General features: G+C 61.8%; 52 protein-coding genes and 3 pseudogenes (1 of these 55 only partly in view). 28 read left to right on the top strand and 27 right to left on the bottom strand.

The window, feature by feature from the left end; all coding sequences use genetic code 11:
- A partial coding sequence (locus M2281_RS26065; RefSeq protein WP_280824123.1) for a YMGG-like glycine zipper-containing protein occupies nt 1-259 on the bottom strand: 259 nt, incomplete at its 3' end.
- A 548-nt stretch (nt 260-807) separates the two neighbouring features.
- Between M2281_RS26065 and M2281_RS26070 the strand changes: the two genes are divergently transcribed.
- Nucleotides 808-1,074, top strand: coding sequence for a hypothetical protein (locus M2281_RS26070; RefSeq protein WP_280824124.1), 267 nt, complete (start codon nt 808-810; stop codon nt 1,072-1,074).
- Between the two features lie 463 nt (nt 1,075-1,537).
- On the opposite strand, the gene M2281_RS26075 is transcribed toward M2281_RS26070, so the two are convergent.
- The 3 genes from M2281_RS26075 to M2281_RS26085 are packed head-to-tail and all read right to left on the bottom strand — an operon-like array spanning nt 1,538 to nt 2,511.
- Nucleotides 1,538-1,801 (bottom strand): helix-turn-helix transcriptional regulator, encoded by a 264-nt coding sequence (locus M2281_RS26075; protein WP_280824125.1) that lies wholly within the window; start codon nt 1,799-1,801, stop codon nt 1,538-1,540.
- Nucleotides 1,802-1,816: 15 nt separating this feature from the next.
- Complete coding sequence (locus M2281_RS26080) at nt 1,817-2,182, bottom strand: hypothetical protein (protein ID WP_280824126.1); 366 nt, start codon at nt 2,180-2,182, stop codon at nt 1,817-1,819.
- Entirely contained in the window at nt 2,179-2,511 is a 333-nt protein-coding gene (locus M2281_RS26085; RefSeq protein ID WP_280824127.1) for a hypothetical protein, read from the bottom strand. Before M2281_RS26085 ends, M2281_RS26080 begins: the two co-directional genes overlap by 4 nt.
- Nucleotides 2,512-2,807: 296 nt before the next feature.
- Here M2281_RS26085 and M2281_RS26090 point away from each other — a divergent pair, with 296 nt between their 5' ends.
- The gene (locus M2281_RS26090) at nt 2,808-5,963 is read left to right on the top strand and encodes an autotransporter outer membrane beta-barrel domain-containing protein (RefSeq protein WP_280824128.1); all 3,156 of its coding nucleotides are present in this window, start codon (nt 2,808-2,810) and stop codon (nt 5,961-5,963) included.
- A 54-nt stretch (nt 5,964-6,017) separates the two neighbouring features.
- Here M2281_RS26090 and M2281_RS26095 read toward each other — a convergent pair.
- Nucleotides 6,018-6,233: pseudogene (locus M2281_RS26095) on the bottom strand (ISL3 family transposase); the annotation flags it as partial.
- Nucleotides 6,234-6,379: 146 nt separating this feature from the next.
- Entirely contained in the window at nt 6,380-7,171 is a 792-nt protein-coding gene (locus M2281_RS26100) for a hypothetical protein (RefSeq protein WP_280824129.1), read from the bottom strand.
- Nucleotides 7,172-7,793: 622 nt separating this feature from the next.
- On the opposite strand from M2281_RS26100, the gene M2281_RS26105 reads away from it, so the two are divergent.
- Complete coding sequence (locus M2281_RS26105; protein WP_280824130.1) at nt 7,794-8,012, top strand: hypothetical protein; 219 nt, start codon at nt 7,794-7,796, stop codon at nt 8,010-8,012.
- A gap of 3 nt (nt 8,013-8,015) precedes the next feature.
- Nucleotides 8,016-8,261, top strand: coding sequence for a TonB-dependent receptor plug domain-containing protein (locus M2281_RS29165; RefSeq protein ID WP_342394305.1), 246 nt, complete (start codon nt 8,016-8,018; stop codon nt 8,259-8,261).
- Here the strand turns inward: M2281_RS29165 and M2281_RS26110 are convergent.
- Nucleotides 8,186-8,773 carry a hypothetical protein gene (locus M2281_RS26110; protein ID WP_280824131.1) on the bottom strand — a complete coding sequence of 196 codons (588 nt, stop codon included), beginning with the start codon at nt 8,771-8,773 and terminating at the stop codon, nt 8,186-8,188. The genes M2281_RS29165 and M2281_RS26110 overlap by 76 nt on opposite strands.
- A 104-nt stretch (nt 8,774-8,877) precedes the next feature.
- A pseudogene (locus M2281_RS26115) lies at nt 8,878-9,105 on the bottom strand (toprim domain-containing protein); the annotation flags it as partial.
- Between the two features lie 384 nt (nt 9,106-9,489).
- Between M2281_RS26115 and M2281_RS26120 the strand changes: the two are divergent.
- From M2281_RS26120 to mntR, 3 genes are all read left to right on the top strand, one after another.
- Nucleotides 9,490-9,957, top strand: a complete 468-nt coding sequence (locus M2281_RS26120; protein ID WP_280824132.1) for a Spy/CpxP family protein refolding chaperone — start codon at nt 9,490-9,492, stop codon at nt 9,955-9,957.
- 1,158 nt (nt 9,958-11,115) lie between these two features.
- Nucleotides 11,116-12,450: an Nramp family divalent metal transporter gene (locus M2281_RS26125; protein ID WP_280824133.1), complete on the top strand. Its 1,335-nt coding sequence runs from the start codon at nt 11,116-11,118 to the stop codon at nt 12,448-12,450.
- Nucleotides 12,451-12,558: 108 nt separating this feature from the next.
- Nucleotides 12,559-13,008 carry a manganese-binding transcriptional regulator MntR gene (gene mntR / locus M2281_RS26130; RefSeq protein WP_280824134.1) on the top strand — a complete coding sequence of 150 codons (450 nt, stop codon included), beginning with the start codon at nt 12,559-12,561 and terminating at the stop codon, nt 13,006-13,008.
- Between the two features lie 49 nt (nt 13,009-13,057).
- Here the strand turns inward: mntR and M2281_RS26135 are convergent, their stop codons facing one another.
- Entirely contained in the window at nt 13,058-14,101 is a 1,044-nt protein-coding gene (locus M2281_RS26135; RefSeq protein ID WP_280824135.1) for a LacI family transcriptional regulator, read from the bottom strand.
- A gap of 353 nt (nt 14,102-14,454) precedes the next feature.
- Between M2281_RS26135 and M2281_RS26140 the strand changes: the two genes are divergently transcribed.
- From M2281_RS26140 to M2281_RS26165, 6 genes are all read left to right on the top strand, one after another.
- On the top strand, nt 14,455-15,696 hold the full coding sequence (locus M2281_RS26140; protein WP_280824136.1) for an ABC transporter substrate-binding protein: 1,242 nt from the start codon (nt 14,455-14,457) through the stop codon (nt 15,694-15,696).
- Between the two features lie 199 nt (nt 15,697-15,895).
- The gene (locus M2281_RS26145; RefSeq protein ID WP_280824137.1) at nt 15,896-16,795 is read left to right on the top strand and encodes a carbohydrate ABC transporter permease; all 900 of its coding nucleotides are present in this window, start codon (nt 15,896-15,898) and stop codon (nt 16,793-16,795) included.
- On the top strand, nt 16,792-17,721 hold the full coding sequence (locus tag M2281_RS26150) for a carbohydrate ABC transporter permease (protein WP_280824138.1): 930 nt from the start codon (nt 16,792-16,794) through the stop codon (nt 17,719-17,721). Before M2281_RS26145 ends, M2281_RS26150 begins: the two co-directional genes overlap by 4 nt.
- Before the next feature lie 4 nt (nt 17,722-17,725).
- Complete coding sequence (locus tag M2281_RS26155) at nt 17,726-18,832, top strand: ABC transporter ATP-binding protein (RefSeq protein WP_280824139.1); 1,107 nt, start codon at nt 17,726-17,728, stop codon at nt 18,830-18,832.
- 34 nt (nt 18,833-18,866) lie between these two features.
- Nucleotides 18,867-19,613: a sugar phosphate isomerase/epimerase family protein gene (locus M2281_RS26160; RefSeq protein ID WP_280824140.1), complete on the top strand. Its 747-nt coding sequence runs from the start codon at nt 18,867-18,869 to the stop codon at nt 19,611-19,613.
- An 11-nt stretch (nt 19,614-19,624) separates the two neighbouring features.
- Entirely contained in the window at nt 19,625-20,767 is a 1,143-nt protein-coding gene (locus M2281_RS26165; protein WP_280824141.1) for a Gfo/Idh/MocA family protein, read from the top strand.
- Nucleotides 20,768-20,861: 94 nt separating this feature from the next.
- Here M2281_RS26165 and M2281_RS26170 read toward each other — a convergent pair whose 3' ends face one another.
- Both M2281_RS26170 and M2281_RS26175 read right to left on the bottom strand, forming a co-directional pair.
- Entirely contained in the window at nt 20,862-21,692 is an 831-nt protein-coding gene (locus M2281_RS26170; RefSeq protein WP_280824142.1) for an inositol monophosphatase family protein, read from the bottom strand.
- The gene (locus M2281_RS26175) at nt 21,689-22,495 is read right to left on the bottom strand and encodes an IclR family transcriptional regulator (protein WP_280824143.1); all 807 of its coding nucleotides are present in this window, start codon (nt 22,493-22,495) and stop codon (nt 21,689-21,691) included. The genes M2281_RS26170 and M2281_RS26175 overlap by 4 nt, the downstream gene beginning before the upstream one ends.
- A gap of 235 nt (nt 22,496-22,730) precedes the next feature.
- Here M2281_RS26175 and M2281_RS26180 point away from each other — a divergent pair, with 235 nt between their 5' ends.
- The 12 genes and pseudogenes from M2281_RS26180 to M2281_RS26235 all read left to right on the top strand — a co-directional run bounded on the left by M2281_RS26180 (nt 22,731) and on the right by M2281_RS26235 (nt 35,385).
- Complete coding sequence (locus M2281_RS26180) at nt 22,731-23,576, top strand: ABC transporter permease (RefSeq protein WP_280824144.1); 846 nt, start codon at nt 22,731-22,733, stop codon at nt 23,574-23,576.
- Complete coding sequence (locus M2281_RS26185) at nt 23,573-24,385, top strand: ABC transporter permease (protein WP_280824145.1); 813 nt, start codon at nt 23,573-23,575, stop codon at nt 24,383-24,385. Before M2281_RS26180 ends, M2281_RS26185 begins: the two co-directional genes overlap by 4 nt.
- Before the next feature lie 71 nt (nt 24,386-24,456).
- The gene (locus tag M2281_RS26190; protein ID WP_280824146.1) at nt 24,457-25,497 is read left to right on the top strand and encodes an ABC transporter substrate-binding protein; all 1,041 of its coding nucleotides are present in this window, start codon (nt 24,457-24,459) and stop codon (nt 25,495-25,497) included.
- 264 nt (nt 25,498-25,761) lie between these two features.
- The gene (locus tag M2281_RS26195) at nt 25,762-26,976 is read left to right on the top strand and encodes a septal ring lytic transglycosylase RlpA family protein (RefSeq protein ID WP_280824147.1); all 1,215 of its coding nucleotides are present in this window, start codon (nt 25,762-25,764) and stop codon (nt 26,974-26,976) included.
- Between the two features lie 109 nt (nt 26,977-27,085).
- Nucleotides 27,086-28,252 carry a D-alanyl-D-alanine carboxypeptidase family protein gene (locus tag M2281_RS26200; RefSeq protein ID WP_280824148.1) on the top strand — a complete coding sequence of 389 codons (1,167 nt, stop codon included), beginning with the start codon at nt 27,086-27,088 and terminating at the stop codon, nt 28,250-28,252.
- A gap of 88 nt (nt 28,253-28,340) precedes the next feature.
- Entirely contained in the window at nt 28,341-29,012 is a 672-nt protein-coding gene (gene tmk / locus M2281_RS26205) for a dTMP kinase (protein WP_280824149.1), read from the top strand.
- The gene (locus M2281_RS26210; protein WP_280824150.1) at nt 29,009-30,064 is read left to right on the top strand and encodes a DNA polymerase III subunit delta'; all 1,056 of its coding nucleotides are present in this window, start codon (nt 29,009-29,011) and stop codon (nt 30,062-30,064) included. Before tmk ends, M2281_RS26210 begins: the two co-directional genes overlap by 4 nt.
- 90 nt (nt 30,065-30,154) lie before the next feature.
- Nucleotides 30,155-31,708: a methionine--tRNA ligase gene (gene metG / locus M2281_RS26215; RefSeq protein ID WP_280824151.1), complete on the top strand. Its 1,554-nt coding sequence runs from the start codon at nt 30,155-30,157 to the stop codon at nt 31,706-31,708.
- Between the two features lie 11 nt (nt 31,709-31,719).
- Nucleotides 31,720-32,514, top strand: a complete 795-nt coding sequence (locus M2281_RS26220; RefSeq protein ID WP_280824152.1) for a TatD family hydrolase — start codon at nt 31,720-31,722, stop codon at nt 32,512-32,514.
- 3 nt (nt 32,515-32,517) lie between these two features.
- Nucleotides 32,518-33,333: an MBL fold metallo-hydrolase gene (locus M2281_RS26225; RefSeq protein ID WP_280824153.1), complete on the top strand. Its 816-nt coding sequence runs from the start codon at nt 32,518-32,520 to the stop codon at nt 33,331-33,333.
- 18 nt (nt 33,334-33,351) lie between these two features.
- Nucleotides 33,352-33,822 (top strand): YbaK/EbsC family protein, encoded by a 471-nt coding sequence (locus M2281_RS26230; protein ID WP_280824154.1) that lies wholly within the window; start codon nt 33,352-33,354, stop codon nt 33,820-33,822.
- A gap of 196 nt (nt 33,823-34,018) precedes the next feature.
- A pseudogene (locus M2281_RS26235) lies at nt 34,019-35,385 on the top strand (ISNCY family transposase).
- A gap of 256 nt (nt 35,386-35,641) precedes the next feature.
- Here M2281_RS26235 and M2281_RS26240 read toward each other — a convergent pair.
- Both M2281_RS26240 and M2281_RS26245 read right to left on the bottom strand, forming a co-directional pair.
- Complete coding sequence (locus M2281_RS26240; RefSeq protein WP_280824155.1) at nt 35,642-36,034, bottom strand: GFA family protein; 393 nt, start codon at nt 36,032-36,034, stop codon at nt 35,642-35,644.
- Nucleotides 36,035-36,110: 76 nt separating this feature from the next.
- On the bottom strand, nt 36,111-36,977 hold the full coding sequence (locus M2281_RS26245) for an AraC family transcriptional regulator (protein WP_280824235.1): 867 nt from the start codon (nt 36,975-36,977) through the stop codon (nt 36,111-36,113).
- 118 nt (nt 36,978-37,095) lie between these two features.
- On the opposite strand from M2281_RS26245, the gene M2281_RS26250 reads away from it, so the two are divergent.
- On the top strand, nt 37,096-38,040 hold the full coding sequence (locus M2281_RS26250; RefSeq protein ID WP_280824156.1) for a phytanoyl-CoA dioxygenase family protein: 945 nt from the start codon (nt 37,096-37,098) through the stop codon (nt 38,038-38,040).
- A gap of 69 nt (nt 38,041-38,109) precedes the next feature.
- On the opposite strand, the gene M2281_RS26255 is transcribed toward M2281_RS26250, so the two are convergent.
- The 6 genes from M2281_RS26255 to M2281_RS26280 form a co-directional block, all read right to left on the bottom strand.
- Nucleotides 38,110-38,799 (bottom strand): D-lyxose/D-mannose family sugar isomerase, encoded by a 690-nt coding sequence (locus tag M2281_RS26255; RefSeq protein WP_280824157.1) that lies wholly within the window; start codon nt 38,797-38,799, stop codon nt 38,110-38,112.
- The gene (locus tag M2281_RS26260; protein ID WP_280824158.1) at nt 38,796-39,839 is read right to left on the bottom strand and encodes a hypothetical protein; all 1,044 of its coding nucleotides are present in this window, start codon (nt 39,837-39,839) and stop codon (nt 38,796-38,798) included. Before M2281_RS26260 ends, M2281_RS26255 begins: the two co-directional genes overlap by 4 nt.
- Nucleotides 39,840-39,848: 9 nt before the next feature.
- Nucleotides 39,849-40,964 (bottom strand): ABC transporter ATP-binding protein, encoded by a 1,116-nt coding sequence (locus tag M2281_RS26265; protein WP_280824159.1) that lies wholly within the window; start codon nt 40,962-40,964, stop codon nt 39,849-39,851.
- Between the two features lie 3 nt (nt 40,965-40,967).
- A complete protein-coding gene (locus tag M2281_RS26270; protein ID WP_280824160.1) occupies nt 40,968-41,849 on the bottom strand; it encodes a carbohydrate ABC transporter permease in 882 nt (293 codons plus the stop codon).
- Nucleotides 41,846-42,727: a carbohydrate ABC transporter permease gene (locus tag M2281_RS26275; protein WP_280824161.1), complete on the bottom strand. Its 882-nt coding sequence runs from the start codon at nt 42,725-42,727 to the stop codon at nt 41,846-41,848. The genes M2281_RS26270 and M2281_RS26275 overlap by 4 nt, the downstream gene beginning before the upstream one ends.
- Before the next feature lie 135 nt (nt 42,728-42,862).
- Nucleotides 42,863-44,116 carry an ABC transporter substrate-binding protein gene (locus M2281_RS26280; RefSeq protein ID WP_425537808.1) on the bottom strand — a complete coding sequence of 418 codons (1,254 nt, stop codon included), beginning with the start codon at nt 44,114-44,116 and terminating at the stop codon, nt 42,863-42,865.
- 239 nt (nt 44,117-44,355) lie between these two features.
- Between M2281_RS26280 and M2281_RS26285 the strand changes: the two genes are divergently transcribed.
- Both M2281_RS26285 and mazG read left to right on the top strand, forming a co-directional pair.
- Complete coding sequence (locus M2281_RS26285) at nt 44,356-45,405, top strand: LacI family transcriptional regulator (RefSeq protein ID WP_280824162.1); 1,050 nt, start codon at nt 44,356-44,358, stop codon at nt 45,403-45,405.
- 93 nt (nt 45,406-45,498) lie between these two features.
- Complete coding sequence (gene mazG, locus M2281_RS26290; protein WP_280824163.1) at nt 45,499-46,323, top strand: nucleoside triphosphate pyrophosphohydrolase; 825 nt, start codon at nt 45,499-45,501, stop codon at nt 46,321-46,323.
- A gap of 111 nt (nt 46,324-46,434) precedes the next feature.
- On the opposite strand, the gene hflX is transcribed toward mazG, so the two are convergent.
- The 8 genes from hflX to dusB all read right to left on the bottom strand — a co-directional run.
- The gene (gene hflX, locus M2281_RS26295; protein ID WP_425537809.1) at nt 46,435-47,826 is read right to left on the bottom strand and encodes a GTPase HflX; all 1,392 of its coding nucleotides are present in this window, start codon (nt 47,824-47,826) and stop codon (nt 46,435-46,437) included.
- The gene (gene hfq / locus M2281_RS26300) at nt 47,827-48,075 is read right to left on the bottom strand and encodes an RNA chaperone Hfq (RefSeq protein WP_008838101.1); all 249 of its coding nucleotides are present in this window, start codon (nt 48,073-48,075) and stop codon (nt 47,827-47,829) included.
- 278 nt (nt 48,076-48,353) lie between these two features.
- A complete protein-coding gene (gene trkA, locus M2281_RS26305; RefSeq protein ID WP_280824164.1) occupies nt 48,354-49,730 on the bottom strand; it encodes a Trk system potassium transporter TrkA in 1,377 nt (458 codons plus the stop codon).
- Nucleotides 49,731-49,764: 34 nt separating this feature from the next.
- The gene (locus M2281_RS26310; RefSeq protein WP_280824165.1) at nt 49,765-51,126 is read right to left on the bottom strand and encodes a sigma-54-dependent transcriptional regulator; all 1,362 of its coding nucleotides are present in this window, start codon (nt 51,124-51,126) and stop codon (nt 49,765-49,767) included.
- Nucleotides 51,116-53,404 (bottom strand): sensor histidine kinase NtrY-like, encoded by a 2,289-nt coding sequence (locus M2281_RS26315; RefSeq protein WP_280824166.1) that lies wholly within the window; start codon nt 53,402-53,404, stop codon nt 51,116-51,118. The genes M2281_RS26310 and M2281_RS26315 overlap by 11 nt, the downstream gene beginning before the upstream one ends.
- A gap of 121 nt (nt 53,405-53,525) precedes the next feature.
- Nucleotides 53,526-54,983, bottom strand: a complete 1,458-nt coding sequence (ntrC, locus tag M2281_RS26320; RefSeq protein WP_280824167.1) for a nitrogen regulation protein NR(I) — start codon at nt 54,981-54,983, stop codon at nt 53,526-53,528.
- Nucleotides 54,980-56,116, bottom strand: coding sequence for a two-component system sensor histidine kinase NtrB (locus M2281_RS26325; protein WP_280824168.1), 1,137 nt, complete (start codon nt 56,114-56,116; stop codon nt 54,980-54,982). Before M2281_RS26325 ends, ntrC begins: the two co-directional genes overlap by 4 nt.
- A protein-coding gene (gene dusB, locus M2281_RS26330; protein WP_280824169.1) for a tRNA dihydrouridine synthase DusB crosses the window boundary here: on the bottom strand, nt 56,113-57,114 show its 3' portion. It continues 15 nt past the right edge of the window; the window shows 1,002 of its 1,017 coding nt (coding positions 16-1,017); its start codon lies off the right edge, out of view — the gene reads right to left on this strand; its stop codon occupies nt 56,113-56,115. Before dusB ends, M2281_RS26325 begins: the two co-directional genes overlap by 4 nt.

The raw sequence follows: 57,114 nt of genomic DNA on the forward strand, positions 1-57,114 counted from the left end.
AACGGTCCTGGTAACGGCACATTTCTTGACCGCGAGGTTGCGAGCTGCCTGAGCCAGCAACAACAGCACCAAGTAGCGCTCCGGCACCAGCGCCGATTACTGTGCTCTTCGTGTCGCGGCCGATAGCCTGGCCGATGAGGGCACCGCCGGCTCCGCCGATTAGCGCTCCCGTTCCAGCTCTCTGTTCAGTTTGAGAACAGCCGGCAAGTGCGGTGGTGAGTACGAGGGCGGCGGCAGTCAGAGTTTTGTAGAAGTTCATAATCCTCTCCGTGGAGCCCCAAAACAGGGTAGGGCAAAATAGCCCGGCGACATGAACGCAGCCTGACTAAGCCGTTCATCCCGGAGAGGGGAAGGGGAGCCGCACCCATGCCCACGCACCTCTGTCTTGGGTCCTTCCTAGATCAAAAGGCAATGCGTATGCACAGGCCTGCTTCAAGTCGAACGTTGGCGATGCCGAGCGCTCAAAAAGCTTGTCGCTTGTGTAAGATGCTGGCTCTGAGCATGATGACTTATGCTGAAGTCAATCGCAGTCATACTGCTTGCCTCCTCGGCTGGCGAGATGTCCAAGATTCAAGTCGATACAGATCGACTGAAGCAAGAGTTAGACTCGGGCGCGAGCGTTCTACAATCGCTCCGCAAGAATGGCGACAACAACGCAATTGTCCACGTCCGGTTTGTCGGTGATGTCAAGAACATCAAGGACCTCACGGAGCAACTACCGAAGTTCGGGTGGCGAGTTATTCAGATAGTCCCGGAAGCCGGTCAAAGTGCCTTGGACATGCGGCGAGAAGTTCCACTGGGTCGAACATGCTGAGCGCAGCACGATCTACAACGCCGCGCAACGGCGTGGCGCTGGAAGGCGCGCGGCTCTACGTCAACCTCTTCCCCTGTGCCGATTGCGCGGGCGCGATCGTGCAATCAGGGGGCGTCCATTGTCCGCCGATCCTGACCATCGGGTTATGCTGCGCCGTATCATCGAAGGCGAGCGTGCGCAGGCACCGCCTTCACGCCCCTGATCGACATGCCCGAACTCGGCAGAATGTCCGCTTCAGCCAAATGTGTTTCGAAAGCTGACCTGCAGCTTTCGGCCCTAAACTGCCCGTCTGCTTCGCGAAGGCGCCTTAGCCATTGCCCAAAAGCAGACGTCAGCCACACAAGCTAGAGGTCGAGCCAAAACACGTCATTCGGCGAACGGCATGGCAACTTCCGCTCTTTGGGGACCTGCCGGGGCGAGGACCTATCGGGGCCAACTGCCTGGCAAATCCAAGCGATATAGCGGATTTTGAACAGCAGTTGTTCTGACCGTTGGTCACAAGCTGCTCGACCTCGGGCAGGATCTTGCCTCCCATCGCCTGCTCTACAACCTTTCGGTCGAGGCCACGGCTCTTCCACGGCCGTAGCATACATTCCCTCGCCGATCCGAGAAGACGGAGGAACCGCGATCCTTCGAACCCAGCGCGTTCTCCGCAAGCAGAAGGGTCACATAGGCTGAAACGCCACGCACGTCGCGCGTCGGCGAGAACTCACAAGGACCCCATCAGCGTCCCTTCCGCGCCCTTGCGCGGAGGTCGCCCGGTGTCGTCTCGAAGCGCCGGCGGAACACGCGGTGGAAGTGCGAGACGGTCGAGAAACCGCATTCATATGAGATTTCGGTGACGCTGCGGTCCGAGTGGCGCGGTGTGGTCAGCATTTCGCGCGCGCGTGTCAGGCGGCGCTCGATCAGCTCGTCGGTGAAGGATGTCTCGAACTCGGCGAACAGCGTCTGGGCGTAGCGCGGAGAGATCGACAGGCGCCGCGCCAATGTCGTCAGGGTGAATTAAGGCTCCATGAAGTTGCGGTCCATTTCCGTCTGGATCGCCCTGAAACGCGCCGCGCGCACGCCGGGATTCTCGGGCCTGCCGGAGAGGTCGCCGCCGGTCGTGACCCACATGACCAGGTCAGACAGGTGGCCGGAGACGAATTGCGGCAGGCCGTCGAGAGCCTCCTCCGGACAGGCAAGCAGCGCCTGCACATAGGCGAGCAGCAGGGCCGTCGCGCCTGAAACCGGAAGAAGCTTCATGAAACGGTCCTCGAAGCCCCGGTTGCGGCGGGAAAGCTGGAGGCGCGGCACCTGCACGGCTGTGAAGTCGCACGGGCTGCCCACACGCATGACGCCGCGCGAGGGCTCGCATTGCTCGATCACGCCGCGCTGCCGGGCGGGCAGTCGAGGCTTCTACCTTTCTGCTCGATGCGCATGGGCGCCTGGCCGCTGTTGAGGAACAGGACGGCATTGTCGGTGTTTTGCTCGGCGATCTCGGCGGGGCTGCGGGTGATGGAACGCACCGTCCCGCGGATGCTGCCGGCGGCCGCGTCGCCGGTCAGGAGGATGTTGAGCCTGCCGGTGAATTCGGCGCCGGGGTCGCTGTCGGCCCTGAGCCGGACATAGCCGCTGGAGAGCGAGTCGATCCAGCATTCCTTGCGACTTGGCGCATTTCCCGGCAGTTCGGTGGAATCGAAGACGATGTGGCGCATGGTGAGCGGCGTGTTGTCGAAACAGCCCTGATTACAACGGTTTCTCGTGCTTTTCCATGCGCGAAACGCTTCTCGCGCCTGCGCGAAAGATCAATGCGCACCGTCCAGGCGCAAAGTCCGGGACGGTGGCGGCGGTGTTGCGCGGGGGCAACAGGCGGGCGCAGGCGCCGGCTCGGGCCCCGCCAGTGCGCCAAAGGCAATCACGGCCTGCGTGAAACGCGACGACAGAATTCGCACTCCTTCCTAATGCTGCGGCCTATTGCCTTGCGCAGGCGGCATATCGAGGGGGACGATCAGTGACGACATATAAGGGCATTTCCGGCAGGCGTCGTCGTTTGCCGCGCCTTTCCCTTCTGGCGGCGACCATGCTGGCAGGGCTGCCGATGGCGGTCGCACCTGCCGCCGCGGCGGCGAATGACTGGACGGGGGCGCAGTCGGGCGACTGGAGCGATGGGCAGAACTGGAGCACGAACGCGGCCCCCACCAACACCGACACGGCGACCGTCGACGGGCCCGACTCCACCATAAGCGGAGGGGCGGCGGCCGATAGGGTCTTTATCGCCGCGGCAGCCAACGGGGTGCTGAATGTCAATGGCGCGACCGCGCAACTCGGCGTGACGGGCAGTCTGCTTTCCGGCACCGGTGCCCGCGGCATCCTCAATGTGGTAGGCACGGGCAAGGTGCAGCTCGGCGACAAGCTGATCCTCGGCGACACGGCCGGCAGCGTCGGGCTGGCGACGGTCGGCGGCGTGGGCAGTACGCTGGAGGCCACGGGCGATATCTGGATCGGCCACAATGGCAGCGGCAGCCTTGCGGTGGAAAATGGCGGCGCGATCACGGCGGCCGGCAAGGTCATACTGGGCCTCAATGGCGGCAGCAGCGGTCTGCTTCAGCTCGCGGGCAGCGGATCGAAGCTGGATATAGCCAGCGAACTGTGGGTCGGGGAGAACGCTAGCTCCATACTTACGATCACGGGCGGCGCCAGCGTTTCGGACATGCGCGGCGCTCTGGCCACCAACAGCGGGACGGCGAACGGCATCGTGCTGGTGGACGGCCCAGGCTCGACCTGGGCCAATTCCGACACGCTGCGCATCGGCGTGTTGGGCAACGGCTCGCTCACGATCCTGCATGGCGGCGCGGTTTTCAGCGACAGCGCCGACATCGCCTTCGGCGCGAAGTCGATAAGCGGGGTGGAGGTGAAGGGGCAGGATTCCGCCTTTGCGGTCGCCAACACGCTCAATGCCGGGCAGGCCGGCGAGGGCACGCTCTCGATTCTGGAGGGCGGAACTGTTACCAGCAAATATGGCAACATTGGCACAAGTCCCGGCTCCAAGGGCCATGTTCTGGTGGATGGGGCGGGAAGCGCCTGGGCGATGGGCGTTGGGCTGACGGTAGGCGCCTGGAGCGCGGGCGACCTGACGATCTCGAACCAGGGCAAGGTCACTGACAATTACGGCTTCATTGGCAATGTAGCGAGCGGCAGCGGCTCAGTGGTCGTCGACGGCGCGGGGGCGTCCTGGGTGAACAGTCAGGACATCCAGGTCGGTGTCAGCGGAGCGGGCTCGCTGACGCTGAAGAACGGCGGCGCGGCCTCCGCCGGAATGCCGGTACGGGTCGCGGTCGATGCCGGCTCGAGCGGCGAGGTCGATATAGGCGGCGGCCTGTCGGGCCCCGCCGCCGCCCCCGGAACGCTGGATGCGCCGGCGCTGGTGTTCGGGGCGGGCAGCGGCCTGCTCACCTTCAACCACACGGCGGACAACTATGTCTTCGCTGCCGCGATTAGTGGGATCGGCGGCATCAACCAGATTGCCGGCACCACTATATTGACCGGGGGTTCGAGCGGCTTTGCCGGCGAAACCTCCGTCGCCGGCGGCACGCTGGTCGTCAACGGCACGCTGGGCGGCGAGGTGGATGTCGGGGCGCATGGACGCCTCCAGGGCTCGGGCACGGTGGGCAGCCCCACCGGCGCCACCTTCATCGCCGGCACAGTGGCGCCGGGCAATTCGATCGGGACGCTGCATGTGGGGGGAGATGTCACCTTCGCGACCGGTTCCGTCTATGAGGTGGAGGTCGATGCCGCTGGCGCTTCCGACAAGTTGGAGGCGAGCGGCGCGGCGGCGATCAATGGCGGCACGGTCAAGGTCTTGGCCGGGGCGGGCAATTATGCGCCGGCCACCACCTACACCATCCTGACCGCCGCCGACGGGCGCACGGGCACCTTCGGCGGTGTCACCTCCAACCTGGCCTTCCTGACGCCCTCGCTGGACTATGACGCCACCCACGTGACGCTCACGCTCACCCGCAACAACACCGGCTTCACCAATGTCGGCGTCACGAGGAACCAGATCGCCACGGGCGGCGGGGTGGAGAGCCAGGCCGGCGGCGCGGTCTACAATGCCGTGCTGGGCCTGACGACGCCGCAGGCGCGCGCCGCCTTCGACGTGCTGTCCGGCGAGATCCACGCCTCGGTGCGCGGCCAACTGATTGAAGACAGCCGCTTCCTGCGCGACGCGGTGGACGAGCGCCTGCGCGCCGCCTTCGCCGCGCTGGGCGCCTCGGCTGCGCCGGTGCTGGCCTATGGAGCGGATGACACCCCCGTCGCGGTCGCTCCCGACCATGCCGGCCCGGTGGTCTGGAGCTACGGCTTCGGTTCGCGGGGTTCGGTCGACAGCGACGACAACGCCGCTAGTCTTGAACGCTCCACCGGCGGCCTGCTGATCGGGGCCGATGGCCTGGTTGGCGACTGGCGGGTTGGGCTTCTGACCGGCTACAGCCGCGCGAACTTCCGCGACGACGGCCGCGCCTCGTCCGGCTCGCGCGACAGCTATCATCTCGGCCTCTATGCCGGCTCCGTCTGGGGCGTTTCGGGCGGCGAACTTGCGCTGCGCTCAGGTGCGGCAGTGAGCTCGCACGACATCGACACCAGCCGCGCGGCCGCCTTCTCCGGCTTCTCCGAGACGCTGGAGGGCAGCTACCGCGCCCGCACCGCGCAGGCCTTCTCCGAATTGGGCTACAGCGTGAAGGCGGCCAGGGTCGATCTCGAGCCCTTCGCCAACCTCGCCTACGTGAACCTTTCCGCCGACGGCTTTAAGGAGACCGGCGGCGCGGCCGCCATTGCCGTGCGCGAGCGCACCAGCGGCGTCACCTTCACCACGCTCGGCCTGCACGCCGCCGCCGACCTGCCGCTGGGCGGCCTGACGGCCACCCTCCGCAGTACGCTGGGCTGGCGCCATGCCTATGGCGACGTCACCCCGCTGGCCACCGCCGCCTTCGCCGGCGGCGCCGCCTTCACCGTGGCCGGCGTGCCGGTGGCCCGCGACGCGGCGGTGGTGGAGGCCGGGCTCGACCTTCCGCTGGCGCCAGCCGCCTCGCTCCGCGTCGCCTATGGCGGGCAGTTCGGCTCCGGCCTTTCCGACCATGGCGTGAAGGCGACGCTGGACTGGAAGTTCTAAGAGCGCGTTCTGAAAATCGTTGGATAGGGGGGCCGCCGGGTCGTTACTCGTCATTTATATGCGGAGGTTCTTCCTCACTTGGTGGCGCGAAGGTAGCATGCGTGCCATCAGCAGTTCAGGGCCTGCCCTGTCGTACATTGCGCTTGAGCGTCTGAGGCGGTTGATCTGCCCTTCGGCCTGTGTCCGTTGCTCCAGGGGCAGCTCAATGGCGTTGTTGACGGCATCGTTGTCTCTGCGCAGGACGCGGGCGAACCGCATGATCGGAATGAGACCCACTAAATGGGCGGCAGGTATCGGTCCGCGACAGAGTTAACTCGAATGGCTACAAAGAGGTCGAGAGCTGAATAGCAGCTCAAGTTCATTCCCATCCAAGAGCAGTCAGTCGGGTTTCAGCCCGCAACAGCCGCGCCCAGCAGCTACCTGTTCATGTCGGCCAATGCGCCACGCATGGCCGTGCTGGTGATGCCGAACATGCCCCCGTAGGGAATTTCGAGGTCAACGATTGCGAACATAACGCTGGAGATCGCGATGACCCCGATCGCCAGAACGACGGCTCCAACCAGGCGTCGCGGGATCTGGAGTCCAAAGCTGAGGAAGACGAGCGCCAGCCAAAAGCTCAGTATCCCGCTGAACCAGCCTGGCGAGGTTCCGATTGCATCTTCGATGACCGCCCAGCGGCTTGCCTGTACCAGGCCAAAATCCGTTCGGCATCTTGCGGCTATGTTCGCATACGATGCATCGCTCGGCGCTGCTGTATCGATCATCAAGCCGATTTCATTCATGAGAGCGCTCAATGTGGCATCTTCGCCGATGGTTGCCATTCCCCTCGTATCGGGCGTGCCTGGCACGAGCGGCGCAGGTTCGTTCCGCCACGTGCTGGCAATGACGGCGGCCGTATATTGCCGCAGACGGGTGCGAGCTGGCTCCATTGCGGGACCAAGGCCGCGCAGGCACTGGTCGAGGCGCGCCAGCTTGGCAGCATAGACCGAGCGGTCTTTGTCGGCGGCGTCGAATGCGGATCTTGCCGTCGACAGTTGCAGACCGAGAACCAGGGCGGCAAAAGTGACGAGAAGTCCCGTCACGAGCCTCAGCGCATCCATGTTCTCCTTCGACAGATGCTCCTCGTGGAGACGGGTGCGCAGGATCATTCCGCAGATCGCGCTCAGGCTAAAGAGCAGCAAGAAAGCCAGCCCGTACAGGAATTCCATGATGCAAAATGGCCAAGAACCGCATGAGCCTGGAAGTCAAAGACTATCATCGACTTAGCGCGGCGAAAATTATCGGCAAGAGTGGCTGGGATGACAGTTACTAGCAACCGCAGCCCTCGACAGCTCTGTTTTGCACGGAGAGCAACAAGCCTGGGGTTTGTCCCGTGAAGGGGCCCTCCGTAGGCCGCACCGTGGATGACCACTTTGCGCCCGGTCTCGGCCATTGAAGTTAGCTCTGTCACTGCCTCAAGGCGCAGTTAACTGGCGATCGCGCTGGAGTCACGGTTGCGGCACTTCCAGACGTTAGCGACGCAATCAGTCCATCTTTGGCTTCATGGGTGCGAATCCTGAATCGCTGCAATGCAGCTATATTCGTGTGGATACATCGACTAATCCGCTAAGCGACACAGAACCGGCATTCCTGGCCAAATACTTCGGCAAAAGGCCACGCTTTCGGGAAAAAATGCAGGCGGCGGCTTGCAAACGCCAACACGTGTTATATTCAGCGAAATATATTGATGCCTTTTTATGGGTTGGTCATCGCCCGTGGGAGGGGGCAACTGGGCATCCTTGACACCTGGGAAGTCCAGTCAGGCGATGATCGGGACGGAGCATTTGAACTATGCGTTATATTGCAATGAATATATTGATTGAGTTGCTCGCCAGCACGATCCTCATACAGAACGTGCATGCGCAAGACACCGAACCGCAGGTGGAGGTGAAGGCCGAAGACGCCAAGAAGCCGCAGGCCGGCAACAACGACGTGTTTGAGTTGGGCAAAATCACCGTTCACGGCGGTGAGGGTGGAGAAGGTGGCACAAGCGGCCTGGCCGTTTCCTAGAGCATCGTCACCTCGGAGGAGGTCTACAAGACGAATCGCAACACGCTCGACGACGCGGTTTCCATCGTTCCGGGCGTCAGCACCGCCAACACCGGCGGCAGCCGCAACGAGCGCCTGATTTACGTCAGAGGCTACGACCGCGGGAGGTCGACGTTCGGGGCGACGTACCCGCGCTACACGCGGGCCAATACAGAGGCGAGCCAGTTCCGGCCGGTACCTGTATGGTCGGCCACGTGCAGCCAGCCGTAGTGCGGCAGCACGCCCGGCTTCTGTTCGAGGTGCGCCAGCCAGTCTAGGAACACATTCCGCTCAGCCTCGTCCGGGAATAGATAGCCAACGTGTTCGAGAAACAATCCGATGTCGGCCTTGGCCTGAGAACGGACAAGCGGCCTCCAACTGTTCACGGCGGTTTGGCCTTCCGGATCGCGGCAGAAAATTCCGGCGCCGGCATGAAAGGGGCGGGTCATCACCGTCTTGCGGTTAGCGTCTCGCTGCCAGATGACAGCATTAGGCACCGGGCGAGGGCGACTTCCTCCTTCCTCCATCGTCGTTGACGCGGAGAGGAGCGAACGCAACTCCTTCCACGTCAGGAACATGCCGTGGTCGCCAATGTGAGCCACTTGCTCGCCGGTCGCGATCCAGACGAGGTTGCTCAGCATCTCCTCGACCTCCATGATCGGGGGGAGAACGCTCATGGCTTCCGGCTGCTGAATCCGGTCGTTTTCTTGCTTCTGATGCCGTCGGAGATCTTCATTCCGCACAGCTGTCTCCGCCTCGCCCTCCTACGGCAGCAACTCGTCGCACTTCTCCGCAGACACAGTCACCACAATGGCGCTGCCGATGGCTTCCTCCACCAGATCGAGGATCAGCTCGGCACGGTCGGCAACGCCACGGCTGCCATCCTACCGGCGGAGGTAACGGCTTTGTCCGCAGCGCGCTGGCCGGCGAGGTTCTCGTCATGGTCGGCCGCGATGATAATCAGCGCTTCAGGCTGGCGCTCGCGGATAGCAGCAGCTACCGGCGCCAGATTCTGCGCGTCGAAGCAAGCCAGCACGCAATGTCCAGTAGCCTCATGTACGCTTGCAGCGGTGCCGAACCCCTCGGTCGAACTCCCACGATAGAGACATGCAGACCTTCACCCACGTGTCGCGATCGACATCGGCCGGGATGTAGCTCAAGGAAGTGCGGACGCGATGCACGGCTTCTTGCCCTGGATGCGCGGCATCGGTGCGTTCATCATGCGTGCGCCTCCGCAGCAAGGCGCGCCTCGGCCACTAGATTGGCCAGCACCGCGTAGTCGGGCACTGGTGCGAAGCGAGGGGTGGTGGGGCTTCGTCGGCTCTCATGCCGTCGGCAAGACCTGGCTCAAGCCCCGGTTTCCTCTGGGGCAGGGCGAAAAGTTGGCGTCGCCCGCGGAACTGGTGACCCAACCAAGCGTTGAGCGCTGCCTGCATTGCTTAGCAAAATGGAGATCACGATGCTTAGAACAGCAATTGTAGGGGTCGCGGCCCTCCTTATCGGTTCGTCCACGTTGGCCTATGCGCAAACCGCTGCTCCCACGGATGCGCAGGGAGCTTCAAACGACTGGAAGGAATTAACCAATGTGCGGGTCGACCTGGTGAAGGCGGCGTTACAACTGACGCCGGAGCAGCAGAAGTTGTGGCCGGCAGTGGAGACGGCCATAAGGGCGCGGGCCGAAGCCCGGCGTGAACGCATCGAAAACATGCAAAAGATGCAAAGCGATCAGCCCGATTTCTTCGATATCCTGCGCAACCGCGCCACCAACATGGCCCAGCGGGCCGCCAGTCTGAAGCAATACGCCGACGCCTGGGAGCCGCTCTATAAGACCCTCGACGACAAGCAAAAAGCGCGGCTGCGCTTCGTGACGATGGCTACCGTGCACGAGGCCAGAGATTGGATGGCAGAGGAAGGCTACGGCGAATAACGCAACTCGGCGAATTCAACCGAGATCCTATCCGCGTGCGTCTAAGCGTACTGGCCTGGAACAACCCGTCCCGGGGTCCGAGGCGGGTTTTTGCACATTTCGCCAGTCGTCTGGCTGCAGCCTTGTTCCGGAACAATAGCATCGGTGCCGCATTAGCTCGGCACGCCTGCAATTTACTCTTAGCATCGTGTCTGCTCGTCGTCTCACCCGAGGAGCAGGGCTTATTCGCGGTCGCCACTTTGCGTTTCAGTGCGCCGTCTTGACCTTTGGTTTCTTACTCTTCGGAGGTGCAGTGCTCTCTGGCTCAAGGCTCTTACACACGATGCCGGCGACGTTTTCCTTTGGTTATCGCGGCCCGTGCTGGCAGAGCCTGAAAAGGGCCTCACGGATGCTGAGATCGGCGGGGCCTGTCATGATGGGCGCGTGGTTACTCGAGTTCGCACCTCGACTAGGGAAATCGAATTGAGTTCGCACCTCGAATTCGAGCTCAGCGATAAACGCCCGACGCGCTTGTTAGTGCACACAACGCTGCACACGAAAATAAGCACTTCGATTTTCTCAGATCCTCCGCGAACCCGAACAAACCGCCCCGAGCGGCTTTGTCGTGCCCAGGGCACGGCGAAGCGTAGACCGGCAAGGACGCGCCGGCGGTCGCTCGCCGCGCATCATGCGTCCCGACTTGCCTGAAGCCCGCCAACGCGACCACCAGCAGCGATGAGGCTCGATCCCTGCGTGGGGCCCGGTACGCCCGATGGATGGGGATTCGTTCACCAGGGCAGCGGAGAGGCGCAACAGACGACCCGCGTGCCGGTTGACGAATTGACAGCCGAGATGGGCGGGAGCCCCGGCGAAATCAGCTCGCCGATTGTCTCAACATCTTGACGACGCTAGTCACCCGAGCAAAGCGCTCGCTCGTGAGACCTGCTCCGCCTCGGGGAGGACACCGCTAACGGGGCGGGCGCCGCCTGCACTCCGCAAATTCCAACTCGTCTACACTTCTTCAATGGCGACGACGCGCAGAAATCCCACTCCAGCCAACCCAGCTTGGCACCATGACGGCTGAACCGGCCACCAGGGGGGGTAGCCCGCGATTTGTCGCTGGCTCATGTTAGCTGATGCTCTTTATCATGGCATATTGACATCAATATAGCATTGGCTATGTTTCGCGGAAGCAGGCTGAGGAATTCAATAGTGGACAATGTGTCGGTACAGACGCTGTCAGAACGTACGGATGCGCGCATACGCGAGGTGTTGACTGGTCGGCGTCGAGGCGTGCGCTCGAAGCTGCTTTTCGCGGGGCCGGCGGTGATCGCTTCGATCGCCTATATGGACCCCGGCAATTTCGCGACGAACATCCAGGCAGGCTCGGGCTATGGCTATTCGCTCCTGTGGGTGGTGCTGATGGCGAACCTGATCGCCATGTTGTTCCAGGCGCTTTCGGCCAAGCTTGGCATTGTCACCGGGCGCAACCTTGCCGAGATGTGCCGCGACGAGTTCTCGACGCCGGTTCGCTATGCGATGTGGGCGGTCAGCGAAGTGGCGGCGATGGCCACCGACCTGGCTGAATTCCTCGGCGGCGCAATCGGCCTGGCGCTGCTCTTCCAGATGCCTCTGATTGCCGGCATGGTGGTCACAGCGATCGTGACCTACGGCGTATTGCTTTTCGAGGGGCGCGGATTCCGGCCGATAGAGCTCATCATTGGCGCGCTCGTCGCAACCATCGGCCTTTGCTATGTCGCCGAGATGGTCATTGCACCTGTCGCCTGGGGGCAGGCAGCCGTGGGCATGGTCGTGCCGTCGATGCCGGATGCCGCAGCACTGATGATCTCGGTCGGCATCATCGGCGCGACCGTCATGCCGCACGCTCTCTACCTTCATTCCGGCCTGATGCAGAACAGAACCCGGGCGCGCGACGACGGCGAGCGGCGCACGCTGGTGCGCTTCTCGAACTGGGAATGCGTTATTGCGCTTACCGTCGCCGGTGCGGTCAACATGGCCATGGTGATCATGGCCTCGGCTGCCTTCCACGCTGGTCACCCCGACGTTGCCGAGATCGAGACCGCCTATCATTCGCTCACGCCGCTGCTTGGCGGGGCAGCCGCCGGATTCTTCCTCATCTCGCTGATGGCCTCGGGCATTTCGTCGTCCGCGGTCGGCACCATGGCCGGACAGATGATCATGCAGGGCTTCGTCGGCTTCCACATTCCGATCTGGGTGCGCCGCCTGGTGACGATGCTGCCGGCATTCGCCGTGGTTCTGATGGGGGTGAATACCACCGAAGCTCTGGTCTACAGCCAGGTCGTTCTGTCCTTTGCGCTGCCAATCCCGATGATCACACTCGTGATGTTCACCCGCAACCGCGCCATCATGGGGGACTTCGCCAACGGCCGGCTGACCGACATCCTCGCGATCCTGGGAGCGATCATTATCCTGTTCCTGAACGTCGTGCTGCTGCTCGATACGTTCGGCGTTCCGATCCCGGGCCTTGGATAGCGGTTGGTCCGAAATGGGCGGCGGGGTTTCATAGCTGAGCTGAATTAGTTATGGTCGAGGTTTAGTTTTTGACTGTGACTCTCGACTGCTCGAAGGTGCCCCGCCGCAATGAAATCGCGTACTTCCAAAGAAAGCCGTTCGGCCCCGACCGAAGTCGAGACGCAAGCCGAGGCCTTCCAGAAAAGTCGCGATGCCCGGCGGACCGAGCTGATGGAAGACTATGTCGAGCTGATTGCCGATCTGATCGAGCAATCGGGCGAGGCACGCCAGACGGACATCGCGCAACGTCTCGGCGTCACCCAGCCGACGGTCGCCAAGATGCTCAAGCGGCTCGCCGAGGAGAACCTGGTCACGCAGCGTCCTTATCGGGGCGTATTCCTGACCGAGGAAGGCCAGACGCTGGCGGCCGCCGCGCGCCGTCGTCACGAGATCGTCGAGGCTCTCCTTTGTCGCCTCGGCGTAGACCCCGACACCGCAAGGAACGATGCCGAGGGCATTGAGCATCACGTCAGCGAGAAGACGCTGGAGGCGTTCGAGCGCTTCCTGAAGAATGGCTGACCTGTCTCGGGGGTGCGAGCGTGTTCGCGCCCTAGACAACCTACTTTGACTAGGTCGCGTAGGCTTCCACGGTCGTCGACCGATTGAGGCTCTGCAGCGAAGCCGCGGGCGCTCCAGCGATGCGGCCCATTACGGCGCGCGCAAGCTCGGCGCCTGCCAGCCGCACGTCCTCATTCACCACATAGAGCTGTGGCCGCAAAAGGTGCAGCAGCCGCGACGACTGCTTTGAGACGATGTCGAGGTCGCTGCCGATGCTGAGGCCGGCATCCTCGACGCCGGCCACCAGGGCGAAGGCCGAAGCGCTCGCGCCGGATACGATGCCGTCCGGCCTGAGCGGGCGACGCATCAGCTCAGTGGTGCGTGCGCGGATGTGCTCGATCGAGTGGTCGACGGTGGCGGTCGGGAAGGGCACCTCGCTCAGGCCGCACTCGACCAGCGCGTCGGCGAAGCCGTTGCGCATGTGGTGGTAGTAGCTGAGATTGGCCGGCGGGGCGAGGAGTGCCAGCCGGCGCCGGCCAAGGGCGGCCAGCTTCCTCACTGCCTCGACGGCGAAGGCGTAATTGTCGAAGTCGTGGTAGGGGTGCTCTATGCCCATGTCAGTGCGGCCATGGGTGGCGAAGGGAAACCCGCGCTCGGTCATGTAGCGCACGCGCTTGTCGTCCGGCTCGGTACGCGAAACGATGATGCCGTCGGCGGAGGCCGTCTCAACGATATAACGAACCGGCTCGAGCGGATCATTGTTGCGCGAGTAAGGCGTGACGATGAGGTGGTAGGGCGTGGGCGCAAGCGCCTCCGAAATCCCGTAGATCATGTCGGACACGAAGCCGCCAACCTGCTCCTCGGTGTCGAGCACCAATGAGATGACGTTGGTCTTGCCAGTGCGCAGGCGTACGCCGGCGCGGTTGGGCCGATAGCCGATCTGCTTGGCGACAAGCTGCACGCGGCGGCGCGTTTCGGCGCCAATCTCGGGGGCATCCTTGAGTGCGCGGGAGACGGTAGTGACGCCGAGCCCCGTCATGAATGCAAGCGTCTTCAGCGTCGGCCTGCCGGCCTCCGCTTGCTCAAATCCTTCGGATTTTTCGTCTTTGTCCATTCCACCCGCCCGGCAGGCGCATAGCAGCCCCGAAACGCACCCGCAATTGCGGGAGAGGCCTGCGACGACGCATTTCGGAACGGTTTTAATCTGAAACGTTACAGAATGCGAGATGATCTGCGGTTCTGCTGTCGGTAGGTGAGGGAAGTCGCCAGCGGCAATCGATGGTCTTTCGGCCTGAATCTTGTAACGCATCAGGTTCTATTGCGCCTGCGAAGACAACGTTGCGATGCAAAATGGATTGCGAGGGGATTTTATTCGGCACGCGACAAAATGCCGCCTTCGGGCTTGCGCGGGTGAGGCAATTACCGTATCGAAAATCTGTAACGTTTCAGATTCTGGGAGGAACCGAAATGCTATACAGAAGCGTCACCGCCGTTTTGGCGGCGGCCGCAGCAGCTTGCGCCTTCACGGGCGTGGCGGCAGCGACGGATCTGGAAGTCACGCATTGGTGGACGTCGGGCGGCGAGGCGGCAGCGGTCGGGGAATTCGCCAAGGCCTTCGACGCCACGGGCAACCACTGGATCGACGGCGCGATCGCCGGTTCGGGCGGCACGGCACGGCCGATCATGATCAGCCGCATCACCGGCGGCGACCCGATGGGCGCCACGCAATTCAATCACGGCCGCCAGGCGGAGGAGTTGATCCAGGCCGGCCTGATGCGCGATCTCACCGATATAGCCACCAAGGAGAAGTGGACCGAGATCGTGCGGCCCAAGAGCCTGCTCGACAGTTGCACCGTCGACGGCAAGATCTATTGCGTGCCGGTCAATATCCATTCCTGGCAGTGGCTTTGGCTTTCCAACGATGCCTTCGCCAAGGCCGGCGTGCCGGTGCCGAAGACCTGGGACGAGTATGTCGCGGCCGCCCCCGCACTGGAGAAGGCAGGCATCGTGCCGCTCGCGGTCGGCGGCCAGGCTTGGCAGGCCTCGGGCGCCTTCGACGTGCTGCTCGCGGCTGTCGGCGGAACCGACGCCTTCCTGAAAGTCTATCGCGACAAGGACAAGAATTTTGCGGCGGGGCCTGAGATCGCAAAGGTGTTCAAGGCGGCGGACGACGCCCGCAAGATGGCCAAGAACACCAATGTTCAGGACTGGAACCAGGCCACCAACATGGTCATCACCGGCAAGGCCGGCGGCCAAATCATGGGTGACTGGGCGCAGGGCGAGTTCCAGGTGGCGGGTCAGGTTGCCGGCAAGGACTACACTTGCTTGCCTGGTCTCGGCATCAATCCGGTCATCGCAACGGGCGGCGACGCCTTCTATTTCCCGCTGCTGAAGGACGCGGAAAAGGCCAAGGCGCAGGAGGTGCTGGCGCAAACGCTACTCGACCCGAAGACGCAGGTCGCCTTCAACCTCAAGAAAGGCTCGCTGCCAGTGCGCGGCGATGTCGATCTTCAAGCAGCCAACGACTGCATGAAGAAGGGCCTCGACATCCTTGCCAAGGGCGACGTCATTCCTTGGACGGACCAACTGCTTTCACAGGATAGTCAGAAGCAGAAGGAGGATTTGTTCTCCGAGTTCTTCGCCAAGCAGGACATGAGCATCGAGGACGCGCAAAAGCGCTTCGCCGACATCATCGCTTCCGCCGACTGAGGCAATCTTACCCTCCCATTATTGGGAGGGTCGTGAACGAGGCGAGCGGGGTGGGGGTAGAGCGCTGTATCGCGCTCCCCACCTCGTCTTGAACATCTCGCTTTGCGTGAAGTTCTCACCGACCCTCCTACCCGGGGGAAGGTAAGGTCTTTCCGTCCGCCGCGCGAATGCGCTTCAGCGTACCGATGAGAGAAGCCCGATGAGCGAAAGCCAGACACGGCCTCCCAACAGGCTCCTGCGCAATCTCAACGCCAAGATCGCCTCGATCCCGATGATCCTGACGGCCGTGGTGGTCTTTGCCGGTGGCACGGTGTGGACGGTGCTCCACTCCTTCACCAACTCGAAGCTGCTTCCTCGGCTGAACTTCGTCGGCATCGACCAGTACACCCGGCTGTGGGCGACGCCGCGGTGGTTGGTCTCGATCGAGAACCTTTTGATCTACGGTGTGCTGTCGCTGGTTTTCTCGCTGGTCATCGGCTTCGTGCTGGCGGCTCTGCTTGACCAGAAGATCCGCTTCGAGAATACCTTCCGCACCATTCTGCTTTATCCTTACGCTCTCTCCTTCATCGTCACCGGGCTGGTGTGGCAATGGCTGCTCAACCCGGAACTCGGCATTCAGGGCGTCGTGCGCAACCTCGGCTGGACGAGCTTCAGTTTCGATCCGCTCTACGATTCCAGTATCGTCATCTACGGCATCCTGATCGCCGCCCTCTGGCAGGGCACGGGGCTGGTCATGTGCCTGATGCTCGCGGGCTTGCGCGGCATCGATGAAGACATCTGGAAAGCCGCTCGGGTCGACGGCATTCCGATGTGGAAGACCTATCTGTTCATCGTCATTCCGATGATGCGACCGGTCTTCGTCACCACGCTCGTCATCATCGCGTCAGGCATCGTCAGGGTCTACGACCTGGTAGTCGCCCAGACCAGCGGCGGACCCGGCATCGCCTCGGAAGTGCCGGCCAAATATGTCTACGACTACATGTTCTTTGCGCAGAACCTCGGCCAGGGCTTTGCGGCGTCCACCATGATGCTGCTATCGGTCGTCATCGTGATCGTGCCGTGGGCCTATCTCGAGTTCGGGCGGAGGCGCAGGGCATGAATATCGCCAGCAAAAGCCCGATCCTCACGACCGATGCCGACGGTTTTGCGGGTCCGCGTGGGCCAAAACCCCGCCGCATGCTCTCGCGCCGCAACATCATCGTCTACGGCACGTTGCTGGTGGTGGCGGTCTACTACCTGCTGCCGCTCTACGTAATGATCGTTACCTCGCTGAAGGGAATGCCGGAAATCCGGCTCGGCAATATTTTTTCGCCGCCGCTGGAGATTACCTTCGAGCCCTGGATCAAGGCGTGGTCCAGTGCCTGCACGGGGCTCAACTGCGACGGGCTTTCGCGGGGCTTCTGGAACTCGGTGCGCATCACCGTGCCGTCGGTGATCCTCTCGATCGCCATCGCCTCGGTGAACGGCTACGCGCTCGCCAACTGGCGCTTCAAGGGCTCGGAGCTCTTCTTCACGATCCTGATCGTCGGCGCCTTCATCCCGTATCAGGTGATGCTCTATCCGATCGTCATCATCCTGCGCGAGATCGGTCTTTACGGCAGCCTTGCCGGGCTGGTGATCGTGCATTCCATCTTCGGCATGCCGATCCTGACGCTGCTGTTCCGCAACTATTTCACCTCAATGCCGGAGGAGTTGTTCAAGGCCGCGCGCGTGGATGGCGCAGGCTTCTGGGGCATCTACCTGCGCATCATGCTGCCGATGTCGCTGCCGATCTTCGTGGTGGCGGTCATCATCCAGATCACCGGCATCTGGAACGACTTCCTGTTCGGCGTCGTCTACACGCGCCCCGAAACCTATCCGATGACAGTCCAGCTCAACAACATCGTCAACTCGGTGCAGGGGGTGAAGGAATACAACGTCAACATGGCTGCCACGCTGATCACAGGGCTGGTGCCGCTGATTGTCTATTTTGTTTCCGGAAAACTGTTCGTGCGCGGCATCGCCGCGGGCGCGGTGAAAGGATGAGCGCATGAGGGCAGAACGAGCCATCAACGCAAGTGTCTCCGTGCGCGACCTTTCGCTCAATTTTGGCGCCGTGCAGGTGTTGAAGGCGCTCAATCTCAACATCGCCGAAGGGGAATTCGTGGTACTGCTCGGACCGTCGGGCTGCGGCAAGTCGACTTTGCTCAACTGCATCGCCGGGCTGCTCGACATCACCGACGGGCGGATTTTCATCAAGGGTCGGAACGTGACCTGGGAGGAGCCGAAGGACCGCGGAATCGGCATGGTGTTCCAGTCCTACGCCCTCTATCCGCAGATGAGCGTGGAAAAGAACCTCTCCTTCGGGCTGCGCGTTGCCGGCCTGCCAAAGGATGAGATTGCGCAGCGTATCGCGCGTGCGGCGGAAATCCTGCAGATCGAGCCGCTGCTTCAGCGTAAGCCCGCCGCGCTCTCGGGCGGTCAGCGCCAGCGTGTTGCGATCGGTCGGGCGCTGGTACGCGATGTCGATGTTTTCCTCTTCGACGAGCCGCTATCCAATCTGGATGCCAAGTTGCGATCGGAATTGCGGGTCGAGATCAAGCTCCTGCACCGGCGGCTGCAGAACACGATGATCTACGTCACCCACGACCAGATCGAGGCGATGACGCTCGCCGACCGTATCGCCGTGATGCGGGGCGGCGTCATCCAGCAGTTCGATGCGCCGCAGGCCATCTACAACCGGCCGGTCAACCGCTTCGTCGCCGGGTTTCTCGGCTCGCCCGCCATGAATTTCCTGGAGGGGAAGATCGAGAAGAGCGGGCCGGAATTGCGCTTTGCGGCAGATGGTCTTTCGGTGCCGCTTTCCACCTATGCCTTCGCGGACGGCGCGCAAACGGCGCCTGGAGCCGCCGCGCTCGGCATCCGGCCCGAGCATGTGAGCCTGAACAGCGGCGACGGCTGGCCCTTTTCGGCGACGGCATCTGTGGACGTTGTCGAGCCGATGGGCTCCGACACGCTGGTGTGGCTAAAACTCGCCGGCCAGAAGTTTTCCGTGCGGATGTCTTCGGAGCGCGCGCCGCAAGCCGGCGACCAAGTCACCGTCGGGTTCGATCCGATGCGCGCCTCGTTGTTCGATGCCGCCGGAGATCGCCTTTGACGTTTTTTCTCCCCCAAGCAAATGGACGGACAGGATGAACTGGTCATTCCAACTTTACAGTGCTCGCAACTTCCTTCCCTGGCACGAGGTACTGACGATTCTCTCGACGAGCGGCTACAAGGAGGTCGAGGGTTTTGGCGCGGTCTATGAGGATCCAAAAGCTTTCCGCGCTGGGCTCGACAAGAACGGGCTTTCGATGCCGACGGCGCATTTTTCGATCGATGCGCTGGAGAACGATTTCGACGGTGTGCAGCGCACCGCCGAGGCGCTCGGCGTCAAGCAGTTGGTCTGTCCTTACCTCGCGGCCGAGGCGCGGCCGACCGACACAGCCGGCTGGCGCGGTTTCGGTGAGCGGCTGGCCATGGCGGGCGAGCGGGCGAAAGCGGCAGGCTATGGCTTTGCGTGGCACAACCATGATTTCGAATTTGCGCCGCTTGCTGACGGCTCCGTGCCGCAGGAGCACATTCTTTCCGCTGCGCCCGACATCGGCTGGGAGATCGATGTCGCCTGGATAGTGCGCGGCGGGGCCGATCCACAGCCCTGGATCGACCGCCACGGGCACCGCATCGTGGCCGTGCACGTCAAGGACATCGCCAAGTCGGGCGAGGGGCTGGACGAGGACGGCTGGTCCGACGTCGGCCACGGCACCATCGACTGGGCCGGGCTGATCAAGACATTGCGGGGAAAGACGTCGGCCAAGCACTTCATCATGGAACAGGACAATCCCAACGACGTCGAGCGCTTCGCGCGCCGTTCGATCGCTGCGGTCAAGGCTTACTAAGGGGAAGAAATATGGCAAGGAAACTGGGGGTCGGCGTCATCGGCTGCGGCAACATCTCGGCGGCCTATTTCAGGCTGGCGCCGCTGTTCCGCGGCATCGAGATGCGGGCATGCGCCGATATCAACATGAAGGCGGCCAAGGCGCGGGCGAAGGAATTTTCGCTGCGCGCCGAGACGGTTGAAGACCTGCTCAAGGCCGACGACATCGACATTGTCGTCAATCTGACCATACCGGCGGTGCATTACGAGGTGTCCAAGGCCGTCCTCGACGCCGGCAAGCATGTCTACTCGGAAAAGCCGTTCGTGCTGTCGGTCAAGGAAGGGCTGGACCTGAAGAAGCGGGCCGAGAAGAAGGGGCTGCGCATCGGCTCGGCGCCTGACACCTTCCTCGGCGGAGCGCACCAGCTCGCGCGCGACCTGATCGACAGCGGCAAGGTAGGCAGGATCACCAGCGGCACCTGCTTCGTGATGAGCCACGGCATGGAGCATTGGCACCCTAATCCTGACTTCTTCTTCCAGCCGGGCGCCGGGCCAGTCCTCGACATCGGTCCATATTACGTCACCAACCTGATCCAGCTTGTCGGTCCGGTCAGGCAAGTCGCCGCCGTCGCCACCACGCCCACTACAGAACGAACGATCCTATCCAAGCCGCGGGCGGGCGAAAAAATCCCGGTCAATACGCCGACGACCATTCACGCGATCCTGGAGTTTGTGAGCGGGGCGGTGGTGACGCTCAACACGAGCTGGGACGTGTGGGTGCATGCCCATCAGCCTATGGAACTCTACGGCGAAGCAGGCACGCTATTCGTGCCGGACCCGAACTTTTTCGGCGGCGAACTCAGCTACACCAATGCCGGCAAGGTGGTGAAGAAGCTGCCGAAGTGGGATCACCCGTTCGGCATCGAGAACGAGAAGCACTCGCACGGCATGATGGCCAACTACCGCACGGCGGGGCTCGCCGACATGGCGCTCGCCATCCTCGAAGACCGCCCGCACCGCTGCTCGATGGAGATGGCTCTGCACGCGGTCGAGGTGATGACCGGGATCCTGAAATCGGGCGAGACCGGCAAGTTCGTGGCCATGCAGACCACCTGCGAGCGGCCGGCAGCCTTGGGTGTGAAGGAGGCGAAGGCGCTACTGGCAAAGCGAGGGTAGCCTTTTTGCGGAAGAACGGTCGGCTTAGGCTATCGGTGAGTGCCGGTGGCCTCGCTCATTCGACTGGTTTGCGGCCCGCACCAGAGGACGGTGCCTACCCTTCGGCCTGCGAGAGGGTCGTCGCGGCAATCTTTGTCAGAGCCGCCGACAGGCCGGGCGTGCAGGCAAGTGCGGGCTGGCCCGATTGCCAGTTGCCGGTCAGCGGGAAGTCTGCGCTGTAGCCACCGGCCTCTTTGACCAGCAAGAGCCCGGCGAGCACGTCCCAGGCGAACAGATGTGCCTCGATGAAACCATCGACGCGTCCGGCCGCAACGTGGGCGAGGCCGCGGGCCGCCGAGCCGAACTGGACGAAGTCGCAGCCGGCATCGAGTAGGCGTGTAAGCAAGACGACATAGTCGGGCAGTGGCGCCTTGCGCGAATAACCGGCGTCGACCGTTGCCTCCGCGAGCTGGTTGGTATTGCTCACCTTGAGAGGAGCGCCGTTGCAGAAAGCACCGCGTCCGCGCCGTGCTGCAAACATTTCGTCGGCGGCAGGATCGAACACGACGCCAAATTGTGTGACGCCATCGACGCAGACTGCGATGGAAATCGCGAAACAGGCAATGCCGCGGGCAAAATTGCCGGTGCCGTCGATCGGGTCGATCACCCATGTCGTGCCGGAGATCGCGCCTGCCGATTCTTCGGTCAGGATGCCGTCATCGGGGAAACTCTCTGCGATCTTTGCGCGGATCAGGGTGTCGACGGCATGGTCGGCGGCGGTGACGAGATCGCGCGGGCCCTTCTGCGAAATGCTGAGATCGCGACTGCGGAAGTAGCGCATGGCAAGCCTTCCGGCCTCGCGCGCCATAGAAAGCGCGAAGGCAAAGCGCCGGCCCAGTGGATCGTCGTTCGTCGCGATTGCTTCGGCAACAGGGCGAGGGGTCATGCCCGTGTCCTCCAGCCTGCCTGTGCGGGCGGGCCGCCGAGCGCCGCCGAAATCCGGTCAGCATGATCGATCAACTTTTGCGCCAAGGCCGGCACGGCCGCATCGGGCAGCAGTTGCTTGAGCGTGGTAACACTGATCGCTCCGGCCGCTGCGCCATTGTGTCCAAAGACGGCTGCGGCAATGCAGATCACGCCTTCATGGTCTTCCTCATCGTCGATCGCATAGTTTCTGGCAGCGACGGTATCGAGGGCGGTATCCAGCGCCGGCAGCGTGCTCAGCGTTTTCGGGGTGCGTGCCGGCGTACCGATGCGTTCGAGCAGTTCAAGCGCCTCGCTGCGTGGCATGGCAGCCAAGAAAATCTTTCCGACCGCCGAGCAATGAGGGCGCTCCCGCCGTCCAAGCGCCGAATCCAGACGGATCGCGTCGGGCGCATCTGCGCGGCCGACAACGACGGCTGCATCTTCGTCCCAGATGGCAACGCGCGAGGTGATGCCTGTCGTCTGGGTAAGTTGGCGCAGGACGGGCATCGCGACATCGGCAATGCCGGTGCCCGACAAGGCCAGATCGCCCAGCCGCACCAGGGCGAGACCCAATCGATAGCGCTTGCCGAGACCTTCGCCGACGTCGGTGACGATACCGCGCGCCTTGAGCGTCAGAAGCGTGGCATAGGCCGCCGCCTTGGTGATCCCGACGTCATTCGCGAGGTCGGTCAGGCGTGCGCCGTTTTTTCCGGCCACCGCGATTTTCTCGAGAATATCGAGCGCACGGCCAACGCTCTGAACTCGATAGCGATCTTCGTTCATGTCCAAGAATTCCCGCCAAATGTCATCAGGAGGTCACGCAGCGATATTAAACGATGTTTTGTAATATTAAACAATAACCCTGAGGCACAGTTTTTGTGCGACCTGTCGGGGCCAATGATCGGGCGTCTGAGCAGACCATGCAGACAGTTACGTGGCCGGAAAGAATGCCTTCGGTGGCCAACCGCAACCCATCTGGCTATGTCGCGCAGACCGGTGACGGATCGGCAGTTGCGTGATGGCTGGCAGCGCAACTCATTCCCGGCTCGCCTGGATCGGTCTCGCGCCGTTCCTGGTCTTTGTTGCGGCCTTCGAGGTCCTGCCGGTGCTCACCTTGTTGCGCTCCAGCCTGACGGGCGAGCACGGTCTTACCTTCGGCAATTTCGGCCGAGCGATGACGCCGTCGATGCTGACGGCCTTCGCCAACAGCCTGCAGTTGGCCCTGGCAACAGCAGTTGGCGGAACAGTCTTCGGCACCATCGTTGCCTATGCGATCGCGACGTCATCCAGTCCGACGGCCCGCTATGCGCTGACCGCGCTCGCCAATGTCACGGCAAATTTCGGCGGGGCGCCGCTTGCCTTCGCCTTCGTCATCACGCTCGGCTCGACCGGTTTCGTCACGCTGCTGCTCGGCTATCTCGGGATTCACCTCTATCCCGACTTCCGCATCTATTCGATCACGGGCCTCGGCATCGCCTATCTCTATTTCCAGATGCCGCTCGCCATCCTGCTGGTCATGCCCGCACTGCTGGCGCTGCGGCAGGAATGGCGCGAGGCGGCGGCCATCCTCGGCGCCACGACTGTCCAGTATTGGACACGTGTCGGCTTGCCGATCCTCGCCCCGGCGATGCTGGCGAGCTTCTTCCTGCTGTTTGCCAATGCCTTCGGCGCCTATGCCACCGCCTGGACCCTGACAGGCTCAGACGTCAATCTGGTACCCGTGCAGATCGCGGCACTGGTACGCGGCGAGGTGGTGCTCGATCCCGCCTTGGCCGATGCGCTGGCAGTGCTTTCGCTACTCGTCATGGGCGGCTGCCTGGCCGCCTACCAGCATTTCGCCCGCCGCATGAGGCGCACGAAATGAGCGCCGGAGTTCCGACATGGCGGGCACCGGTCATCGGCTGCTTCCTGGCCTTCATGACCGTTCCGGTCGCGGCGACGGCGCTGTTTTCCTTCGCTACCCGCTGGGACCGGACGCTCTGGCCCGAAGGCTTTACGCTGGCCTGGTGGGCCAAGGTGACATCGCGATCGGCGTTTACCGACACGCTGCTGAATTCCTTCTGGGTGGCTGCGGTTTCCGTGCTCGTGTCGCTGGCGATCGTCGTGCCCGCGGCCTATCTCGCCCATACCCGGCTTCCCCGCGCCAAGCCCTGGCTCGAATTGTTTTCGATCGTGCCGTTCTCGCTGCCCGGGGTCGTTCTGGCGCTCGGCCTCATTCGCCTCTATTCGAAATTGCCCCTGCCGTTGGTCAATACGCCCAATATCCTGATTGCGGCCTATGTCATCGTCGCATTGCCGTTCATGTACCGAGCGGTGATGACGACGCTGGAGAGCGTGGACACGCGGACCCTGATCGAGGCTGCCCAAAGCCTCGGGGCCGGCCCAATCCAGATCTTTGGCTGGGTCATCGTGCCCAACATCGCCGTCGGCATCGTCAATGGCAGCCTGCTCGTCTTCTCCGCGGTGTTTGCCGAGTTCGTGCTGGCCAACCTGCTGATCGGCACCCGGTTGAAGACGTTTCCGATCTACCTCGTCGAATTCACGCGCTCGGATGCGCGCCAGGCCAGCGCGCTTGCGCTGATGAGTTTCGTCATCGCCTGGGTCATCTCGCTGGCCATTCTCTGGACGGCGGCAAGGCCGCGCAAGCCACAAAGGGGCGGAGGCCACGGCTGAGCGCGATCACGGATATGCCTCCGCGGGCGGGAGCGGGGTGCATCGGAATGGGCCCGCATTGGAGAAACACGATGAACGTCAAACTCACCGCCGCGCTGCTGGCCGGCGCCGTCGCTTTCCAGGTCCTGCCGGCAAAGGCCGAGGACACGCTGACCGCTGCCAAAGCCGAGGGACAATATGTCAGCTATGGCATGTCGGACGACTGGGTGAATCTCGGCACGATCTTCGAGACCATCGAGACGAAACACGGCCTCAAGCATGTCGACACCGACATGACCTCGGCCGAGCAGATCACGCATCTGCTGGCCGAAAAGGATGCGCCAGTGATGGATATCGCCGACATCGGCTATGACTTCACCGGCCGACTGCTGGAAAATGGCCTCGCCGCCACCTACAAGAACGCCTCTTGGGACAGCATCAAGGAGCAGTACAAGGACCCTGAAGGCCGCTGGGCCTCGTCCTACTGGGGCGCCATCGCCTTCCTGGTCAACAAGGACAAGGTGAAGGAACTGCCCCAGACGTGGAACGACCTGCTGAAGCCTGAATACAAGGACATGGTCTGCAGCCGCGACCCGCGCATCTCCACCTATGCCACCGCCTCGGTTCTCGCAGCGGCCTACGCGAATGGCGGCGGCGAGGGCAATGTGCAGCCCGGCCTCGCCTGGTTCAAGCAGCTGCGCGACAGCGGCAACCTGCGCAACGGCGTGGTTCTGAACGTCGCTTCCGTGCAGAAGGGCGAATGCCCGATTTCGCTGGTCTACGACTTCGACGGCTTTGCCAAGCGTGACGCGACCGGCATGCCACTGGAAGTCATAATTCCGACTGACGGCACCGTAGGCATGCTGTTTGCCCAGTACGTCAGCTCGGTCGCTCCGCACCCGAATGCCGCCCGCGTCGCGATCGACTTTCTGTTCTCCGACGAAGGCCAGACGCTGCTTGCCGAGGGCTATGCCCATCCGACCCGCGACGTCACCCTGCCCGATGCGGTGAAGGCCAAGATGCTGCCGGCGAGCGCCTATGAGAAGGTTCGCTTCCCGACTAATCTCGAGAGCTTCTCCGGTGCGGTCAAATCCATTGCCGAAGGCTGGGACAAGATCGCCAACGCCAACTGACGGCGGATCAGTCGAGCCCGCCGGTGCAAGCCGCGGGCTCGGCAACATCGCAATGAGTTCCTGATGCGCGCCGAATGGCGGCGCTACCGGGCAGGACAGGGCCATACAGTCGTCGCCGCCACATTCTTGCCCGCTTGCGGACACAATCGGTTAACAGACCGCTAAACAATTACCTCGTAAAAGAATGGCTGGGGCGGAATGCACCGATATTTTTGGCGGCATTCTTGTTGTGTATTGCGTAAAGCTCGTCTGGGGTAATCGACAATGCTGATTTTGGCGCGCCGGCATCTTCGCCGCGCTTCCACCGTCGCCGTTTTTGCGGTGTCAGCTGCATTCCTGGCCGCCTGTGCCTCGCCCACGCCGAAGGTTTCCGGCAAAAAGCGCCCCAAGGAGTATTTCGCGGAGTCGGAATATGGCGTGAAGGCCAGCCCTCGCGTGACCAACAAGCTCGCGAACCTGCCGCGTGGTGGCGGGCGAGACCAGCTTGGCCAGCCCTACATGGTGCGCGGCAAGATGTATTATCCGAAGGAAGATAAGAACTATAAGACGGTTGGACTGGCCTCCTGGTACGGCGATGCTTTTCATGGTCGCCTCACCGCCAATGGAGAGATCTACGACCAGACGCATCTGACGGCGGCGCATCCGACGATGCCGCTGCCGAGCTACGCCCGCGTGACCAACACGGAAACCGGAACTTCGGTCGTTGTGCGGGTCAATGATCGTGGCCCGTATTCCGATGGTCGTGTTATCGATCTGTCCAGGCGTGCCGCCGAAATGCTGGACTACATGCATGGCGGAACCGCCAATGTGAAGGTCGAGTATGTCGGCCGTGCCCCGCTGGAGGGCAATGACGATCAGTTGCTGCTTGCCTCCTATCGCCCGGGAAACAAGGTTTTCGATCCGTCTGACGGCCTGCCGACCGGCGTGATGGTCGCCATGAATGGCCCGACTCCAAGCGCTCGTCCTTCTGCGCCCGCGCCGGCATTTCGGCCGATCATGACCGATGCCCCGAGCGTGCCTTTCAGCCAGACCGTGGCCTACAGCGATGTCGTCCTGCCCGAATTCGGTCCGATCGTTCCGCAGCGCCCGACGGAAGGCCGGCTGCCTTTCCAGATGGCCAGCATGTCCTATGCCGACGAGCGCGTAACCAGCGCCGCGCGTGCCTTCGCGGCTGTCGACGGTGGTCGGATGTCGGCTGCGGATGTGGCCCATTCCTGGAAGCGGTTGAACCCGAATTTCTCGCCGGCCGAGATGACGGAAGCCTATATCGCCGTCGGAACATTTGAGAGCAAGGCGCAGGCAAGCCGCATCGCCAAATCGCTCTCGAAAGTCGGAAAAGTCAAAATCGAGACGTCGACCGTCGGCGGCAACAAGGTCTATGCGGTGAACCTCTTCGCCGACGGCCACGCCTCGCTCGACGCCATGCTCGAAAAGGCTTGGGCCAACGGCGCTGCCGACGCCATAACGGTTCGCAACTGATCGAACACTGTTGCGAAGCGGCGAGGGCGCTGTCCAGTATGACTTGATCCGTAGCCTGATAGCCTATCTTATTGTCTATCTAGCAACGTTTCGAACCGGACTGGGTCACATGCTGTCTCTAAGACCGTTCTCTTTCGTCGCGTTTTTGGGGCTTGCCGTTTGTCTGGCCCTTGCTGCGCCTGCACGGGCGCAATTGTTCGAAACCAAGGCCAAGGAAGCCTATATGATCGATGCCGACACCGGCACGATCCTGTACGCGAAGAACGCGGATGAGCCCATTCCGCCAGCCTCTCTCGCCAAGCTGATGACGATGGAGGTGCTGTTCAACGCGCTGAAATCCGGCCGTTACAAGCTCGACGACACTTTTGCAGTCAGCGAGAACGCATGGCGCAACGGTGGCGCTGGTTCAGGTGGCTCCACCATGTTCGCCGCGCTGAAATCCAACATTCGAATCGAGGATCTGGTGCAAGCCATTGCCGTCCAGTCGGCCAATGACGGTTGCATCATCGTCGCCGAGGGTATGGCGGGTACGGAAGAAAACTTTGCCCAGTTGATGACCGATCGGGCGAGGGAACTCGGGCTGACGAAATCAGTATTCAAGAACTCGACCGGTCTGCCCGCCGATGGCGAGGTCGTCACCGCGCGGGAGCTTGTCGAGCTGGGCATGCATCTCTGGCGCGAATATCCGGAATACTACAAGTATTTCGCCGAGAAGGATTTCACCTGGAACAAGATAACCCAGCGCAATCGCAATCCGCTGCTGACCATGGATATCGGGGCAGACGGCCTGAAAACCGGCTACACCAAGGATTCGGGCTATGCCATTGTCGGCTCGATCAGCCATGATGGAAGGCGGATATTCGCGGCGCTGAGCGGCATGTCCAGCGATCGCGAGCGTTCCGAAGAGTCCCGCAAGCTGCTCGATTGGGGTATGCGCTCGTTCCAGAGAACTGAGCTTTTCGGCGATGGCGAAGTGGTTACCAACGTCACCGTCTATGGCGGGGCCAGGTCCACTGTGCCCCTGAAGGCGAAGGGGCCGATTTCGGTTCTCGTGCCGATGACCAATCGCGATCGCCTGTCGGCTCGCGTCGTGTATGACGGTCCCATCATGGCGCCGATCGAAGAGGGCACCCAGATCGGCACGCTGCGAATCTCAGTTGGCGATACGCTGAGCCAGGAAACGCCGCTTTACGCAGCCGAAACCATCGGGCTTGGCACGCTGCAGCAGCGCGCGATCGATGCAGCTGGTGAATTGCTTGTCGGTTGGCTGCGCTGAGCGTGTGAAAGTGGACCTTTGCCCTCGATCGGCATAAGACACTCCTGTCGGCAAGGATATGTTGTCGGCACGAGTGAGGAAAACTGGATTGACGCGCGGGCTTTTCATCAGTTTCGAAGGCGGCGAGGGCGCCGGAAAGTCAACGCAGATCAAGCGGTTGGCAGATAAACTGCGTGCAAAAGGTTATGGACTGACTGTCACGCGCGAGCCGGGAGGTTCGCAAGGGGCGGAAGCCGTCCGCCATGTCATCCTCTCCGGCGCTGCGGAGCCTTTTGGGCCGAAGATGGAGGCGCTGCTTTTTGCGGCGGCCCGTTCGGATCATATCGAACAGGTGATCCGCCCGGCGGTCGAGCGCGGCGATATCGTGTTGTGCGACCGCTTCGTCGATTCCTGGCGCGTTTACCAGGGCGGGGCAGGGAACATCGACCCGGCTTTCATGGCAGTGATCGAACGGGTCTCGGTCAACGGCATGATGCCCGACCTGACCTTGATCTTCGATATCGATCCGGCGGTGGGCTTGCGGCGCGCAACCGCCCGCAGGGGCGACGAGGTTGCGGATCGCTTCGAGCGGGAAACGCTGGCGATTCACGAGGCGCGACGCGCGGCATTCCTGGAAATCGCCCGTAACGATCCCGAACGCTGCGTCGTCATCGACGCGGCGCAGCAACCCGATTCGGTCGAAGATGCCGTGACGGGAGCGGTCTTTTCTGTGATCGAACGAAAATTTGCGCCCTCTCGCAATGAGGCGCAGGAGGCATGATGTTCGAACGCATCGCACCCGAACAGCATGACACGCTGGACGGTGTGCCAGAACCATCCGAAAACCCCTTCCTCGTTGGCCACGAAGAGGCGGCCGGCGTAATCGCTTCCGCCTATCGCGCGGGCAAGCTGCCGCATGCATTGCTGCTCGCCGGGCCGCAGGGGATAGGCAAGGCAACCCTGGCCTTCCACCTCGCATACCATCTGCTCAAGAACCCGGCTCGTGAAACCGCGCCCCCTACCTTGACGAAACCTGATCCGGCGTCGCCCTTGTTCCGACAAATCGCCATGGGCGCGCATCCGGCGGTGCTTCACCTGACGCGGCCGCTGAACGACAAGACCAAGTCTTTTAAGACGGTGCTGACCGTCGACGAGATCCGCAAGGTCAACCGCTTCTTGTCCATGACCTCGCATGACGGCAGCTATCGGGTGGTGATCGTTGATCCTGCTGACGACATGAACACCAATGCGGCCAACGCGCTTCTGAAAAATCTCGAGGAGCCGCCGGCAAAGACGGTGTTCATCCTCATCACCCATGCGCTGGGCAGCCTATTGCCGACCATCCGCTCGCGCTGCCAGGTCATCCGGCTGGCGCCGCTTGAGCCGAGCAGTTTGATGCAGGCTCTGGACAATGCGGATTCGCCGGCTCCTGAAGGCGCCGAAGCGCGCGCCGCGCTTGCCGAACGGGCAGGGGGCAGTGCCCGCAATGCCATTGTCCTCACGCAATATGGCGGCCTGGAGATCGCGGAAGCGATCGACAACCTGCTGGCCGCGCCGAGGCTGGACATCGCCGCCGCCTACAAGCTTGCCGAAGTGGCCGGCGGTCGCGACCAGGCGGTCCAGTTCGACATCTTCAACCGCCACATGCTCGATCTTCTGTCCAATGCCGCAAGCGCGGCTGCGCATGCCTCTGAGCTTTCACGCGCCAAAATCCTGTCCGACACTTGGCAGGAGACGATGAAGACTATATCTGAGACCGAAACCTATAATCTTGATCGCAAGCAGCACGTATTGACGATGATCGACCGCCTTTATGCCGTAATGCGAATGTGATGCTCCGGCCAGGCGCGGGATGGCAAAGGCCGTCCCGATGCGTTATCTCACGCGACATCCTTCCATTTCGACATATTTGACGGCGCACCCATGTCACGCGAAAAATTCTACATCACCACCGCGATTGCCTATCCCAACGGTAAGCCGCATATCGGCCATGCCTACGAGCTGATTGCTACCGACGCCTTGGCCCGCTTCCAGCGTCTGGACGGCAAGGACGTGTTCTTCCTGACCGGCACGGACGAGCACGGCATCAAGATGCTCCAGACCGCGCGCAAGGAAGGCATCACGACGCGCGAGCTGGCCGACCGCAACACGGCCGAGTTCCAGCGCATGGCCGCAGCGCTGAACGCGTCGAACGACGATTTCATCCGCACCACGGAAAAGCGCCACTACGAGTCTTCGCAGGCAATCTGGAAGGCGATGGCCGCCAATGGCGACATCTATAAGGGCGGCTATGCCGGCTGGTACTCCGTGCGCGACGAAGCCTATTACGGCGAGGAGGAGACCGAGGTCCGCCCCGATGGCATCCGCTACGGCCCGCAGGGCACGCCTGTCGACTGGGTCGAGGAAGAGAGCTACTTCTTCCGCCTCTCCGCCTATCAGGACCGGCTGCTCGAACTCTATGAAAAGCATCCGGGCTTCATCGGTCCGAACGAGCGCCGCAACGAGATCATCAGCTTCGTCAAATCGGGACTGAAGGATCTTTCGGTTTCGCGCACGACCTTCGACTGGGGCATTCCGGTTCCTGGCGACGAAAAGCATGTGATGTATGTCTGGGTCGACGCCCTGACCAACTACATCACTGCCGCCGGCTACCCGGATACGAGCTCCGAGCGCTGGCACTATTGGCCGGCTGATGTTCATGTCATCGGCAAGGACATCACGCGCTTCCATTCGGTCTACTGGCCGGCGTTCCTGATGTCGGCAGGCATCGAGTTGCCCAAGCGCGTTTTCGGCCACGGATTCGTGTTCAACCGCGGCGAGAAGATGTCGAAGTCCGTCGGCAACGTCATCGATCCGTTCGCGCTGGTTTCGCACTACGGGCTCGACCAGGTTCGCTATTTCCTCCTGCGCGAAGTTCCCTTCGGCCAGGACGGCAACTATAGCCACGAAGCGATCGTCAACCGCACCAATGCCGATCTCGCCAACGATCTGGGCAACCTTGCCCAGCGCTCGCTCTCGATGATCGCGAAGAATGTCGGTGGCGTGGTTCCGGTGCGCGGCGAGCTGACGGACGCCGACAAGGCCATTCTGGACCAGGCAACGGCAGCGCTCGTCACCGCCCGCAAGGCGATGTCCGACCAGGCGATCCACCAGGCGCTGGCGGCGATCTTCGCGGTGGTGGCAGAGGCCAACCGCTATTTCGCGGGGCAGGAGCCCTGGGCGCTCAAGAAGACAGATCCGGCGCGCATGGAGACCGTTCTCTACACGACGGCCGAGACAGTGCGTCGCGTCGCGCTGATGTGCCAGCCCTACATCCCGCAGTCGGCCGCAAAGCTGCTCGACATCTTGGCAGTGCCTGCAGACGCGCGTGGCTTCGACCGCGTTGCGGACGAGCATGCTCTGGTACCCGGCACGGCTCTGCCGGCGCCCGAGCCGGTCTTCCCGCGCTACGTCGAACCGGCTGCGGCCGAAGCCTGAGGTAAGCCGGCATGCTGGTCGACAGTCATTGCCATCTCGATTTCCCGGATTTCGCCGAGGAGCGCGACGACATCGTCGCGCGCGCCTTGGCGGCCGGGGTCGAGCGCATGGTCACCATCTCAACGCGGGTGAAGAAATTTCCCTCCATCCTGGCGATTGCCGAGGCCTACGATCAGGTTTACTGCTCGGTGGGTACGCATCCGCACAATGCGGGCGAGGAAATCGACGTCACGGCCGATGAGCTGATAAAGCTTGCGGCTCACCCGAAAGTGGTGGCGATCGGCGAGGCGGGTCTCGACTACTTCTATGACAAGGCGCCGCGCGACGCTCAGCAGCAGAGCTTCCGTCATCATATCGCGGCCGCACGCGAAACGGACCTGCCGCTGGTGATCCATTCGCGCGACGCGGACGACGACATGGCGGCAATCCTTGAGGAAGAAAGCGGGAAGGGGGCCTTCCCCTTCATCCTGCATTGCTTTTCCTCCGGGCCTGCCCTCGCCGAAGCCGGCATCAAGCTCGGCGGCTATGTATCTTTCTCGGGTATCCTGACGTTCAAGAAATCCGAGGAACTGCGCGAAATCGCAGCGCGCGTTCCGCATGACAGGCTGCTCGTCGAAACTGACTCGCCCTATCTCGCGCCGGTTCCGTTTCGCGGCAAGCGCAACGAGCCTGCCCTGGTCGTGCATACGGCCAAGGTGCTGGGGGAAACGCTGGGTCTAAGCGCCGACGAGATCGGAACGCTGACGACAAACAATTTCTTCCGTCTGTTCAAAAAGATGCCACGGCCGGCAGTGCAGAGTGCCTGACAGATGACTGATCTCCTGCGCCTTACGATCCTTGGCTGCGGCTCTTCGCCGGGAGTGCCAAGGATCACGGGCGACTGGGGCAACTGCGACCCGACGAACCCGAAGAACCGGCGCCGTCGAGCCGCCGCAATGGTGGAACGGGTTTCAAACAACGGAACGACCCACGTGGTGATCGACACCGGGCCGGATTTTCGCGATCAGATGCTGATGGCAGGCGTGCAGCGTATCGATGCGGTTGTCTACACGCATCCGCACGCCGACCACATCCACGGCATCGATGACCTGCGCGGCTTCGTGCTCGAGCAGAAGCAGCTCATCGACATCCACGCCGACAAGCCGACGCTGGACCGGCTGCAGGAGGCTTTCGGCTATTGCTTCAAGACCCCGCTGGGAAGCTCCTATCCGCCGATCGTGCGCGCGCATGAAATCGAGCATTCCGAGCCGGTGGTGATCGAAGGAGAGGGGGGTGCCCTCACCTTTCTGCCGCTGCCGCAGATCCATGGCGACATCATCTCGCTGGGCTTTCGGATCGGCCCGTTGGCCTATTGTTCGGATGTCAGCCATTTCCCGCCGTCGACGGCCGAACTGATGAGCGACCTGGACGTGCTTGTCATCGACGCGCTGCAATATCGTCCGCATCCGAGCCATCTTTCATTGGCCGAAGCCCTCGATTGGATCGAGCGGTTGCAGCCGAAGCGAGCCGTTCTGACGCATATGCACGTTCCGCTGGACTATGCGGCCGTTGCGGCCGAGACGCCGGATCATGTCGAGCCGGCTTGGGATGGAATGGTCATCGAAATCCCTTTTAAATCAATGTGAAAGCTTGGGGAGCTCACAATGGCTGGCAGCATCGATCGTGTCACTGAAGCCGCAGCTGCGGCAGGATTGCAGATCGAGATCGTCCGCATGGGAGCTTCGACCCGAACCGCCGAGGAAGCTGCGGCTCAATGTGGCTGCACTGTCGCGCAGATCGTGAAATCCCTTATTTTTCAAGGTGAAAGCAGCGGCAAGCTCTATCTGTTTCTCGTCTCAGGTCCCAATCAGCTCGATCTCGCCAAGGCCGCCGCTTTGGTGTCGGAATCGCTGAAGCGCGCGGACCCGCGCCATATCCGTGACGAGACCGGATTCGCCATCGGCGGTGTTTCGCCGATCGGTCATCTCAAAGACATTCCAGCCTTTGCGGACGAGAGTTTGCTTTCGTTCGATACCGTCTGGGCAGCTGCCGGAGCGCATGACGCCGTGTTTGCAGCCGAGCCAAAGGCATTGCTGGCAGCAGCGCGGGCCAAAGCCGCAAATCTCGCCGTTTGAGCTTACTCGGTAGCGAGCAGCAGCACGCATCGTCTGACAGAATGAGGAATTGACCTCACGGCAGCCGTTCCGCGACCTATATGAGTTCCATAATCTATCTTATGCGACTTTTGGGTATTGGCGCAAAGTTAAAATGTCTTGATTCTGCAAAGTAGGAATGTCGCCCTGCTCATTGACGAGCGCGGGAGACGGCAGAATGGGACTGATCCTCATGAGCGAGCGCGAGCTGCAACGCATTGAGGTGCTATCGAAGGTTCTGGAGCGGCGCATGACGGTGGTGTCGGCCGCTCGCGTGCTCGATCTGACGACGCGCCAAGTCCAACGGCTATTGAAGACGTTTCAGGCTGAAGGCGCGGCAGCGCTCCGGCACAAGGCGCGAGGACGGCCGTCGAACCATCGCTTCAATGGCGGCGTCTCGGGCCTGGCCGTGCAATTGGTCCGTGATCACTATCTCGACTTCGGGCCGACATTGGCGGCGGAGAAGCTGGCGGCAAACCATGGGCTGGCGGTGTCGCGCGAGACGCTGCGCAAATGGATGGCCGAGGCCGGGATTTGGCTGTCGCGGAAGCATCGCCGGACATTCCACCAGCCGAGATTGCGGCGAGAGTCTTACGGCGAGCTGGTGCAGATCGACGGCAGCGATCACCGTTGGTTCGAGGATCGGACTGATCCCTGCACCCTGCTCGTCTTCATCGACGACGCGACCAGCACCCTTCTGCAACTGCGCTTTGTGAAGTCCGAGAGCACATTCAGTTATTTTGAGGCGCTCGAGCTTTATCTGAAGGCGCACGGCTGCCCGGTGGCGTTCTATTCCGACAAGCATACGGTGTTTCGAGTGGCGAAGGCCGAGGCTCGCGCCGGCCGTGGCATGACACAATTTGGCCGGGCGCTCGCGGAGCTCAACATCGAGATCCTGTGCGCCAATTCGAGCCAAGCCAAAGGCCGTGTCGAGAGGGTCAATCGGACCCTGCAGGACCGTCTTGTGAAGGAACTGCGCCTTGCTGGCATATCGGACATCGAGGCGGCCAATGCTTTCCTGCCGGCGTTCGTTGCCAACTTTAACCAGCGGTTTGCCAAGGTCCCGGCCCGGCCGGACAATCTGCATCGCGCCTTGAACATGCCGCCGGATCGGCTGCGTGACGTGCTGTGCAAACGTGAACAGCGCCGTGTCGGCCAGCAATTGTCGTTTTCCTATGAACGGCGGCAGATCATGCTGGAGAAAAACGCGATCTCGATCGGCTTGGTCGGCCAGTATGTCGATATCTATGAGTTTGCCGATGGTCGCGTGGACGTTCGCTGGAAGGCGTGCTCCCCGGTTTCGATAAAGAGCAGCGCGTGACGCACACGGCAATCACCGAGAACAAGCGGCTCGGCGAGGTGCTGTCCTGGATCAAGGCCCAGCAGGACGAGGCGCGACCGGCGCCGAGGATCAAGACGAACAGTGAGCAAACCGGCTACAGGAAGCGCGGGACAAAGCCGGGAAGGCGGACCGATTTCCTGAACGATCCAGCTGTCATTGCGCGGCGGGAACAAGCGCTGGCGAGGCCGGCTGCTGCCGAGTGACGGCGGTCTCTCAACGCTGAAGTCGGAGGAGCTTGGCTGGATCGCCCCCGATTGGGCTGCGCAACCCTGACCAGCTTACGCCCGATCGGGTGCTCACGTCCGTGGCAAGAAGCTACGTCACTGTCGCATTTCTAATTTGCCGCGCCCTGCCCTTAGAAACGCATTACGCGACATTTCTATTTTGCAGGGCCAGCGACATTTCTACATCGCCGCCACATTGGATGTAGCCGGGTGGGGCCTACTCTGACGTGTTCACCTACTCCTCAGAGCGACCCGTGGCGTCACGATCGCGCTCGTATCGTCTCGTGACCGGAAATGGCGGCAACCAGGACTCGCGGCGGACGGTCCAGAGTTCGTAGGTTGGCTTCAGTTGGTCAGGCGCATCCAGAGATCCCAGGTTCACTTCGATTTCGTCTGCGGAGCGAGAAAAAACCGGCGAGCCGCAGCGCGGACAGAAGAACCGTCCGGCGTAGTCGCGTGTTTCGCCCTCGATCGTCACCGCATCCTCAGGGAATATCGCGGAAGCATGAAAAAGCGCCCCATGATGCTTGCGGCAGTCTAGACAGTGACAAAGGCCGACCCGATATGGGCGTCCCGAGGCCACAATCCGGACGTTGCCGCACAGGCAACCGCCAGTGAACCGGTTCATGCTGCGTCTCCTTCAAGATGAAGCGGTGGCAATGTTTACAACCAACCCCAATGGGCGTCCATGAAACAGGGCCCGGTCAACGCGCCTTCTGAAAGCTCTGGCGGTAGCTGCGCGGCGTCATGGCCTTTATGGCTAGAAACTGCCGATTGAAATTGGCGAGCGACGTGTAACCCACGGCCTCGGCAATGTGCGCAATCGGCCGTGCGCTCGCGGACAGCATGGCGCAGGCCTCGCCGATCTTCAGCCGCATGATGTAGTCGGTGATCGAGAGCTGCGTGTGGCGCCGGAACAGCCGATGCAACCCCGATGGGCTGAGCGCGGCCACATCGGCAAGCTCCGTCAGCGACAGTCCCGAGGCGTAGTTTAGGTGAATGTAATCGAGCACGCGGTCGATCCGCGTGCGATCGGAACCCGCCGCCGCCGGAACGCTCTTTGCGCTTGCGAGCGGTTCTGCCTCGCCATCCTGAGCCAGGATGTTCAGCACTTGCATCAGGCCTAGCAGTCGCTCGTCCGCCGGGCGTGTGAAGAGATCCTCGATCAAGGGCCGGGCACGCGCTGCATTGGCAGTCGTGAATTTAAGTCCGGTCGAGGCTCGCTCAACCATTGCTGTGACTGCGCCAAGCTCGACGAAAGTTTCAATCATCGCCCTCGCCCATTCTGGCCGGAACCACATCACCAGTGCGATATGCGGCTTGTCCGGGTCGATCTTTTCAGTCGAACTCCAGCTGTGCGGCAGGTTTGGGCCGATCAGCACCAGGTCGCCATCGTCATAGCTGCCGATGTGGTCGCCGATAAAACGCTGACCGCGCGAATTGAGCGTCAGTGTAAGCTCCAACTCGGGATGATGGTGCCATTGAAATGGAATTGCGTCATCGAGCCTGCGGTTCAGCATGGCCCATGACGTCCCCGGCAATGGCTGCAGCTTCTCCAGAAACGGCTTCATCATGACGACCTTTAGATCAAGATGCCAGAATAGTATCAGAAGTGGCTTTGGCAGTACAACTTCCCTGCCCCCGCTGCACTAGGATTTCGTCCATCGAAGGCATTGAGCGGAGGAAACCATGGCGCACGCAACCGACCTCAAGAAGGACAGCCACCCGACATCGAAAAATGTCACGACGCAGCTGAAGGATATTCAGAAAAAGCTGCCGCTCCGCGTGCTCAGCGAAGACGATTGGCAGCACTGGATCACCAAGGGCTACGTGATCGTGCGCAATGCCGTGCCGCAGGAAAACGTGCAGCGGCTGACCGACCTTCTCTGGGAATTTGATGAGAAGGATCCCAAGGATCCATCCACCTGGTATGCACCGCAGCGCCGGGACCACCTCATGAAGGAGTTGAACGGCGCCGGCATGGTGGAAATCTACAATCACCAGTATCTGTGGGATAACCGCCAGGTGCAGCGCATTTACGATGCCTTCGTCGACATCTGGGATCGGGAAGACCTCTGGGTCGCCATCGATCGCGCCAATCTCAATCCGCCGAAGAAGGTGCCGGGCAATCCCAACGGCTTCATCCATTGGGACAGCGACACCTCGCTGCGCCCTCTCCCGATCGGTGTCCAGGGCGTGCTTTCACTGGTCAAGCAAGATGGCGACATCGGCGGCTTCCAGTGCATTCCCGAACTGTTCGAAAACTTCGAGGAGTGGGAGAAGACCCAGCCTGCCGACCGCGATCCGCACCATCCCGACCTAGCCAGCCTGACGATCACCAATATCGAGATGGAACCGGGCGATCTGATGATCTTCAACACGCACTTGGCGCATGGCGTGCGGCCGAACCACTCGAAGGACCGGGTGCGCATGGCGCAATACATCTCGATGTTCCCCGCCGACGAGGACGATGCCGAGGAACGCGCGGCCCGCATCCACTCCTGGCGGGAGCGCGAGGCTCCCAAGCGCGCCGCCTATCCCGGCGATCCGCGCGACTGGGAGAAGAACAATGCCAAGACAGCCGAGTTGAGCGAACTGGGCCGAAAGCTGCTGGGTCTCGACGGCTGGCACTAAACGAAATGGCTGCGGCTTTGCCTGAATGGCAAGCCGCAGCTCGTTATTGTGAGACTAAGAGCCTCTCGATCAGGCCTTGCCGTCGACAAACCGGTCATAGTCGGAGACGAGCAGGTGGAGCGGTGCCTCGTCCTCCTCGACATTGGAAAAGCGTCCGATCGGATCGACGAAAACATTGTCGGTCAGATCGTCATTGACCGTCGAAACCTCGCCGATCAGCACGTCGGCGCCCTCTGCCCAGAAGGCGTGCCATACACCCGGCAGCAGTGTGACGCTCTCGCCTGGGTCGAGCTTCAGCAGCCCGCCGGCCGGCAATTTGCGGATCACGCCGTCGGTCGGCACCTCGACCTCGCGATGGCGGTCGATATTGCCCTCCCCGTCCGGCATGAAAAGCTCGAGCACGAGCTTGCCGCCGCCGCGGTTGATGATGTCTTCCGCCTTCAAATTGTGCCGGTGCATCGGCGAAAGCTGGTTCTGGCGCGTGATCATGATCTTTTCGGCATAGAGCATGCCCCGGCCACGCGAGAGGTCTGCGGCACTGCCATTGCGCACGGTGAACAGGAACAGGCCGAGTTCATCATACTTGCCCTGGCCATAGTCGGTAATGTCCCAGCCAAGGCGGGCGTCGACGATGCCGGCGGGGCGGCGGCTCTTGAGTTCTTCCGGCGACCAGTAGGCGAAGGGTGGCATGACATAGCCGAAGGAGCGGATGAACGCGTCCCCTTCTCGAATGATTTCGTTGACGCGGGAGCGCTTCATTTTGCGGGTCCTTCGTGCTTGCTGGCGTTCAGGCTTGATGCGGAAATTCGGTATTGGGTCGTCCATCTTTCGTCGGCGCGGAATGCGCGCCCTGACGACAAGCTGTGCGGCCTGTGTGGAGCGAGGCCGGTGTCATCGAAATATGCGTGCACGGGCTCTATACCGATGCCGCGAAACCGGTTCGACCAGGGCGATGCGCTTCGCCCGCGGTTCGAAAGCCAGATGACGAGCGAGGGAAAATCGCTGGCATTCCAGCTGAGCTCCGCCCGGTAGCCGTCGTCCGGATAGGTGAGGCTAACGCTCCCCGGCACGCCGGACAGAAGCAAAATCTCTTCGCCAAGACCCGAAGGAGGGGTCGATAGGTCTACTGTACCCTCGCCCGCCAGCGGCACGGCATCGAGCCGCGCGAATTCTGCGGCGGGTTTCAGCTGGGACACACCGGGCTCAAATACCTTCGGAAAAGTGTGGCCACGCGCGAATGCACCCGGATCAAGTTGGAGGCGATCCCCTTCGCCTGCAAGCCTGAAAATCGGATGAAGGCCAACCGGCAGCACGCAATCGGCGCGGGCCTCCACCGTCAGTTCCAAGGCGACTGCGGCCTGACCCTCGATGCCTTCGATGCGCCGCTCGAGACGCCTGATAGGATGGTGTTCCGGATAGTCGATGGCAAGGGTTATGGCGCCTGCCGAGTGCTCTATGACATGCCACTCATTGTCGGTGCCGAAGCCGTGATGGTGCGGATCGATCGCGGTCGTGCCGAACGGCACGCACGGCCATTCGCCGCCCAGTTGGCGCAGGTGGGCCGGGAAAGACGTAATTTCCGTTACCTCGGGCTCGCCGGTCCATGGCGCCTCGGCCAGCGGTTCCACCGTCGCGCCGTCGTCAAGCTGCAGAACCAGGTTGTGCAGCGCTGCGCCAATGGCAGAGACGTCGGCATGGCCCCTGTCCCAAGACAGCCGCCAGGCCGATCCGACACCTGCCAGGGCCGGACTATCCGCTCGCAGCTGCGCGGCAAGCGCGTTTGGACCGACGGATGCCACGTTCTCTCCTCAGACGATCCGCAGCCCGCTCGCAGGGTCGAAAAACACAGCCTTGTCGAGATTGAATGCCAGATTAGTCTTCTTGCCTGCAGTCACGTTGGCGTCGGCGCGCAGGCGCGCCGTGACATGCTTGCGGCCCAACCGTGTGACGGCGAAGGTGTCGGAGCCGGCCGGCTCCACCACTTCGATCAGGCATTCGCTCTCGGCAACATGTGCGGCATTGCGATCGGCGCCGTCGCGGTCCGTCAGCGCCTCGGGCCGGATGCCGAAGATGACTTCCTTGCCATCATGCGCTGAAAGCCCCGCAGATGCATTGGGCACGCCGAGAACCAGCGGTTCCTGCTCCTCGCGATGCGTCGAGATCGAAACGCCCGAACCGTTCTTCTTGATCGTCACCGGGATGAGGTTCATGGCCGGCGAGCCCATGAAGTCGGCCACGAAGAGATTGGCCGGGTTGTTGTAGATCTCGGCTGGCGTGCCGGATTGCTGCAGCACCCCGTCCTTCAGCACGGCAATCTTGGTGGCCAGCGTCATCGCTTCGATCTGGTCGTGCGTGACGTAGACGATGGTCGTGCCCATGCGCTGATGCAGGCGCTTGATTTCGGTACGCATATCCACGCGCAGCTTGGCGTCGAGGTTCGAAAGCGGCTCGTCGAACAGGAACACCTGCGGCTTGCGCACCAGCGCTCGGCCGATTGCCACGCGCTGGCGTTGGCCGCCCGAAAGTTGGCTCGGCTTGCGGTCGAGCAGATGGGCGATCTGCAGCATCTCGGCCACGGTGGCGATGGCCTGGTCCCGCTCAGGCTTCGCCACGCCCCGGATTTCCATGCCGAAGCCGATATTCCCGGCAACAGTCATGTTCGGGTAGAGCGCGTAGGACTGGAACACCATGGCGATGTCGCGCTGCGAGGGATGCAGCCCGTTAATCACCTTGCCGCCGATGCTGATCGAGCCGCCGGTGATCGTTTCCAGTCCGGCGATGGAGTTGAGCAGGGTGGACTTGCCACAGCCGGAAGGCCCGACGAGGACGAGGAAGCCGCCCTCCTCCACTTCGAGATCGATGCCCTTCAGCACCTTCACGTTGCCGAAGGTTTTTTCGAGGTTGCGGATTTGCAGGAAGGACATGCGCTAACCTTTCACCGCGCCGGCCATGAGGCCACGCACGAAATATCGGCCCGACACGATGTAGACGACCAGCGTGGGCAGCGCCGCCAGGATCGCGCCGGCAAAATGGACGTTGTATTCCTTCACGCCGCTCGAGGACGAGACGAGATTGTTCAGCGCCACCGTCATCGGCTGCGATTTGAAATCGCCGAAGGAAGCGCCGAACAGGAAGTCGTTCCAGATATTGGTGAACTGCCAGATGACCGTCACCACGATGATCGGTGCGGAAGACGGCAGCAGGATGCGCCAGAATATCTGGAAGAATCTGGCACCGTCGATCTGAGCGGCCTTCACGAGTTCCGTCGGGAACGCGGCATAGTAGTTGCGGAAGAACAGGGTCGTGAAGCCCAGGCCATAGGCCACATGGACGAGCACCAGCCCGCGCGTGGTGCCGGCAAGGCCGAGCATGCCAAGGATGCGCGCGGCGGGAATGAGAGCGATCTGGAACGGGATGAAGCAGGCCAGCAGCATCATGCCGAACACCAGATTGTCGCCCCGGAAGCGCCATTTGGTGAGGACAAAGCCGTTCAGCGCGCCGAGCATCGTCGAGATCGCGACGGCAGGGACCGCCATCAGGATCGAATTGATGAAGTAGGGTTTCAGGCCAGTCGCCTGCACGCCGATCTGCGCCGTCGACCAGGCGGTGAACCACGGATCAAGCGTGAATTCCCTCGGAAGGGCCAGCATGTTGCCTTCACGGATCTCGGACAGCGGCTTCACCGAGTTCACGATCATCACGTAGAGCGGCAGCAGGTAGTAGATCGCAAACAGGATGAGCGCGATGTAGATCAGCCCGCGAGCGAGCTTGTTCACCTGCGTTGCGTTGTCGGCCGAAGGCGTGCTCATTGGCGCGGCCCTCCACGCAGTTCCGTATAGAGATACGGGATGATGATGGAGAAGATCATGACCAGCATGATCATCGCCGACGAGGCGCCAATGCCCATCTGGTTGCGGGTGAAGGTGTAGGAATACATGAATGTCGCAGGCAGTTCGGTGGCCTGCCCCGGCCCGCCGCCGGTCAGTGCCACGACGAGGTCGTAGGACTTGATGGCGAGGTGGGCGAGCACAACGAAGGCCGACAGGAACACCGGACGCATCAGCGGAATGATGATGCGGCGGTAGATCATCATGGTCGATGCGCCGTCGATCTGGGCAGCCTTGATGATCTCGTTGTCAACGCCGCGCAGACCGGCCAGGAACATTGCCATGACGAAGCCCGACGATTGCCAGACGGCAGCCATCACCACGGTGTAGATCGCCAGGTTCCGATCCTTGATCCAGGTGAAGGAAAAGCTCTCCCAGCCCCAGAGGTGCATGGTGTGCTCAAGGCCGATGCCGGGGTCGAGGAACCATTTCCAGGCCGTGCCGGTGACGATGAAGGACAGCGCCATCGGATAGAGATAGATCGGCCGCAGAAAACCCTCGGCGCGGATCTTCTGGTCGAGCAGGATCGCCACGAACAGGCCGAGCACCGAGCACACGACGATGTAGAGCGTGCCGAAAATGGCCAGGTTGGTGAGCGCACGCCACCAATGCGGAAGCTGCCAAAGCTTCGAATAGTTTTCAAAACCCACCAGCCCGTAGGACGGAAGCATCTTCGAATCCGTCAGCGACAGATAGCCGGTGTAGAGGATGAAGGCATAAACGAAGAGCAGGATCATCGCGAAACTGGGGGCAAGCACCAGCTTTGGTACGATGGACTGCAACTGATTGCGTGTCGGCATGTCCGCTACCCCGCAAATGGCATGACGTTGTCATCCATTTGCGCTGGAAAAACAGAGGCATACAGGCGAATGTTCGCAATGCCCCAGAAGTCACCGGCGGGCGCGAAAACGCGCACCGCCGGCAGGCTCGTATCGTTACTTTGCAGCAGCGACAGCAGCGGCCAGTTCGGCCGGTGCGTCTGCGGTCGACAGGTCGCCGTTGAAGTGACGCGTGATCACGTCATACATGGCGTTCTTGATCGACGCCGGCACAGCATGGCCATGGGCCATGGAGCCGAACAGCGTGCCCTTCTCGTTGGCTTCGGCGAGGTCCGCCATGCCCTTCTTGCCGCAGTCGTCGAAAGCGGTATTAGGCACGTCGGTGCGGGCCGGAACCGAACCCTTCACCACGTTGAAGGCCGACTGGAACTTCGGGTCCTCGATGGCCGAAGCCATCATGAGCTGCGCCTTCTGCTTGTCCTCGCCGACCTTGAACATCATGAACTGGTCGGAGTTGAAGGTGACGGCGCCCTGGGTGCCCGGGAAGCGGATGCAGACGAAGTCGGTGCCCGGCTTCTGGCCAGCCTTGAGGAACTCGCCCTTGGCCCAGTCGCCCATCATCTGTGCGCCGGCCTTGCCTTCGATGACCATGGCCGAGGCCAGGTTCCAGTCACGACCCGAGAAGTTGTCGTCCACGTAGGAACGCAGCTTCTCCATGCGGGTGAAGGCTTCCTTCATCTTGTCGCCACTCAAGGCGGCCGGATCGAGATCGATCATCGACGACTTGTAGAAGTCGGTGCCAAGCGAAAGCACGACAGCGTCAAACAGGGTCGCATCCTGCCAGGGCTGACCGCCATGGGCGAGCGGCGTGATGCCGTTTGCCTTCATCTTGTCGAGCATGGCAACGAACTCGTCCCAGTTCTGGGGCTCCTTGCCGCCGGCGGCGTCGAGCGCCTTCTTGCTGATCCACACCCAGTTGGTGGAGTGGACGTTCACCGGTGCGGCAATCCACTTGCCGTCATATTTCGAGAAGTTCTGCAGCGCGGTCGGGATCACCTTGTCCCAGCCTTCCGCATTGGCGACTTCGCTGAGGTCGCCCACGACGCCCTGCTTGGCCCAGTCGGTGATGTCGAAGCCGAGTGCCTGCACGGCCGTCGGCGGGTTGCCAGCGGTCACGCGAGCGCGCAGCGCGGTCATAGCGGCCTCGCCGCCGCCGCCGGCGACCGGCATGTCGGACCAGGTGACGCCCTTCGATTCCAAATCCTTCTTCAGCACGTCCAGCGCCGAGGCTTCGCCGCCCGACGTCCACCAGTGCAGAACTTCGACGTTATCGCCAGCCTTGGCCGCGCCCGAAGTCAGGGCGATGAGCGCCGCACCGACGGCAAGCTTCGTGATCGTACGCAGTGACATTGAATCCCTCCCAGGTTGCTTGGCGGCAATATCGCCAGCTGTGAATTTATAACGATATAAATCGGACTTCTGTCAAGCTGCGAGGCCACAATGCGTGCACCTTCTCAGCAACCCCTTGAGTTGCATGACTTTAATGGCCATAAGCTGTGGAAATCGGGTGCCCTTTCAGGCGACATGGTCTAATTTATAACGTTATAAATGCGCTGACGAATGCGCTGCAGGTACAAGAGGCACGGCCGATGGACGGCTCTGACAGAGGCGGAAAGCGGGAGAACGGAGAGGGCGCGGCGGTAAAACCCACGCTGCGGACCATCGCCGAGCTTACCGGCCTGGCCGTGACGACGGTTTCGCGGGCGCTTGGGGGCGCGCCGCAGATTGCGCTGGAAACCCGACAGAGGGTGCAGCAGGTCGCCGAAGAAATCGGCTACCTGCCGGACCGCGCCGCACAACGTCTCCGCACCGGCCGCACCAACGTGATCACGCTCGTGCTCGATCCTCACGAGGAAATCCTCGGGTTCAGCACGTCCCTGATTCGAGGATTGACCGAAGCGCTGCGCGAAACGCCTTACCATCTCGTGGTCACCCCGCATTTTGCCGATGTGCCGAGCATCGATCCGGTGCGCCGCATCATCCGCAACCGCATGGCGGACGCGGTCGTCTTCTCACGCACCGAACCGTTCGATGAGCGGGTGAAGCTGCTGCTCGAGCACGATTTTCCATTCGTCTGCCACGGCCGTACCGAGCTTGGCACGCCGCACCCTTACGTCGATTTCGACAATTTCAGCTTCGCCTATGAGGCCACAAGGCGCCTGATCGCCAATGGCCGTAGGCGATTGGCGATCATCCTGCCGCCGCGTCGCTTCACCTTTTTCCAGCACATCCAGTATGGCTTCATGACAGCCGTGCGCGAAAGCGGGGTGGCGTTCGAGGTCATCGAGGACGTGGACCTCGACAGTTCCGCCGAGGATATCCGAGCGAGCGTATTCGCTCGCATGGCGCTGGCCGACCCGCCTGACGGATATGTCTGCGGCGGTGAAGTTTCCGCGCTGGCGGTTATGGCCGCGCTCAGCGACCGCGGCCTCACGCCCGGCACCGACGTCGGCATCGTGGCCAAGCAGACGTCCGGCCTCTTCGACCTCGTCCGCCCGCAGGTCGACACGATCTATGAGGACATCAGCGGCGCAGGGCTTCAGATGGGGCGGATACTGCTCGCCGCAATGAGCGGCGGCAACGCCGCCGACCTTCAGATAGTGCAGCCGCCCAAGCTCAATTTCATTGCGGCAAGCTAAGCAATCGGCTTTAACGCCCTGGTCGTTGACGTTCGGGGCTGTGAACCCTGGCCGTCGACGGTTCGCCTCAACATCTTAGGCAAGCAACCAGCCATGAAACCTTCCAAGGATATCTCGCGTCTCATCGAAATTATGGCGGCCCTGCGCGCGCCAGGCACCGGCTGCCCATGGGACATCGAGCAGAATTTCGAGACGATCGCGCCCTATACGATCGAGGAAGCCTATGAGGTTTCAGACGCAATCGCGCGCGGCGACTTCGAGGACCTGCGCCTAGAACTGGGCGACCTGCTGCTGCAAGTCGTCTATCACGCGCAGATGGCAAAAGAGATCGATGAGTTCGATTTCGGCGACGTGGTCGAGGCCGTCACAACAAAGATGATCAGGCGCCATCCGCACGTGTTCGGCGACGAGGATGCTCGCAGCGCCGGCATGGCGAAGGGAATGTGGGAGCAGATCAAGTCCGTGGAGAAGGCCGAGAAGCGGGCAACCCGGCTTGCGCGGGGCCTCGACCCCGAAGATCACGGCAGGGGTTTTCTCGACGGTATCCCAGTTGCGTTCCCTGCCCTTACCAGAGCGCTGAAGCTGCAGGAAAAGGCTGCCCGCGTCGGCTTCGACTGGAAAGAGGCCGCGCCCATCCTGGACAAGATCGAGGAAGAGATCGGGGAACTGCGCGAAGCCATGGGCAAGGCCGATCAGGCGGCCATCCAGGACGAATTTGGCGATGTGCTGTTTGCCCTGGTTAATTTCGGCAGGCACCTGCAGATCGATTCAGAAGCCGCGCTCAGCGGCACGAACGACAAGTTCCGCAAGCGTTTCCATCACGTAGAGCGCGAGCTGGAGGCTGCAGGACGCAACCTCGACGAGGCAAGCCTAGAGGAAATGGAAGAGCTCTGGCAGCAGGCAAAGAAGGCGAAGTAAGGCTTAGAGCGAGATGCCTTTTCGTTGAATCGCCATCTAGCTCTAAGCTTTTGTTTTTGAAGCATGATCTTGTCCGAAAAGTCTGCAACTTTTCGGGATCATGCTCTGGCCCTATTTCTTGCGCTGCAGCCTGGATTCAATCTCTTCGCGCGCCGACTCTGTCGCCAGTAGCGTGATGGTCACGCCGCCGTCTTCATTGTCCACCCGCTCGGTAACATCGCCGTTGCGGTAGAACCAATCCACCAGACCCAACTGGTCCGGCGTGAGCGTGATAGTCACCGGTTTCAGTTCGCCTGAAACCCGCTCTTCGATCAGTGCCGTCAGTGCATCGATGCCCTCGCCGGTGATCGCGGAGATGGCGATCGGCGGTGCCGGCTTGCCGCTTGCGCTTTCGGCAAGCAGGCGTTCGCGATTGACCTCGTCCAGCCGGTCGATCTTGTTCCAGACCTCGACGATACGCTTGTCATCGGAGGCATCGACGCCGAGATCGGCGAGAATCCGCTCCACGTCCTCGGCCTGGGCCGCCGTGTCAGGGTCGGAAATGTCGCGAAGGTGGATGATAAGATCGGCCTCGACCACTTCTTCCAGCGTCGCGCGGAAGGCGGCGATGAGATGCGTCGGTAGGTCGGAGATGAAGCCCACCGTATCCGACAAGATCACCGGCGTGCCATGCGGCAGCCGCACCCGGCGCAGGGTCGGGTCTAGCGTCGCAAACAGCATGTCTTCGGCCAGAACCCCTGCCCCGGTCAGCCGGTTGAACAGCGTCGACTTGCCGGCATTGGTGTAGCCGACAATGGCGACGACCGGAAACGGCACTTTCCTGCGCTTGGCCCTGTGCAGATCGCGCGTGCGGCGCACGGTCTCGAGCTCGCGCTTGAGCCGCATGATCTTTTCCTGCAGCGCGCGCCGGTCGGCTTCAATCTGCGTTTCACCGGGACCACCCAGGAATCCGGCACCGCCGCGCTGGCGCTCAAGGTGGGTCCAGCTGCGGACCAGCCGGCCCTTCTGGTAGTTCAGATGCGCCAGATCGACCTGCAGCGTACCTTCCTTGGTACGCGCGCGCCGGCCGAAAATCTCCAGGATCAAGCCCGTGCGATCCAGGACCTTGGCGTTGGTTTCCTTTTCAAGGTTTCGCTGCTGAACCGGCGTCAGCGGATGATCCACGATCACCAGTTCCGCATGCGTTTCCTTGACGATCTCGGCCAGTTCATCGACCTTGCCGCTGCCAAGCAACGTGGCCGGTCGCGGGTCGTTCACCATCACGATGGCTGTGTGGACCGCATCGAGGTCGATAGCGCTCGCGAGCCCTACCGCTTCGTCCAGGCGGGCCTCGGATGACCGCGTCAGGCGCGGGCGATTGGAATCGTCATCCCCGCGCGGCTGGCGAGCCAGCACGGGGACGATGACGACCGCAATCGTCGGCTTTTCCTGAGTAGAGCGCTCCGAGCTGTTAGCTCGCGAAGCGCGCGCCCCGTTCTTACCTGCGTTCTTGCCTTGAGCCAATCAGGCGCCCTGGCCGTTTTCCTCGCCATCAAACATTTGAACCGGCTGGCTCGGCATGATGGTGGAGATGGCGTGCTTGTAGACGAGTTGCGAATGTCCGTCGCGACGCAACAAAACACAAAAATTGTCAAACGACGTAACTACACCGGTTAGCTTAACGCCGTTGATAAGGAAGATCGTCAGTGGGTTCTTGCTCTTACGAACCGAATTCAGGAAGAGGTCCTGAAGATTTTGCGTACGTTCCGCCATTTTTCTTATCTTTCGTCGACCCCCGTCGATTTGCCTGCTTCCAAGCCCTAGTTATTGGTCTTTGTCAGCCTAACAAATCTATCGCTCGCCAAAGTCCAGGCAAGCAGAACGAGTTGTTTTGAATCAGTTCCACTTAAGCGGTTATCAGGCCGGCGTTTCTTCCGCAACGCCAAAAAGGTGTGGTGCGACAAAAGTCCGACCCTGCCACAGCGTGGCACGGTACATATCGTTGAAACCGCGCAAGAATCCAAGGCGCGATATCTGCAGCCGACCACATTTCAGAAAAACTCCAGACTGACACGGAACATCTGCTCGACATGCCTAACGGCATGGGCGAGCGCGAAGATGACCACCCGGTCCTTGGGTTTGATTCTCGATTGGCCATTCGGCTTGATGACTTGTCCATCGCGGTAGATGGCACCAATTCTCATGCCGTCCGGCAAATCCAGATCGCTCAGGTTCGAGCCAACCAGGGGCGACGTTTCCAGCGCCTCGGCTTCGATGATCTCCGCAGCGCCGCGCTGGACGCTGTGGACGGCGCGGATGCGGCCGCGGCGCACATGCTGCAGCACGCGGGAGATCGTGACCGAACTCGGATTCACATAGGCATCGATGTCGAGCGACTCGGTTAGGTCCTGATAGGCAGGATTGTTGATCAGAACCAGATTTGCCTTGCAGCCCAAGCGCTTGGCCATGACGCTCGATAGGATATTCACCTGATCGTTGTTGGTCAGGGTGACCATCAGGTCGGCATCCTGGATGTCTGCTTCCATCAGCAGTTTCTGATCCAGCGCGCTGCCATTCAGCACGACCGTGCGGCGCAACTGGTCCGCTATCGTCACAGCCCGTTCGCGCACGGATTCGACGATCTTGATTTTCGTGCGGCTCTGGCGCTGCTCGATCGTCTTGGCGACGTAGAGGCCGATATTGCCGCCGCCTGCGATCACGATGCGCGTGGCCTCCTGCTCCTCGTGGCCGAAAAGGCCCAAGGTGCGGTGCACCTGCTCTTTTGCCGTCACGACATGGGCAAGATCGCCCGGTTCGAGCTGGTCGGCCGAATGCGGGATGAAGAGCGTGCCGCCGCGGGTGATGCCTACCACCGTGGACGGCAGATCTGGAAACAGCTCGGATAGCTGCGCGAGCGGGGTATGGACAATCGGGCAATCTTCCAGACACTCGATCGCCAGCATGACGATCTTGTTGTCGGCAAAGCGAACGACGTCCGAAGCGCCCGGCAGCGCGATGCGGCGCAACACCATTTCCCCGACTTCCATCTCCGGCGAGATGATGACGTCGATGGGCATATGCTCGCGCGAGAACAGATCCTGGTAGTGCGGCCTGAGATAGGATTGCGCACGAATGCGCGCGATCTTGGTCGGCACGTTGAACAGCGCGTGCGCAACCTCGCAGGCAACGATGTTGACCTCGTCGTGAAGCGTGACGGCGATGATCATGTCGGCATTCTGGGCGCCGGCGGCTTCCAGAACTTCCGGGTGAGAGCCGTGACCGACAAAGCCGCGAACGTCGAGGGAATCGCGAATGGCGTGAATGAGCTCAGGCGACGTGTCGATCACCGACACGTCGTTCTTTTCGGCAGCCAGGCGTTCGGCGATACCGAAACCAACCTGCCCCGCTCCGCAGATGATTACGCGCATTAGATGGCCGACCGGCTATCTGGATGAAACAATCTCAAACTCCGAGCGACTTGAGTTTCCGGTGAAGTGCCGAGCGCTCCATACCGATGAACTCCGCCGTGCGCGAGATATTTCCGCCGAACCGGTTGATCTGGGCGATCAGATATTCCTTCTCGAACATTTCTCGCGCTTCCCGCAGCGGCAGCGCCATAATGTGCTGATCCGTCTGATTGGGAACGCGCGGCATGACGTCTCCAATCTCTGCCGGCAGCAGGTCGGCAGTAATCGGCTTGTCGGCGTCGACATCGCGCGTGAGGATCATCAGGCGCTCGATGTTGTTGCGAAGCTGGCGGACATTGCCAGGCCAGTTGTGCGCCTGAAGCACGGCCATCGCATCGTCGCCAATGCGGCGAGGCTTGATGCCTGCCTGGCGGGCAGTCTGCTTGATGAAGCCGTCGACCAGGTAAGGAATGTCCTCGCGCCGCTCCGCAAGCCCCGGCACGATCACCGGAACGACCGCCAGGCGATGATAGAGATCCTCGCGGAAACGCCCCTCGGCGATCATGGCTTCGAGGTTCTGCGCGGTCGAGGAAATGATGCGGACGTCGACCTTGACGCGCTTGGTGCCGCCCACGCGCTCGAACTGCTGGTCCACGAGCACGCGCAGGATCTTGCTCTGCGTCTCGCGCGGCATGTCGGCCACTTCGTCGAGATACAGTATGCCGCGGTGAGCCTCCTCGAGGGCGCCGACCTTGCGCTCGGCGCCATTGGACTCGGTACCGAAAAGCTCGATCTCCATGCGCTCCGGCGTGATCGTCGCCGCGTTGACCGAAACGAACGGCCCGCTCTTACGCGACGACATTCCATGGATGGCGCGCGCCACCTGTTCCTTGCCCGAGCCGGACGGTCCCACGATCATGATGCGGCTGTTGGTCGGCGAAACACGGTCGATCGTTTGGCGCAGATGGGTCATGGCCGACGACATGCCGATGAGCTCGAACGAGTCGCCGTTGCGCATCTTGAGGTCAGACACCTCGCGCTTGAGCTTCGAGGTCTCGAGCGCCCGTTCGGCGATGAGGATCAGGCGATCGGCCTTGAACGGCTTCTCGATGAAGTCGTAGGCGCCGCGCCGTATTGCCGAAACCGCCGTCTCGATATTGCCGTGGCCCGAAATCATCACCACCGGAAGGTTGGGGTGTATCGTCTTGATCTCATCCAGCAGCGCCAGGCCGTCGAGGCGGGAGCCCTGCATCCAGATATCAAGAAAAATCAGCCTGGGCGCACGATCGGCGATTGCCGCCAAGGCGCTGTCGGCGTCATGGGCCGTTCGCGTTTCGTGACCTTCATCGCTCAAAATACCGGCGACGAGCTCTCGGATATCTTCTTCGTCATCGACGACAAGGATGTCAGATGCCATTACCGACCTTTTCAGTTCTATGTTTGTCTTCAACACTTCCGTCGCGCAGCGCGGCCGTATCGTCGGCTGCCAAAGGAAGCAGGATGCTGATCATCGCGCCTCGACCGCCATGGAAGTCGGCCGGCGCGTCATGAAGTTCCAAGCGGCCGCCATGGTCTTCAACGATCTTTTTGACGATCGCGAGGCCAAGACCGGTCCCTTTTTCACGTGTGGTCATGTACGGCTCGAGGAGACGCTGTCGATTTTCACGCGGCAACCCCTTGCCGTTGTCCATCACGTCCACCCGGATCATGGCGTCTTCACGGCGCGCCTGAATCCGAATTGCTCCCGCCTCCCCGTCGCTGCGGTCAGCGGCGTCGATTGCTTCGGAGGCATTCTTGATGATGTTGCCGAAGGCCTGCGACAGAAGGCGGCTGTCGAAGGTTCCCTTGAGCTGCTCGGTGCCGAAATCGCGCTCGAACTTGATGTCCGAACGGCTGACTTCGATGAGGAACGAGGCTTCGCGCAGCGGCTCGCGCAGGTCGATATTCTTCATTTCCGGCTTCGGCATGCGCGCGAAGGCGGAGAACTCGTTGACCATGCGGCCGATGTCCTCGACCTGACGAATGATCGTGTCCGTGCACTGGTCGAACACTTCGCGGTCTTCGGTGATCACCTTGCCGTAGCGGCGGCGGATGCGCTCGGCCGACAGCTGGATCGGCGTCAGCGGGTTCTTGATCTCATGTGCGATACGGCGGGCCACGTCGGCCCAGGCAGACGAGCGCTGCGCCTGCATCAGGTCGGTGATATCGTCAACCGTGACGACATACGACTTCTCCTGGCTTTCGTCGTCGCCCTGCTCGATCGTGACCTGCACATTGAAGGTACGTTCGGCGCCGGCGCGATAGAAGGTCACCTGCTCGCGGTAGACGCGCCGCTCGGAGCTGCGGCAAATCTCGAAGACACGGCCGACGTGCGGCAGCACCACCGAGAGATTCTGGCCCATCGAGGTCTCGGCGGAGATGGCAAGCATAGCCTCAGCGGAGCGGTTGACGATGGTGATCGTGCCGAAATGGTCGACGCCGATGACGCCTGCCGTCACGCCTTCCAGAACCGCTTCGGAGAAGCGCCGGCGTTCGTCGACGAGGTCCTTGGCATTGAGGATTTCATTGCGCTGCGATTTCAGCTGCAGCAGCATCTTGTTGAAGGTGTCGGCAAGGGAGGCGACGTCGCCATCGGACGGGCGAACCGGGACCGAGACGTCGAGATTTCCCGTGGCCACCTCATCCGCCGCGCCGATCAACTGCCTGATCGGACGCACGAGCCGATCCGCGACCGCAATACCTGTCCAGATCGCCGACAGGATCACGATCAGGGTCAGCGACAGGTAAGGCAGAGCGATGGCGACCTGGGACGGGCGCCGATTGGCTTCCATGCCCCGGTATTCGTCTGCATTTGCCCGCACGATTTCGCGCGCCTTGATCACCTCGGGGTCGACCAGCCTGATCGTGTAGAGATAGAGCCCCGGGATCTCGCGAAGTTTGATGATCGCACCGACAATGTTGCGGGTGCGCGGCTCAATCAGCACTGGTTTGCCGTCCGCGGCAGTCTCCACCGACCCGGCCGGCGGTTCCGGCATGGCAAATTCGGCGGGCGTCTGCGCCGTCATCACGAAGGAGCCATCCGCATTGATCAGTGCAGCGTGCGCCAATGCGCGCCCCACCGCCTGCTGGCTCATGAAATTGCGGAACCCGGTACGGTCGAGACTGTAGAGGGTGCGCGCATTGTCCAGGTCATAGGCCATGGACAAGGTCGTGCCCTGAAGGTTGCGGGCGTTTTCCTGGACATAGGCGTCCGCGATCGACAGCGAGTAGTTGACGATCGTCTTGGTGCGGATCTCGAACCAGCGGTCGAGGCCGATATTTAGCGTGATCGAGGCAATGACCGCAACCGCGATGGCGGGGACTGCGGCAACCAGCGCAAACATCGTGACGATGCGCACATGCAGCCGCGATGCCGCTTTACCGATCCGACGCGCAGTGAGGATGCGATGGACCTCCCGCACGACCAGCGTAAGCAGGAAGAGGATGAACGCGGCGTTCACGCAAATGATGATCAGCGTGATCGTTTCATTCGGCGTGATCGGCGTGGCCCCGACCAGGATGGCGAAGGATACGGCGGCCGTAAGAAGTGCGCCCACCACGGCAATAATGCCGGGCAGTGCCAGGAGGCGTCTGCCATCTCCACCGGGCTGTGCCGGAAAAATGGATCGCCTGAATATCGTCTTCTGATTCGCCATGCGCCCTACGAGGACCGTTATGCGGTGCACCTATGCAACGCATTGTGGCGATTATGCAACAAGACTGACAGCGGCCACCGAAAATCTTTGGCGCGATTTGCTTGGATATCCCTCGGGGAAGTCAGCATTGCTTGGAAGCGCGATAAACGTTTACGCCGAGCTCGCGGATCTTCTTGCGCAATGTATTGCGGTTCAGGCCCAGCAGTTCGGCCGCCTTGATCTGATTGCCGCGCGTGGCCGTCATCGAAGCCAGGATCAGCGGGAATTCGACTTCGGCGAGAACTCGGTCATAGAGCCCCGGCGGCGGCAATTCGCCGGCGAAGGATGAGAAATAGCGCTGAAGGAACATTTCCGTGGCCTGGCCGATCGAAAGATTGTCCGGTACGAGCACGCCATTTTCCGGAACGGGTTCCTGGCTGGTCCGCAGTTCGGACTCTATGATCTCGGTGGAAATTTCCTCCTGCGGGTAGAGCGCGGCGAGACGCCTGATGAGATTTTCCAGTTCGCGCACATTGCCCGGCCAAGGATAGCGTTTCATCAGCTCAAGGCCGCCGCTTGAGATCCGCTTGGCCTGCAGCCCCTCGCTTTCCGCCTGCTTGAAGAAGTGCCGGACGAGGTCCGGAACATCCTCGGATCGCTCTCGCAGTGGCGGCAGACGCATCGGCACGACGTTCAGACGATAGAACAAGTCTTCGCGAAACAGCCCCTGGGCGATGCCGGCGCGCAAATCCTTGTTGGTGGCAGCAACGATGCGCACGTCGGTCTTGATTGGCGTGCGACCGCCGACAGTGGTGTATTCGCCCTGCTGCAGTACGCGCAGGAGACGGGTCTGCGCCTCCATCGGCATGTCGCCGATTTCATCGAGGAAAAGCGTGCCGCCCTCGGCCTGTTCGAAGCGGCCGCTAGAACGGTTCTGCGCGCCGGTGAACGCGCCCTTCTCATGCCCGAACAAATCCGATTCAATCAGATCGCGCGGTATGGCCGCCATATTGATCGCAACGAACGGACCGTTCCGCCGCCTGCCATATTCATGCAGCGCACGTGCCACCAACTCCTTGCCGGTGCCGGACTCGCCCGAAATCATCACCGTCAGATCGGTCTGCATCATGCGCGCCAGCATGCGGTAGATGTCCTGCATGGCGGCAGAGCGCCCGATCAGGGGCATCGCTTCAGGCTGTTCGTCGTGACGCGCATCGAGTTTGGGGCGCTGGGGCTCGGCCAGTGCGCGGTTGACGATATTCAGGAGCTCGGTGAGGTCGAAGGGCTTGGGCAGATATTCGTAGGCGCCGGTTTCCGACGCACGGATGGCGGTCATGAACGTGTTCTGGGCACTCATCACGATGACCGGCAGTTCGGGGCGGGCCTTCTTGATGCGCGGCAGCATGTCGAAAGCGTTTTCGTCCGGCATGACGACGTCGGTGATGACCAGATCGCCCTCGCCCGCCGCCACCCAGCGCCACAGAGTCGCGGCATTGGAGGTGACGCGCACCTCATGGCCTGAGCGGGATAAAGCCTGGTTGAGCACGGTGCGGATTGCCGCGTCGTCGTCCGCCACCAGAATGTTGCCGCGGGGCGTCATGCCTTGCTTCCTTCGGTTCGCTCCTCCTGGAGCAATGAGGTGTCCTTCCACGCAGGCATCAGCACGCGAAACATCGTGCCGCGTGGCGTGGATTCGCATTCGATGACGCCGCCATGTTCCCCGACGATCTTTGCGACAAGCGCCAGACCAAGACCGGAACCATTCGGCTTGGTCGTGATGAAGGGGTCGAAGATGATCGGCAGGATGTCCTCGGAGACGCCCGCGCCATTGTCATGCACACAGAATTCGAGCGGCAGCGAAACGCGGTCCTGCGATCCCGGCACGGAGACGCGCATGCCGGGGCGAAAGGCGGTCGAGAGCTTGATCTCGCCATCGCTCCGCGACCCTATGGCCTCGGCGGCGTTCTTCACCAGATTGAGGAACACCTGAACGAGTTGGTCGCGATTGGCAAATACCGGAGGAAGTGATGGATCATACTCCTCCACCATATTGATTTTTCTTGCAAAGCCGTTTCGCGCTATCGCCTTCACATGATCGAGGACGACGTGGATGTTAACCGGATAGCGGTCGATGGGACGCTCGTCCGAAAAGACCTCCATGCGGTCAACGAGCGCCACGATGCGGTCCGTCTCGTCGGTGATCAGTCGCGTCAGCGCGCGATCCTCGTCCGATACGGATGTCTCCAGAAGTTGTGCTGCGCCGCGGATGCCCGAAAGCGGGTTCTTGATCTCATGCGCCAGCATGGCGGCAAGGCCAGTCACCGATCGTGCCGCGCCGCGATGGGTCATTTGGCGGTCGATCTTGTCGGCCATCGACCGTTCCTGGAACATGACCACCACCGAGCCGGGCAATTCCGGAACAGGCGCGACATAGATGTCGACGACCTTTTCGATGCCGAGACGCGGCGAGGAAATGTCGACACGGTATTCGTTCACCGGCGCTAGTCGTTCGCGCACCTGTTCGATCAGGGACAGGATCGGACTGCCGAAGGGGACGAAGCGTTCCAACGTGGAGCGAGCCAGCATAGCCGCGCTGGAGCGGAAAAAATCTTCAGCGTCGGCATTGGCATAGCTGATGCGATCGTCGGACCCGATCATTATGACCGGCCGGCGGATCGTGTTGAGGACGATCTGCGCTGCGTCGGTGACCTCGGCTCGATTGCTGGCTGTCACGCGGCGCTCCTTTCCTGCATTTCGGAAGAACTGATCGCCTCCCGCAGGCCGCGAACCACTTCGGCCGGATCGAGCGAAGTCATGATCCTGGCGCGCAGCTCCGACGCAATCTCGGTAGCGTGGCGGTCGAGATACCAGCCGAGATGCTTGCGCGCCTGGCGCAGGCCGCTTTCGATGCCGTAGAGCGCCAGCATGTCTTCATAATGCGAGACGACATAATCGGCCATTTCCGCGGCTGTGCGCGGTGCTTCCAGTGCTTGCTCGGCCACCGTTGCAATGGCGCCCGCTGTCCATGGTGCGCCATAGCTGGCACGCCCGACCATCACGGCGTCCGCACCTGATTGTTCAAGGATTTCCGAAGCATCGGCGAGGTTTCTTACATCGCCATTGGCGACGACCGGGATGGAAACCGCCTCTTTGACGCGTGCAATCGCGCGCCAATCGGCCTTCCCCTGATAGAACTGGCAGCGCGTGCGGCCGTGCACGGTCACCATCTTCACGCCGGCCTCCTGCGCACGGCGCGCGAGTTCCGGGGCGTTCAGTGCCGCCTCGTCCCAGCCGAGGCGCATCTTCACCGTCACAGGCACATCCACGGCCCCGACGACCGCGTCTATCAGCGATACGGCATGATCAAGGTCGCGCATCAGTGCAGAACCGGCATAGCCGCCGGTCACTTTCTTGGCGGGGCAGCCCATATTGATGTCGATGATGTCGGCGCCCTCGCCGGCCGCGATGCGCGCGCCTTCCGCCATGTGTTCGGCCTGGCGACCTGCGAGCTGGATCATGTGCACCGGAAGGCCTGAATGGCGAATGCGGCGTCCGGATTCCGAATGCCCCTTGGCCAACTCGCCGCTCGCAACCATTTCGGAAACGACCAGCCCCGCGCCATGGGCATAAGCGCGCTTGCGAAACGCATCGTCCGTGATGCCGGACATCGGCGCCAAAAAGACACGGTTGCGGATTCTTACACCACCAATTTCGAGCGGTTTTGCAAGAGC

Source organism: Pseudaminobacter soli (ex Li et al. 2025) (genome assembly GCF_029892515.1).
In the GTDB taxonomy this organism is placed as follows: domain Bacteria; phylum Pseudomonadota; class Alphaproteobacteria; order Rhizobiales; family Rhizobiaceae; genus Pseudaminobacter; species Pseudaminobacter soli_A.

What these genes read in the sequence shown, in the direction of transcription:
- M2281_RS26135 (WP_280824135.1), bottom strand. Translation starts at nt 14,101, where the DNA reads ATGGACAAAGACGAAAAATCCGAAGGATTTGAGCAAGCGGAGGCCGGC.
- M2281_RS26175 (WP_280824143.1), bottom strand. Translation starts at nt 22,495, where the DNA reads ATGAACGAAGATCGCTATCGAGTTCAGAGCGTTGGCCGTGCGCTCGAT.
- M2281_RS26200 (WP_280824148.1), top strand. Translation starts at nt 27,086, where the DNA reads ATGCTGTCTCTAAGACCGTTCTCTTTCGTCGCGTTTTTGGGGCTTGCC.
- M2281_RS26210 (WP_280824150.1), top strand. Translation starts at nt 29,009, where the DNA reads ATGATGTTCGAACGCATCGCACCCGAACAGCATGACACGCTGGACGGT.
- M2281_RS26170 (WP_280824142.1), bottom strand. Translation starts at nt 21,692, where the DNA reads ATGACCCCTCGCCCTGTTGCCGAAGCAATCGCGACGAACGACGATCCA.
- M2281_RS26190 (WP_280824146.1), top strand. Translation starts at nt 24,457, where the DNA reads ATGAACGTCAAACTCACCGCCGCGCTGCTGGCCGGCGCCGTCGCTTTC.
- M2281_RS26155 (WP_280824139.1), top strand. Translation starts at nt 17,726, where the DNA reads ATGAGGGCAGAACGAGCCATCAACGCAAGTGTCTCCGTGCGCGACCTT.
- M2281_RS26165 (WP_280824141.1), top strand. Translation starts at nt 19,625, where the DNA reads ATGGCAAGGAAACTGGGGGTCGGCGTCATCGGCTGCGGCAACATCTCG.
- M2281_RS26120 (WP_280824132.1), top strand. Translation starts at nt 9,490, where the DNA reads ATGCTTAGAACAGCAATTGTAGGGGTCGCGGCCCTCCTTATCGGTTCG.
- M2281_RS26230 (WP_280824154.1), top strand. Translation starts at nt 33,352, where the DNA reads ATGGCTGGCAGCATCGATCGTGTCACTGAAGCCGCAGCTGCGGCAGGA.
- M2281_RS26225 (WP_280824153.1), top strand. Translation starts at nt 32,518, where the DNA reads ATGACTGATCTCCTGCGCCTTACGATCCTTGGCTGCGGCTCTTCGCCG.
- M2281_RS26125 (WP_280824133.1), top strand. Translation starts at nt 11,116, where the DNA reads ATGTTTCGCGGAAGCAGGCTGAGGAATTCAATAGTGGACAATGTGTCG.
- metG (WP_280824151.1), top strand. Translation starts at nt 30,155, where the DNA reads ATGTCACGCGAAAAATTCTACATCACCACCGCGATTGCCTATCCCAAC.
- M2281_RS26105 (WP_280824130.1), top strand. Translation starts at nt 7,794, where the DNA reads ATGCGTTATATTGCAATGAATATATTGATTGAGTTGCTCGCCAGCACG.
- ntrC (WP_280824167.1), bottom strand. Translation starts at nt 54,983, where the DNA reads ATGACGCCCCGCGGCAACATTCTGGTGGCGGACGACGACGCGGCAATC.
- M2281_RS26285 (WP_280824162.1), top strand. Translation starts at nt 44,356, where the DNA reads ATGGACGGCTCTGACAGAGGCGGAAAGCGGGAGAACGGAGAGGGCGCG.
- M2281_RS26315 (WP_280824166.1), bottom strand. Translation starts at nt 53,404, where the DNA reads ATGGCGAATCAGAAGACGATATTCAGGCGATCCATTTTTCCGGCACAG.
- M2281_RS26245 (WP_280824235.1), bottom strand. Translation starts at nt 36,977, where the DNA reads ATGAAGCCGTTTCTGGAGAAGCTGCAGCCATTGCCGGGGACGTCATGG.
- mazG (WP_280824163.1), top strand. Translation starts at nt 45,499, where the DNA reads ATGAAACCTTCCAAGGATATCTCGCGTCTCATCGAAATTATGGCGGCC.
- M2281_RS26255 (WP_280824157.1), bottom strand. Translation starts at nt 38,799, where the DNA reads ATGAAGCGCTCCCGCGTCAACGAAATCATTCGAGAAGGGGACGCGTTC.
- M2281_RS26280 (WP_425537808.1), bottom strand. Translation starts at nt 44,116, where the DNA reads ATGTCACTGCGTACGATCACGAAGCTTGCCGTCGGTGCGGCGCTCATC.
- M2281_RS26195 (WP_280824147.1), top strand. Translation starts at nt 25,762, where the DNA reads ATGCTGATTTTGGCGCGCCGGCATCTTCGCCGCGCTTCCACCGTCGCC.
- M2281_RS26085 (WP_280824127.1), bottom strand. Translation starts at nt 2,511, where the DNA reads ATGCGCCACATCGTCTTCGATTCCACCGAACTGCCGGGAAATGCGCCA.
- M2281_RS26100 (WP_280824129.1), bottom strand. Translation starts at nt 7,171, where the DNA reads ATGGAATTCCTGTACGGGCTGGCTTTCTTGCTGCTCTTTAGCCTGAGC.
- M2281_RS26160 (WP_280824140.1), top strand. Translation starts at nt 18,867, where the DNA reads ATGAACTGGTCATTCCAACTTTACAGTGCTCGCAACTTCCTTCCCTGG.
- M2281_RS26220 (WP_280824152.1), top strand. Translation starts at nt 31,720, where the DNA reads ATGCTGGTCGACAGTCATTGCCATCTCGATTTCCCGGATTTCGCCGAG.
- trkA (WP_280824164.1), bottom strand. Translation starts at nt 49,730, where the DNA reads ATGCGCGTAATCATCTGCGGAGCGGGGCAGGTTGGTTTCGGTATCGCC.
- hfq (WP_008838101.1), bottom strand. Translation starts at nt 48,075, where the DNA reads ATGGCGGAACGTACGCAAAATCTTCAGGACCTCTTCCTGAATTCGGTT.
- M2281_RS26070 (WP_280824124.1), top strand. Translation starts at nt 808, where the DNA reads ATGCTGAGCGCAGCACGATCTACAACGCCGCGCAACGGCGTGGCGCTG.
- M2281_RS26240 (WP_280824155.1), bottom strand. Translation starts at nt 36,034, where the DNA reads ATGAACCGGTTCACTGGCGGTTGCCTGTGCGGCAACGTCCGGATTGTG.
- mntR (WP_280824134.1), top strand. Translation starts at nt 12,559, where the DNA reads ATGAAATCGCGTACTTCCAAAGAAAGCCGTTCGGCCCCGACCGAAGTC.
- M2281_RS26150 (WP_280824138.1), top strand. Translation starts at nt 16,792, where the DNA reads ATGAATATCGCCAGCAAAAGCCCGATCCTCACGACCGATGCCGACGGT.
- M2281_RS26275 (WP_280824161.1), bottom strand. Translation starts at nt 42,727, where the DNA reads ATGCCGACACGCAATCAGTTGCAGTCCATCGTACCAAAGCTGGTGCTT.
- M2281_RS26145 (WP_280824137.1), top strand. Translation starts at nt 15,896, where the DNA reads ATGAGCGAAAGCCAGACACGGCCTCCCAACAGGCTCCTGCGCAATCTC.
- M2281_RS26265 (WP_280824159.1), bottom strand. Translation starts at nt 40,964, where the DNA reads ATGTCCTTCCTGCAAATCCGCAACCTCGAAAAAACCTTCGGCAACGTG.
- M2281_RS26270 (WP_280824160.1), bottom strand. Translation starts at nt 41,849, where the DNA reads ATGAGCACGCCTTCGGCCGACAACGCAACGCAGGTGAACAAGCTCGCT.
- M2281_RS26310 (WP_280824165.1), bottom strand. Translation starts at nt 51,126, where the DNA reads ATGGCATCTGACATCCTTGTCGTCGATGACGAAGAAGATATCCGAGAG.
- M2281_RS26180 (WP_280824144.1), top strand. Translation starts at nt 22,731, where the DNA reads ATGGCTGGCAGCGCAACTCATTCCCGGCTCGCCTGGATCGGTCTCGCG.
- M2281_RS26185 (WP_280824145.1), top strand. Translation starts at nt 23,573, where the DNA reads ATGAGCGCCGGAGTTCCGACATGGCGGGCACCGGTCATCGGCTGCTTC.
- M2281_RS26140 (WP_280824136.1), top strand. Translation starts at nt 14,455, where the DNA reads ATGCTATACAGAAGCGTCACCGCCGTTTTGGCGGCGGCCGCAGCAGCT.
- M2281_RS26250 (WP_280824156.1), top strand. Translation starts at nt 37,096, where the DNA reads ATGGCGCACGCAACCGACCTCAAGAAGGACAGCCACCCGACATCGAAA.